Source organism: Terrabacter terrigena (genome assembly GCF_042676085.1).
Classification (GTDB): Bacteria; Actinomycetota; Actinomycetes; order Actinomycetales; family Dermatophilaceae; genus Terrabacter; species Terrabacter terrigena.
On record NZ_JBHTKH010000006.1, the window covers coordinates 1 to 57,671 of the forward strand.

Consider the following 57,671-nt stretch of genomic DNA (forward strand, 5'->3'; position numbering starts at 1 on the left):
GAACCCGGAAGCTAAGCCCTTCAGCGCCGATGGTACTGCACTGGTGACGGTGTGGGAGAGTAGGACGCAGCCGGACACACTTTGTCAGAGCGCCCCAGACGGAACTTCATTGATCCGACTGGGGCGCTCTTTCTTTTTGTGCCCGAGGACCGAAGAGGTGGCGCCGACCGCGGTCGGCGCGGAAGGATGCTGATCATGAGTGACCAGGACGGCAACGAGAGCCGCAGCGAGCGCCACGACCGCCGCGACGGTCAGCGAGGCCCTGCGCGCGGCCAAGGGGCCGGCCGGGGCTCGGGAGCTCCCAGGTCAGGTGCCCCGCGTCGTGACGACCGGGGGAGCTATCGCTCCGACGATCGCCGTACCGGTGGCGACCGGGGCGGCTACCGCTCCGATGACCGTCGTACCGGTGGCGACCGAGGCGGCTACCGCTCCGATGACCGTCGTACCGGTGGCGACCGCGGCGGCTACCGCTCCGATGACCGTCGCTCGAGTGGCGACCGCGGCGGCTACCGCTCCGATGACCGTCGCTCGAGTGGCGACCGCGGCGGCTACCGCTCTGACGACCGCCGTACCGGTGGCGACCGAGGCGGGTACCGCTCTGACGACCGCCGTACCGGTGGCGACCGAGGCGGGTACCGCTCTGACGACCGCCGTACCGGTGGCGGTCGTGACGACCGTGGATCCCGTCGTCCTGACGACAGGCCGCGTCGGGATGACCGACCCCGTGGCGGTGCCGGTCGACCGCAGGACGAGGAGCGCCGCGGCGGTCCGCGCCTGACGCCGAAGTCCCCGCGCAAGCCGGAGCCGGCCATCCGTGAGGGCGTCACCGGCCACGAGGTCGACCGCGGCGTCAAGAACCAGCTGCGCACCCTGTCGAAGGAGAACGCGGAGGGCGTCGCCCAGCACCTGGTCATGGTGGCCGAGCTGCTCGACGTCGAGCCCGAAGCGGCTCTGGCCCACGCCGAGACCGCTGTGCGTCGTGCCGGTCGCGTGCCGGCCGCTCGCGAGGCGCTGGGACTCGTGGCCTATCGCCTCGGCGACTGGGCCCGGGCGCTGGGGGAGTTCCGCACGGTGCGTCGCCTCTCCGGTTCCAGCCACCTGCTGCCGCTCATGGTCGACTGCGAGCGCGCAATGGGTCGTCACACCAAGGCGCTCGAGCTCGCCCAGTCCGAGGAGGCCAACAACCTCGCCATCGACGACCGGGTGGAGCTGGCCATCGTCGTCTCCGGCATCCGACGTGACCTCGGTCAGCTGGACGCCGCTGCGGCGGCCCTCAGCGACCTCGTGAAGCGGATCAACCCGAACCGACCGTCGGCCGCGAGGCTCTTCTACGCCTACGCCGACGCCAAGCTCGCAGCGGGCGACGCCGAAGCCGCTCGCGACTGGTTCGCCCGTGCGGCCGAGGCCGACCACGAGCTGACGACCGACGCGGCGGAGCGCCTCGAGGAGCTCGACGGGGTCGACGTGACAGACCTCCTCGGCGACGAGGACGACGACGACGAAGAGCCGCGCAGGTGACGTCGATGTGAACGAGATCAGGCCCGACCCTTCCGGCCGGGCCTGACTCGTCTCGCAGTCGTGAGACCTCTCGTGACCTCGCCCGTGATCGGCCATAGGGTCGACGCAGGAGGTCGCATGGCGGACGACGCAGGGAAGACCGCGCTCATCGCGGCATACGACGGGGTCGTCTGTGACCTCGACGGCGTCGTCTACCGCGGCGCCGACCCCGTTCCCGAGGCTCCGAAAGCGTTGCAGGACTTGCGAGCTCGCGGAGTCAAGATCATCTACGCGACGAACAACGCATCGCGGGTCGTGGCAGAGGTCGCCGAGCACCTCGCCGGCCTCGGAGCGCCTGCGACGTCCGCCGACGTCGTGTCCAGCGCGGAGGCGGGGGCGGCTCAGCTGGCGCGGGCACTGCCTGCCGGCGCGCGGGTGCTCGCCCTCGGAGGTGAAGGGGTCGTGGAAGCCCTGGCCCGTGCCGGACTGGAGGCCGTGCGTCCGTCCGAGGCCGAGGACGCCCCGTCCGGCTCGGTCGCGGCCGTGCTCCAGGGCTACGGCAAGGACCTGCGGGTCCGCGACTTCGACACCGCGGCCCGGCTGCTCGGGACGCAGCTGCCCTGGGTGGCCAGCAACGACGACGCGACCCTGCCGCTGCCGTGGGGGCAGTCACCGGGCAACGGAGCGTATGTCGACCTGCTCGTCGCCTCCCTGGGGCGCCGACCGCAGGTCGTCGGCAAACCACACCCGCCCCTCTACCGGCTCGCACTCGACCACCTCGGCACCGAGGCGTCGCGCACCCTCGCGATCGGCGACCGTCTGGCGACCGACATCGACGGTGCTGCCGCCGCCGGCCTCGACTCGGCCTGGGTGCTCACAGGCGTCGACCTGCCATCAGACCTGATGGCGACGCACGCGGCTCCGACCTTCGTGATCGGCACCCTCTCGGAGCTGTTCCAGCCGTATGCCGCCCCGGTCGAGCACGCGGGCACCTGGCAGTGCGGCACGGCGAGTGCCCGCTTCGTCGACGGCGAGCTGCGGCTTCGGGTCGACGGCGCGAGCGCCGTCGAGGTCGTGCGGGCCGGGACCGCCGCCCTGCTGGGGGAGCGAGAGCGTGGCCGGCCCCGTGACGAGCTCGTGCGCGCGGCTGCAGCGACGCTCGACGGCCTGCATTGAGTCGCGGCGCACGCAGGAGGCGGCCCTGCTCGACTCGCAGGTGCGGCCGACCGGGTAGCGTGAGCGGACGCAGGAATCGGTACGAACCGGCACGGAGGAACCCATGTTTGGCGACACTGACGCCAGTCGCGACGAGCACGGACACGATGAGGCCGTCGGACCGAGGGGTTTCGTCGACGACCTGGACGACGAGGCCCAGCAGGAGAGCCACGGGGGCACGGGGGCGGAGGACGCACCCGTCCCGGTGCCGCCGGTCACGGGCGACGCAGCCGTCGACGAGGCCATGATGCAGCTCGCTCGTTCGCAGGCCGGGTCGTTCGCGGAGCGCATCGAGTCGGGCGAGCACGCCCACCGCAGTCTGCAGAGCCGCCTCGGCGGCCTCGGTGGGGCGTGACGGGGCGCCGACTCGACGTCGAGCTCGTCGCCCGTGGCCTCGCCAGGTCCCGCACCCAGGCTCGTGAGCTCGTGGCCGCCGGCGTCGTCCTCGTCGACGGCAGGCCCGCCACGAAAGCCGCCCAGCACGTCGACGACGGCTCGGCGCTTGAGCTGACCCGCGAGCCGGACCGGTGGGTCGGGCGCGCCGCCCTCAAGCTGCTGCACGCCGTGCAGCAGTGGCCCATCGAGGTTGCCGGGCGTCGGTGCCTCGACGTCGGTGCCAGCACGGGGGGCTTCACGCAGGTGCTGCTCGAGCACGGGGCCGCCCACGTGACGGCCCTCGACGTGGGTCACGGCCAGCTCGTCACCTCGATCGCCGCGAACGACCGCGTCCGCGACCTGCCGGGGACCAACATCCGCGACGTCGACGCCGAGGCTCTCGGCGGGCAGTACGACCTGGTCGTCTCCGACCTCAGCTTCATCTCGCTCGCGATCGCGCTGCCGGCCATGCGTCCCCTCGTCACCGACGCCGGCGACCTCGTCGTGCTGGTCAAACCGCAGTTCGAGGTCGGGCGCGAGCGCCTGAGCCGCACGGGCGTCGTCACGTCACGCCACGAGCACCGCAGGGTGCTGCGCGACGTCGCCGGGGTGGCGGCCGAGCAGGGGCTCCACCTCCACGGCGCCGCCGCCAGCCCGATCACCGGGGGTGACGGCAACCGCGAGTTCCTCTTCTGGCTCGCTCCGCGACCGGTCCCCGGCGCGTCCCCGACGTCGACGGATGACATGCTGGAGGCCATCGACCTGGAGGGAGACTCGTGACGCGCCGGATCCTGCTCGTGGCACACCCGCGCCGTCCCGAGGCGCTCTCGGTCGCCAAGGACGTCGTCCAGAGGCTGACGCAGCTCGGCATCGACGTGTCGCTCCAGGCGGACGAGGCGAAGGCGCTCGACCTCAAGGACAGCGCCCGAGTGCACATCGCGTCGGCCGAGGAACAGGTCGCCGAGGGGTGTGACCTCGTGGTCGTGCTGGGCGGCGACGGCACCATCCTGCGGGGGGCCGAGTTCGCCCGCAGCGTCGACGTGCCGCTCCTCGGCGTCAACCTCGGTCACGTCGGCTTCCTCGCCGAGGCCGAGCGCGACCGTCTCGACGCCACGGTCGAGCACATCGCCAACAACGACTACGCCGTCGAGGAGCGCATGACGCTCCACGTCGACGCCAAGCTGCACGGCGAGCTCATCGCCAGCAGCTGGGCCCTCAACGAGGTGAGCGTCGAGAAGGCTGCACGCGAACGCATGCTCGACGTCACGGTCGAGGTCGACGGGCGCCCGCTGTCGAGCTGGGGCTGCGACGGAGTGATCGTGTCGACCCCGACGGGCTCGACGGCATACGCCTTCTCGGCCGGCGGACCTGTCGTCTGGCCGCAGGTGCAGGCGATGCTCCTGGTGCCCAGCGCGGCCCACGCCCTCTTCGCCCGACCGCTCGTGCTCGGTCCCGACACCCACCTCGCCGTCGAGATCAAGGCGGCCACCGAGGGTTCCGGTGTCATGTGGTGCGACGGGCGGCGGCACGTCGACCTGCCGCCCGGCGCGCGCATCGAGGTGCGCCGCGGTGCCCGCCCGGTCCGTCTGGCCCGGCTCACGAGCGCGCCGTTCACCGACCGGCTCGTCGCGAAGTTCACCCTTTCGGTCGAGGGCTGGCGCGGCAACGGCGACACGACGCCTCCGGTGGACGGCGTCGGCGGCGGTGAGGGTGCCCGGCCCTAAGGTGGTCCCGTGTTCAGCCAGATGAGGATCCGTGGCGTCGGCGTCATCGACGACGCCGTCCTCGAGCTGAGCCCTGGGCTCAACGTGCTCACCGGCGAGACCGGCGCCGGCAAGACCATGGTCGTCTCCGGGCTCGGGCTGCTCCTGGGCGAGCGCGCCGACTCCGGCCTCGTCCGCACCGGGTCCGACTCCGCGCTCGTCGAGGGCGTCGTCCAGCTCCCGCTCGACCACCCGGCCCTGGCTCGCGCCGACGAGGCCGGCGCCGACCACGACGAGGGGGAGCTCGTCATCGCGCGCACCATCGCCGCGGCAGGCCGGTCGCGGGCGCACGTCGGTGGACGCACCGCGCCCGTGTCGGTCCTGGCCGACCTCGGGCAGCTCCTCGTCGCCGTCCACGGGCAGGCCGACCAGTGGCGCCTCAAGCAGGGCGACGCGCACCGGGAGGTTCTCGACGACTTCGGGGGGGCCGAGGTCGCCGCCCTCCGCGACCGGGTGGCCGAGCTCTACGACCGCTGGCGCGAGGCCGCCCGCGAGCACGACCGCCTCGTCTCCGAGGCCCGCGACCGCGCCCGCGAGATCGACTCGCTCACCGCCTCGCTCGAGGAGATCGAGTCCGTCGACCCGCAGCCCGGTGAGGACGTGGCCCTGCGGGCCGAGGATGCCCGGCTCGCCCACGCCGACACACTGCGCCTGGCAGCCGCGCAGGCCCTCGCCGACCTCAGCGGCGACGAGTATGCCGCCGAGCCGGCACCCAACGTGCGTGACCTCATCGGGTCGGCCCGTGGGGCCCTGGCCCCGGCCACGACGCACGACGACGCGCTGGCCGGGCTCGACGCCCGGCTGCACGAGGTGGGCACCCTCGTGACCGACCTGTCCGCCGACCTCACCGCATACCTCGACGACGTCGAGCTCGACCCCGAGCGGCTGGGTTTCGTCCAGGAGCGCCGGGCGGCGCTCGGGGTGCTCACCCGCAAGTACGGCGAAAGCGTCGACGAGGTGCTCGAGTGGTCAGGGCGCGGCGCGGCGCGGCTCGACGAGCTCGTCACGGCCGACGACCGCGTCGAGCGGCTCGGGGACGAGGTCGCCGGCCTCCAGGATGCTGTCGTCACGGCGGCCCTCGCGCTGTCCGAGGCGCGGCGCGCGGCCGGCGCGGACTTCGGGGGCAGGGTCTCCGAGGAGCTCGCGCACCTGGCCATGGGCAAGGCGGTGGTCCACGTCGACGTGCGACGCCGCACCGACCCCGAGGGCGTCGCCCTCCCCGACGGCGCGCGAGTGCGGCTGTCCCGGCACGGCATCGACGACGTCGATATCCTCCTCGCCGCGAACCCCGGCGCGGCACCGCGCAGCGTGGCCAAGGCGGCATCAGGCGGCGAGCTCTCGCGCGTCATGCTGGCCCTCGAGGTCGTGGGCTCGCGCAGCGCCGCCCTCGACGGTGCCAGCGGTCCGCCGACGTTCGTCTTCGACGAGGTCGACGCCGGCGTGGGCGGCCGCGCAGCCCTCGACGTCGGGGCGCGGTTGGCCGCCCTGGCGCAGCACGCACAGGTCATCGTCGTCACCCACCTCGCCCAGGTCGCGGCGTTCGCCGACCGGCACCTCGTCGTGCACAAGGCCGACGACGGGCGCGTCACCTCGAGCAGCGTGTCGGTCGTCGACGGCGACGCGCGGCTGCGAGAGCTGTCACGCATGATGGGCGGCGACCCCGACTCCGAGGCCGGACTCGCGCACGCCAGCGACCTGCTCGGGCAGACGGGAGAGGCTCGGACGTCCGCCGTCGGGTCGTCCTCGGGTTCGTCGACGAGGTCTTCGTCGCGCAGGTCGCGCACACCGTCGGGTACGTCGGCCGGCAAGGCGCGCACGGCGGCGCGCAGCGGCACACCGGCCTGACCGCCTCGGGCGCCCGCCACCCGACGTGGCACGATTGAGCGCATCATGGCCCTCCCCATCCGCCGCCGCCCCGGCGCCCGCGACACCGGTCCCGGCGTCTCGGGGCCCGCGCGCGTCGACCGTCGCACCAAGCGGCTCACCAAGCGGCTGCAGCAGGGCGACATCGCCGTCATCGACCACGCCGATCTCGACAAGGTCAGCGCCGACGCCCTGGTCTCGATCCGCCCGGCCGCCGTTGTCAACGCGAGTGCCTCCATCACGGGTCGCTACCCCAACCTGGGGCCCCAGATCCTCGTCGAGGCCGGCATCCCCGTGCTCGACGCGGCCGGCCCGGAGGTCATGGAGATCACCGACGGCGAACCGCTTCGGCTCGACGGCTCCGACCTGTGGTCCGGCGAGAACAAGGTCGCGTCCGGTGCCGTGCTCGACGCTCCTGCGGTGCAGGCCCAGATGCACGACGCCCGTGCCGGGCTCGCGGTGCAGATCGAGGCTTTCGCGACGAACACGATGGAGTTCATCCGCAAGGAACGCGACCTGCTGCTCGACGGGATCGGGGTCCCGCCCATCACCACCGACCTCGACGGCCGGCACTGCCTCATCGTCGTGCGCGGCTACCACTACCGCGAGGACCTCGAGGCCCTGAAGCCCTACATCCGCGAGTACCGCCCCGTGCTCATCGGTGTCGACGGCGGCGCCGACGCCATCCTCGAGTCGGGGCAACGTCCCGACCTCATCGTCGGCGACATGGACTCCGTCTCCGACAAGGCGCTGCGCTGCGGCGCCGAGATCGTCGTCCACGCCTACCGTGACGGCCGGGCGCCCGGGCTGGCCCGGGTCGAGGCGCTCGGGATCAGTCCCGTGGTCTTCCCCGCCGCAGGCACGAGCGAGGACGTCGCGATGCTGCTGGCCGACGACTCCGGGGCCGAGCTCATCGTGGCCGTGGGCACCCATGTCACCCTCGTCGAGTTCCTCGACAAGGGCCGCGACGGACAGGCCTCGACCTTCCTCACGCGCCTGCGCGTGGGCGGCAAGCTCGTCGACGCCAAGGGAGTCAGCCAGCTCTACCGGGCGCGCATCCCGGGCCGTCTGCTCGTGACCATGCTGCTCGTCGGCATGCTGGCCTTCTTCGCCGCCCTCGCGTCCACACCGGCCGGGCAAGCCTGGCTGCAGGTCCTCGCCGCCCGCTGGGACGACCTCTGGACCGCCATCGTTGGGATCTTCGCGTGATCGACTTCCGCTACCACCTCGTCTCGATCATCTCGGTGTTCCTCGCGCTCGCCGTGGGCATCGTCCTCGGGGCGGGCCCGTTGCAGGCCAACCTCGGCGACCAGCTGGGCGACCAGGTCGCCGCGCTCCGCACCGAGAAGCAGGCCCTCAACGACAAGCTGACCACGAGCGAGAAGCTCGTCGACGCCTCCGACGAGTTCGCCACGGCCGTCCAGCCCCGGGTCGTCGCCGAGCGCCTCACCGGTCACCGCGTCGTCGTCGTGGTCATGCCCTCGGCCGACGGCACCATGGTGACGAACATCGAGGACGTCGTCCGCCAGAGCGGCGCCGCCCTCACCGGCACCCTGTCCGTCGGCCCTGACTGGTTCGATGCCGGCCGGGCAGCCGAGCGCGACCAGGCCGGGCGAGCCGGCGCCACCGCGCTGGGGCTCGACTCGACCGCGACCGGCGACGGACTCGTGCTCCACGTGCTCGCGGCGTTGGCCGTCTCCAAGACCCCCACGGGTGCGACGCCCGCCCGCGCGGCAGCCCTCAAGGCGCTCGTCGACGCCGGCCTGCTCGACTCGTCCGTGGCCGACCTCCCCAGCGCCGACGTCGCCATCGTCGTGTCGGGCGACTTCGCCGGCGAGGACTCGGTGGTCGCGGCCCGGTCCGACGCCGTCCGGTCGCTCGTCGAGTCCTTCGCGGGGTCGTCCCGAGCCACCGTGGTCGCGGGCGGCAGCACCGTCGCCGCCGCCGGCCAACCCGTCACGTCGAACGCCGTCCGGGCGGTGCGGGAGAACTCCCAGACGGCCAACGTCGCTGCCACCGTCGACCACGCGCGGTCTGGCGACGGTCCCGCCGCCGTCGTGCTGGCGGTCGAGGACGTCCTCGACCAGCGGATAGGCCACTACGGCGTCGACGCGGGTGCGACGGCCACGGTCCCGAGAGTGCTCCCGTGACCTCGCGGCGCCGTCGCGCCGGTTCCGTCGCCCCCTCCGTCGCCTCCTCCGTCGCCTCCTCCGTCGCTTCGCTGATGGGCTCGGCCCTGACGTCGTGGGCGCTGTTGCGGCTCGGGCGCCGGCTCCCTCCGGCAGCCGCCCAACCGTGGCAGCGCACCAACCACGCCGGCCGCTCGGTCACCCTGCTCGAGGGCCCGGCCTGGGTCGGAGGTGCCGTCGTCGGCGCGCTGGCCGGCGCAGCCCTCGCGCCGGCGACCGAGGCCCGGCGCACCGTGGGCAGCACCGCGGTCGTGGCCCTCGCCGCCGGAGGTCTCGGCGCCCTCGACGACCTCTCCGGTGGCGCCGCGGACAAGGGTCTCAGGGGCCACCTCGGGGCGCTCTCCCGCGGTCAGGTGACCACTGGCGCGGTCAAGATCGTGGGCCTCGCCGCCGCCGGCCTCGCCGGTGCCGCCATGGTCGACGCCCGACGGCCGGTTCCCAGCGGACCCCTCGCCACGCTCGTCGGCGGCGCCCTCGTCGCAGGTGCCGCGAACGCCGTCAACCTCTTCGACCTGCGTCCAGGCCGGGCGCTCAAGGTGACCGGGCTCGCCGCCCTCCCGCTCCTCGGCAGGCTTCCCGGAGCAGTCGCGCTCGGGTCGTCGGTCGGCGTCGTCCGCGACGACCTCGAGGCGCGCTCGATGCTCGGCGACACCGGCGCCAACGCGGCGGGCGCGCTCGTCGGTCTGGCTGTGGTGGAACGCACCGGTCTGCCGGGCCGGGCTGTCGTGCTCGCGGGCCTGACCGCCCTGACGCTCGCCTCGGAGCGCGTCAGCTTCACGCGCGTCATCGACGGCAACCCGTTGCTGCGCCGGCTCGACCAGTGGGGCCGGGGGAGCCGGTGACCGACGAGGCCGCGACGCGCACGGGCCCCCCGCGCGGAGGGCTCCTGGCCGCCGCCGGCACCATCGCCGTCATCACGCTCCTCGCGCGCATCGTCGGCTTCGGCCGGTGGTTCGCGTTCTCGCACTCGGTCGGCGCCACGTGCGTGGGCAGCGTCTACCAGTCGGTCAACGCCGTGCCCAACGTGCTGTTCGAGATCGCCGCCGGCGGGGTGCTCGCTGCCGTCGTCGTCCCGCTCGTCGCTGGCGCGCTCGCGCGCGACGACCGCGCCCATGCGGACGAGACGGCCTCGGCGCTGCTCACCTGGGCCGTCGTCGTGCTCGTGCCACTGGGCGCCGTCGTGGCCCTCGCCGCCCGTCCGGTCGCGACCGCCCTGCTCGGCACGGGCTGCTCGGGCGAGGCAGACCTCGGGGCCGAGCTGCTGCGGGTGTTCGCCGTCCAGATCCCGCTCTACGGGGTCGCGATCGTGCTGGCCGGCGTGCTCCAGTCGCACCGACAGTTCGTCGGCGCCGCCCTGGCGCCCCTGCTCTCCAGCCTCGTCGTCATCGCCGCCTACCTCGCGTACCGTGCGCTCGTGCCTGACCCGGCTGCCGCGATCGGCGACGTGCCGCAACGAGCGACGGTCGTGCTGGGGGTGGGCACCACACTCGGTGTCGTCGCGCTCGCCCTCCCACTCGTCGCGCCCGTGCGTCGTGCCGGCATCCGGCTCCGTCCACGGCTGCGCTTTCCCGACGGCGTGGCACGGCGGGTGCGATCCCTGGCCCTGGCGGGCCTGCTGGCGGTCGCGGGCCAACAGCTCGCCACCCTCGTCGTGATCCGCCTCGCCAACGACCGGGGCGGCTCGGGCACGCTCAACGTGTACACCTATGCGCAGGCGGTGACCCTGCTGCCGTATGCCGTCCTGGCCGTCCCCCTCGCCACCGCGGCGTTCCCGTCGCTGGCCGGCGCCCTCGCCGCCAGTGAACAGGCGGGCGGACAGACCGGCGTACAGACCGGCGTACAGACCGGCGTACGGGCCTGCGTCGTGGGCGACCCGGCAGCGACGTTGCGCCGGGCGTGGCTCGCCACCGTCGTCGTGTCGCTGTTCGGCGTGGCCGCGCTCGTCGCGGTCGCCGTGCCGGTCGGCGCCTTCTTCAGCGCGCTGGACGCCGGGTCGACGTCGGACGCCTCGCTCGAGACGCTTTCCGCGATGGGCGACGCGGTGAGCGCCTTCGCGCCGTCGGTGCTGGCTCTCGGCGTCATCGGTCTGCTCACACGCGCGTCGTACGTTCGCGGTCGTGCCGTCGTCGCCGGAGGGTTGGCGGCCCTGGGCTGGCTCGCCACCGTCGTCGTGCCGCTGCTCGTGCTCGACCCCGAGGGCGCCGGCGGCCCGGCGACCCTCCGCGCCCTGGCCGCGGGGTCGAGCGCGGGCCTCGCGCTCGGCGCGGTGCTGCTCGTCGGACTCGTCGCCCGCAGCTGGGGCTGGTCGTCGCTGCGGCTTCCGCGGCGGCCGCTCACCGCTGCGCTGGCCGGCTCGCTCGTGGCCGCGGTCGGTGGCCGGGTCGTGAGCTCGTGGCTGTCCGTCCGGGGGGTCGGGCACACGCTGGGTTCGAGCCTCGCGGTCGGTGCCGGTGTCGCGCTGCTGGCCCTTGCCGTCATGGTCGGGGTGGCCCTGGCCGTCGACCCGGGCCTCGTGCAGCGCGTGCGTCGCTCACGCACCGGCGCGGTCCCGCATGAGGCCGCCTCGTGAGGGTGCTCATGGTCGTCGGCCGTGCCGCGGGCGGCGTCGGCGCGCACCTCGACGGGCTCGTCACCGGTCTGCGGGCCGAGGGTCACGACGTCGAGGTGGCGACCGCGGACTCGACCGCCGAGGTGTTCGGCTGGGACGACGCCCACCTGCTCTGGCCGGTCCACGCAGGCGCGCGTTCCCCACGCGGACTCGTCGACTGGCACCGCATCATGCGGCTCGCCGGAACCGTCGACCTCGTCCACGCACACGGTCACCAGGCCGCGGTAGTGGCAGCGGTCGCCGTGGCCCGCGCGCGTCCGCGTCCGCGGCTGGTGGTCTCGCTCCACAACGACCTGCCGCCGGCCACCGGCAGCGTCCGCTCCCGGGTGCCGGTGGAGGTGGGGCGCCGGGCCGTCGGCTGGGCCCTGCGCCGAGCAGACCTCGTCACGGGCGCGAGCGACGACCTCGTCGTGCTCGCCGAGTCGCTGGGGGCACGCCGGACAGAGCTCGCGAACGTCCCCTCGACCAGCGTCGCCGGGCTGCTCCACGCCGATCGCCTTCCGCCCGGCGAGCGGGCGCGCCTGCTCACCGGTGCCGGCGTGCCGCCTGACCGCCCCGTCGTGCTCACCGTCTCCCGCATCGCCCCGCAGAAGGACCTCACCACCCTGGTCGCCGCCGCCGGGTCGTCCCGGGCCGCCGCCTCGTGGGTCGTCGTCGGTGACGGCGACGCGCGGCTGCTGACGCGCCTCGAGGAGGAGGCACACGGCATACGCGAGCAGGGCCCGGCCGAGGGGGCTGCGACCCGCGCGGGTGTCCACTTCGTCGGCGCGCGCGACGACGTCCCGGGCTGGCTGCGCCTGGCGGACGTGTTCGTCCTCACGAGCCGCTGGGAGGCCCGTGCGCTGGTCGTGCAGGAGGCGATGGCCGCAGGCGTGCCCGTCGTGGCCACCCGTACCGGGGGCCTGCCCGACCTCGTCGGCGACACCGGCGTGCTCGTTCCCGTGGGGGACCCGGACGCCGTCGCCGCTGCCGTGGACCGGCTGCTCGCGGACCCCGCCGCGCGGGCGCGCCTGGGCACGGAAGGGCGCTCCCGCGCGGCCGCGTGGGCCTCACCGGAGGACGAGGCGCGCCGTTGGACGGAGCGGTACGTCGACACCCTCTCGGGATGACGTAGACTTAAAGCCCGTGGTGGAAACGACGAAGCACATCTTTGTGACCGGGGGCGTGGCCTCCTCGCTCGGCAAGGGCCTGACGGCCTCAAGCCTCGGACGACTTCTCAGATCGCGTGGCCTCAGGGTCACGATGCAGAAGCTCGACCCTTACATCAACGTGGACCCCGGAACGATGAACCCGTTCCAGCACGGCGAGGTCTTCGTGACCGACGACGGCGCGGAGACCGACCTCGACATCGGGCACTATGAGCGGTTCCTCGACGTCAACCTCGTCGGCGCCGCGAACGTGACGACCGGCCAGGTCTACAACAACGTCATCGCCAAGGAGCGCCGGGGTGAGTACCTCGGCGACACCGTGCAGGTGATCCCGCACATCACCAACGAGATCGTCGCCCGCATGCGGGCGCTCGCGACGGGCGGTCCCGACGCGCCCGACGTCATCATCACCGAGATCGGCGGCACGGTCGGCGACATCGAGTCGCTGCCCTTCCTCGAGGCCGCGCGCCAGGTGCGCCACCTCATCGGTCGCGACAACAGCTTCTTCCTCCACGTCTCGCTCGTGCCGTACCTCGCGCCGAGCGGCGAGCTGAAGACCAAGCCGACCCAGCACTCGGTCGCCGCCCTGCGCCAGGTGGGTGTGCAGCCCGACGGGCTCGTGCTCCGCGCCGACCGCGAGATCCCGGAGCCGATCAAGCGCAAGATCTCGCTCATGTGCGACGTCGACGTGACGGCGGTCGCCGCGGCCGTCGACGCCCCGAGCATCTACGACATCCCGAAGGTGCTGCACCGCGAGGGCCTCGACGCGTACGTCATCCGCCGGCTCGGGCTCAACTTCCGTGACGTCGACTGGACCGAGTGGGACCAGCTGCTCGAGCGGGTCCACGACCCCGAGCACGACGTCGAGATCGCCCTCGTCGGCAAGTACATCGACCTGCCGGACGCGTACCTGTCCGTCACCGAGGCGCTGCGCGCGGGTGGTTTCCACCACGACGCAAAGGTCAACATCCGCTGGGTCGCGAGCGACGAGTGCCAGACCGAGTCCGGCGCACAGCGCGCGTTGGGCGGCGTCGACGCCGTGCTCGTGCCGGGCGGGTTCGGCGTGCGCGGCATCGAGGGCAAGCTCGGGGCCCTGCGCTGGGCCCGCGAGAAGCAGGTGCCCACGCTCGGCATCTGCCTGGGCCTGCAGTGCATGGTCATCGAGTACGCCCGCACGATGCTCGGCAACGAGGGCGCGAGCTCGACGGAGTTCGACCCCGGCACCGCGCACCCCGTCATCGCCACCATGGAGGAGCAGAAGGCCTTCGTCGAGGGCGCCGGCGACCTCGGCGGCACCATGCGCCTCGGCCTCTACCCGGCTGCGCTCAAGGAGGGCAGCGTCATCCGTGAGGCCTACGGCCAGGCCGAGGTCAAGGAGCGCCACCGCCACCGCTACGAGGTGAACAACGCCTACCGCGCCGACCTCGAGGAGGCGGGGCTCGTCTTCTCCGGCACCTCGCCCGACGGCACCCTCGTCGAGTTCGTCGAGCTGGCCCGCGACGTGCACCCCTACTACGTGTCGACGCAGGCGCACCCGGAGTTCCTTTCGCGCCCCAACCGTGCGCACCCGCTCTTCGCCGGACTCGTCGGCGCGGCCCTCGAGCGTCAGCGCAGCCAGCGCCTCGTCGAGGTCGAGCGGCACCGCGGCTCCGAGCACGGCGACTCGGCTGACGCCGGCGACCACGGCAGCCAGCTCGACGAGCTCGCGTGGGTCTCCGCCGGCTCGACCGAAACCGACTGAGGCCGGGGGAGGGGCTTGAGTCTCAGCGCGCCGATCGGCACCGGCGCCGACATCGTCGAGGAGTGGGCTGCCGAGCCCGTCCTCGAGTCGTCGACCCCCTTCGAGGGGATCATCTTCGACGTCGTGCGCGAGCGCGTCGACCTCGGCGCCGGCGGTGTCGTCACCCGTGACTTCGTGACGCACCCCGGCGCGGTGGCGATCCTCGCCCTGCGCGAGGTGGAGGGCGTCGACCACGTGCTGCTCATCCGGCAGTACCGTCACGCGAGTGGCGGCCACGTGTGGGAGCTGCCGGCCGGCCTGCTCGACGTCGACGGCGAGCCGCCGCGCGAGGCGGCCGCGCGTGAGCTGGCCGAGGAGGTCGACCTCATCGCCGACGAGTGGCACGTGCTCGCCGACGACGTCACGTCACCCGGGGCCTTTCCCGAGACCGTACGCATCTTCCTCGCCCGCGGTCTCCGTGACGTCCCCGAGGCGGAGGCCCACCAGCGCACGGCAGAGGAGCTGTCGCTGCGACCGCTGTGGGTGCCGCTCGACGATGCCGTCGACGCCGCCCTGACCGGGCGGATCAGCAACTCCGCCACGCTCGTCGGGCTGCTCAGCGCCGGGCTGTCGCGCACCCGCGGCTGGTCGACGCTGCGGCCCCACGACGCGCCGTGGCCGGCGCGCGACGCCCAGTCGGCGCCGTCGCCGTCGTCGAACCGACCGTGAGCGCCTCGTCCTTCGGCCGGGCCCGCGCCACCTCCGCCGGCGCCTGCCAGTGTGGCAGCGGCACGGCATACGTCGGCTGCTGCGGTCCGCTGCTCGCGGGGGAGCTCACCGCCTCGACGGCCGAAGGAGCTGATGCGATCGCGCTACACCGCGTTCGCCACGGGCGACGTCGACCACCTGGTGCGCACGTGGCACCCGCGCACCCGGCCCGACGAGCTCGTCGTCGACGCGTCGATGACCTGGACCGGACTGACCGTGCTCAGGACCGAGGCCGGAGGGCCTGACGACAGCGAGGGCGTGGTCGAGTTCGTCGCGAGGTTCGAGGAGGCCTCAGCCGGTCGCGGTGGTCGTGCGACCGCGGGTCGTCTGCACGAGGTCAGCCGGTTCGCCCGTCGGGCCGGTCGGTGGGTCTACGTCGACGGCGACCAGCGCTGAAACCTCTCCGGGCAGGCCGATGGTGGCCTCCCGCCGCCCGCGGCGCAGCACCGCGACGGCGACCCCGGCGAGAAGCACGAGCCCGCCGACCAGCTCGAGGGCGTGCGGGCGCTCGTCGTAGACGAGGGCAGCCGCGGCCATGCCGAACACGGGAACGAGCATCGCGAACGGCGTGACCCTCGCGACCGGGTGACGGCTGAGCAGCGTGTTCCAGATGCCGTAGCCGACGAGGGACGAGAGGTATGCCGTGTAGGCGGTCGAGAGCACGGCCGACCAGTGGACGTGGCCGAGGGCGCCGCCCAAGGCTCCGGGTCCCTCGAAGACGAGGGAGAGGGCGACCGCGGGAACCGGCACGACGAGGCCGGACCAGACCGTCACGCCGAGGCCGGAGCCCGGGCCGGTCAGCGAGCCGGCGCGGCGGGTCAGCACGTTGCCGACCGCCCAGGAGACGGCAGCGAGGACGAGCACGACGAGGGGCAGCAGAGGGGCCGTGAGCCCGCGACCGACCGCGATGGTGACCAGCCCGGCACCGCCGAGCGCTACCCCGACGCGCTGAGCCGTCGACGGCTTCTCGCGCAGCCACACGGAGGCGATGACGACGGTGAGCAGCACCTGCGCCTGGAGCACGAGAGACGACAGCCCCGGCGGCATGCCGAGGTTCAGCGCGAGGTACATGAGCGCGAACTGGCCCAGGCTCGTGAAGAGGCCGATGAGGGCGAGGTCGCGCCAGGGCAGCCCCGGGCGGCGCACGAAGAACACGGCCGGGACGCACACGACGACGAACCGCACCGCCAGGAAGAGCAGCGGCGGCACCGAGTCGAGCCCGGTTCGGATGGCGACGAAGTTCGTGCCCCAGATGAGGGCGACGAGGACGGCGAGGGCGGTGTCACGACGGCGCATGGCGCCCATCGTCCGTGAAACCGACCATTCACGTCCATCAAACTGTCGTGGGGTCGACTGTGTAGCATTGCTGCATGATCGATCCGGTCGCCCTGCGTTCGCTCGTCGCCGTCGAGGTCCACGGCTCGGTGGGGGCGGCGGCCGCGGCGCTCGACTACACGCCGAGCGCCGTGTCCCAGCAGATCAAGCGGCTCGAGGGACAGACCGGCGTCCAGCTGCTGGAGCGCCAGGGGCGAGGCGTGCTGCTCACGGAGGCCGGCCGCACCCTGACCGAGTCGGCCCGCGACCTGCTCTCGCACATGGAGCGCCTCGAGTCACGGCTCCACGGGGTCAGGGGCGAGGCGGTGGGCACGGTGCGGCTCGCGACGTTCGCGACGGCATACCGGGGCATCGTCGTGGGCGCGCTGGCCCGGCTGCGCGACCGCGCCCCGGCAGTCACGCTGCGACCCGACGAGATCGACCCGTGGGACGCCGTCGACGCGGTGGCGTCCGGATCGCACGACCTCGCCCTCGTGCACAACTGGGAACCGCTGCCGCTCGCGATCCCCGACCACCTCGAGGTGCGCCATCTCGGGCGTGACCGGGCGGACGTCCTCGTCGCGGCCGGGCACCGTCTCGCCGGGTCGACGAGCATCGGGGTGGGCGACGTGCTCGACGAGCAGTGGGCGAGCGTGGCGCCGGGCTCGATCTGCCACCAGTGGCTCCAGAAGATGTACTTCGACGTGGGGCGGTCCCCGTGCATCGGCCACGTCGCGCTGGAGTTCGCCACGCACGTGGCACTCGTCGCGGGGGGCGAGGCGATCGCCCTGGTGCCGCGGCTCGGTCGCGGACCACTGCCTGACGGTGTCGTCGCGGTGCCCATCGTCGACCCCGTGTCGGAGCGCACGGTCAGTCTGGTCTGGCGCCGCACGATGACAGCCAGCCCCGCACTGGCCGCCGTCACGGAATCCCTTGCGGCAGAGGGCTCCCGCGACCTGACGCCGATCTAGGTCGCGCTGAGCACCACGAGCTGCTGGGTGGCGCGCGTCATCGCGACGTAGTGGTCGACCGCGCCTTCGGTCCCCGTGCCGAACGTCTCTGGTTCGACGAGCACGACGAGGTCGAACTCGAGGCCCTTGGACAGCTCGGGAGTGAGGGACTGCACGCGGGGCCGCGGCGCGAACGACGGGTCACCGATGACGCAGGCCACGCCCTCGTCGTGTTCGGCGAGCCAGCGGTCGACGACGGCCTCGAGGTCGGTGCGCGACCCGTGCACGACGGGCACGCCGCTCCTTCGGACGGATGTCGGCACGTTCGCGTCGGGCAGGACCGCTCGGATGACCGGCTCGGCCTCGACCATGACCTCCTCGGGCGTGCGGTAGTTGATGCTCAGCGAGCTCATCGCGACACGGTCGAGCCCGATGCGGGCGAGCCGCTCCTCCCACGACTCCGTGAAGCCGTGCCGTGCCTGAGCCCTGTCGCCGACGATGGTGAGGCTGCGTGACGGGCAGCGCACGAGCAGCATCTGCCACTCGGCGTCGGTCAGCTCCTGGGCCTCGTCGACGACGACGTGCGCGAACGGGCCGGCGAGCAGGTCGGGGTCGGCGCCGGTGCCGTCGGTGTCGTCGAGCGCGGCCTGCAGGTCCTCGCCCCGCAGCATCGACATGAGGTGCATCTCTGAGTCGTCGGTCGCGATGAGGTGCTCGACGACCTTGGCCATCTCCTCACGCTCGGCGGCCACCGCGGCGTCGTGGCGCCTTCGCCGCTCGGAGACATCGGGGTCACCGAGCCGCTGGCGAGCCGCGTCGAGCAGTGGGAGGTCCGAGACCGTCCACGCGGTCGGGTCGCTCCGCTGGAGGGCGCGCACCTGCTGGACCGTCAGCGACGGGGCGCAGCGACGCAGGTACGCCGGGACCGTCCACAGGTCGCCGACGAGGTCGGTGGCCTCGAGCATCGGCCAGGCGCGGGCCAGCGCGGTGCGCAGGTCACGGTCGCGCCCGACGGCCGCCCGGATCATCTCGGGCGTCGCCTCCTCGTCGTCGTGCCGGTCGACGACCATCGTCACGAGCTCGTCCCAGATCAGGTCGCGAGCCTCGTTGTGCGGCGTGCCGGGGGAGGGAGCCTCGAACGCCGCGGCCCAGTCCTCCGGACCGATCCACACGTCGTCCCAGGGCGTCGAGACCTCGACGCGCTCGGTCGGCGGCTCCTCGTAGAGCCGGACCGCCGGGTCGATGGCCCGCACCAGCTCGACCGAGGCCTTGAGCCGGGCGACCTCCGGGTTGGGCTCCGGCGGCGCCGCCGCACCCTCGGGCACGAGGTCGCGAACCGTGCACGTCTGCACGCCCTCCTCGCCGAGGCTCGGCAGCACGTCCGAGACGTAGGCGAGGTACGGCTCATGGGGTCCGACGAACAGCACGCCGCCGCGTCGGTGCCCGAGGCGTGGGTCGGAGTAGAGCAGGTATGCCGTCCGGTGCAGCGCCACGACGGTCTTGCCCGTGCCGGGACCGCCGTCGACGACGAGCGGCCCGCGGGAGCCGGCCCGGACGATGGCGTCCTGGTCGGCCTGGATGGTGCCGAGGACGTCGCGCATCCGGGCGGACCGGTTGGCGCCGAGGCTGGCGATGAACGCGGACTGGTCGTCGAGAGCGGCGTGGTGGTCGATGCCGTCCTCGACGAAGACCTCGTCCCAGTAGTCGCCGACGCGTCCCCGGGTCCACCGGTAGCGGCGGCGGTTCGCCAGCCCCATCGGGTTGCCGTGGGTCGCTCCGAAGAACGGCCCGGCGGCGGGGGAGCGCCAGTCGACGAGCAGCCGCCGCCCGTCCTCGTCGGTCAGGCCGAAGCGGCCCACGTACACCGGCTCCGAGTGGTCGGCGTCGGCCTCGGCGACCATCCGCCCGAGGGTCAGGTCGATCCCGTAGCGGCGCAGGGCCCGCAGGCGGGCGGTGAGGCGGTGCACCTCCTGGTCGCGCTCGAGCGCGGCCTGGCCGTGGCCGGCGGGCGCACGGCGCACCGCGTCGAGCCGCTCGGACAGCTCGGTGACCGTCCGGTCGAGGCTGCGCGCGATGGCGGCGAAGTGCTCCTCGTCACCGGCGATGAGGTCGGGGTCGGACTTGTGCGAGAGGTGGGCAGGAAGGTCGAAGGCATCGGTGGTCAGTGGTGTCACGCGGGGCTCCGCTCGGTGTCGCGACCAGGGTGGACCGTGATTCTCGGCCACGACCGGGGCCTTGCCGCAAGGCCCCCCGTGCGCTATACGTTGGAAGTGGAGGGACGCGGTCCCTCCTTCTCCATGTCCGCCGCGATGTCCGCCGCGATGTCAGCCTCGATGTCCGGCGCGATGTCCGGCGCGATGTCCGCGCCGATGTCCGCGGCGTCCTCCTGCGCGTCGCGCGATGCGGCATGCGCCTGCTGCCGTGACGAGGGCTGGTCGAGTCGCAGACGGCCGCGCAGCCGCCCGACGGGAGCTTCGACGAGCACCCACGACAGCCACGACACGACCACGGCCGCGGTGATGAGCAGCAGGTTGCGAGGCGTCGAGTGCTCGCCGAGCAGCAGGCTGTTGATGAACGTCTGGTGCCAGAGGTAGAGCGCGTAGCTGATGGTGCCGAAGAAGACCATGACGCGTGAGCCCACGAGGCGGGAACGGCCCGTCGCCGCGGCGTACACGAGCCACACCCCGATCAGCGCGTACACGGCGCCGAGGGGTCGGAAGAGCGGGTGGTCGACCTCGAGGCTGCGGCCCGGGAACGCCGACACCGCGACCATGACGAGGAACGGGACGAGTGGGCTCGTGGCGGGCAGCTCCCAGCCGTGGCGTCGGACGGCCGCGAGCCCGAAGGCCAGCGCCACCCCGAGCAGCAGGGCGAACGCGTTCGTCTCGGTCGAGATGTCGAGACGGGCCTCGCTGCCCTGGGTCCACACCGAGTAGAACGTCGCAAGGCCGGCCAGGGCGAGGACGACGCCGAGCGCACGCGAGCGCAGCCAGGTCATGAGTCCGATGAAGACCGCGGGCCACACGACGTAGAACTGCTCCTCGACCGAGAGCGACCACAGGTGGTTGAGCACCCCGAGGTCGGTGCCGGCGATGCGCACCCAGTTGCCGACGTAGAACAGTGAGGCGAGCGCCGCGACCGGGTAGCCGCCGAGGCGGTCGTCACCCGTGACCAGCAGCAGCGGCGGCACGAGCAGCAGGAGCAGCAGGAGGGCCGGCAGCAGGCGCAGGGCGCGCCGCCCCCAGAAGCGCCCCAGGCTGATCGACCCCCAGCGGTCCCACTCGCGCAGCAGCAGGCTGGTGATGAGGTAGCCGGACAGGACGAAGAAGAGCGTCACGCCGGACAGGCCGCCCCAGCGGACGGGCAGGCCGGAGTGCGAGGCGACGACGAGGAGGATGGCGAGCCCTCGGACGCCGTCGAGGTCGCGGCTTCGGCTGTGCTGCACGCGGACAAGGCTAGGGGCGGACCCGGTCTAGGATGAAACCTCGGTGCCGCACGCCGACCGCGTGCGAGGCCACCCGAACACCAGCGGCCCCACGCGTCGCACCCCACCCGTCCTCGGAAGGATCCTCCGTGCTCCGCACTCACGAGGCCGGCACGCTCCGTGCCGGCAGCCATGGTCATGTAGGCCAGTCAGTTGTCTTGACCGGCTGGGTGGCGCGACGCCGCGACCACGGTGGGGTCGCGTTCATGGACCTTCGCGACGCCTCAGGGGTGGTCCAAGTCGTCGCTCGTGACGAGGTGCTCGCCGAGGGCGGCGCCCACGACGTGCGCAACGAGTACTGCGTCAAGGTGACGGGCGAGGTGCGCGAGCGTCCCGAGGGCAACGCCAACCCCGACCTGCCGACCGGCGACGTCGAGGTCATCGTCACCGAGCTCGAGGTTCTGAACGCCGCAGCGCCGCTGCCGTTCCAGATCGACGAGCGCGTCACGGTCGGCGAGGAGGCTCGCCTCAAGCACCGCTACCTCGACCTGCGCCGTCCGGGTGCCAGCTCGGCCGGCTCGGCGATCCGCCTGCGCTCCAAGGTCAACGCGGCCGCTCGCAAGGTGCTCGGTGGGCGTGACTTCGTCGAGATCGAGACCCCAACCCTCACGCGGTCGACGCCCGAGGGCGCTCGCGACTTCCTCGTGCCGGCGCGCCTCGCGCCGGGCTCCTGGTACGCCCTGCCGCAGAGCCCCCAGCTGTTCAAGCAGCTGCTCATGGTCGCCGGCATGGAGCGCTACTACCAGATCGCCCGCTGCTACCGCGACGAGGACTTCCGCGCCGACCGCCAGCCCGAGTTCACGCAGCTCGACATCGAGATGAGCTTCGTCGAGCAGGCCGACGTCATCGAGCTCGGAGAGGCCATCGTCCGCGAGATCTGGTCGCTGATCGGCGTCGACCTCACCACGCCGTTCCTGCAGATGACCTACGCCGAGGCGATGGCGCGCTACGGCTCCGACAAGCCGGACCTGCGCTTCGGCAACGAGCTCGTCGAGTGCACCGACTACTTCTCCGAGACGACGTTCCGGGTCTTCCAGGCCGAGTACGTCGGCGCCGTCGTCATGCCGGGCGGCGCGAGCCAGCCGCGCAAGCAGCTCGACGCCTGGCAGGAGTGGGCCAAGCAGCGCGGAGCCCGCGGTCTCGCGTACGTCCTCGTCCAGGAGGACGGCGAGCTCGGTGGCCCCGTCGCCAAGAACCTCACCGACACCGAACGTGCGGGTCTGGCTGCTCACGTCGGCGCCCAGCCCGGCGACTGCATCTTCTTCGCCGCCGGCGCGACGAAGCCGAGCCGGGCTTTGCTGGGCGCCGCCCGCCTCGAGATCGGCCGGCGCTGCGAGCTCATCGACGAGGACGCCTGGAGCTTCCTCTGGGTGCTCGACGCGCCGCTCTTCGAGCCGGCCGCCGACGCCACGGCGTCGGGCGACGTGGCCCTCGGCTACAGCGCCTGGACGGCGGTGCACCACGCGTTCACGTCGCCGAAGAAAGAGTTCGAGGACACCTTCGACATCGACCCCGGGTCGGCACTCGCCTACGCGTACGACATGGTCTGCAACGGCAACGAGATCGGCGGCGGCTCGATCCGTATCCACCGTCGCGACGTGCAGGAGCGCGTCTTCCAGGTCATGGGCATCTCGCAGGAGGAGGCCCAGGAGAAGTTCGGCTTCCTCCTCGAAGCCTTCCAGTTCGGTGCCCCGCCGCACGGCGGCATCGCCTTCGGCTGGGACCGCATCGTCTCGCTGCTGGCTCACACGGACTCGATCCGTGACGTCATCGCCTTCCCGAAGTCCGGTGGCGGCTACGACCCGCTGACGGCTGCGCCGGCGCCGATCACCCCGGCCCAGCGCAAGGAGGCCGGGGTCGACGCGAGGCCTGCCGAGAAGACCGAGAGTCCCGAGAAGACCCGGAAGGCGGCTGCGAGCGCCTGACGGCGCCCACGGACGCCGCGAGGCGGACGAGGCTCAACGCGTACGGATGCCGCCCACCCGGCTCGGGTGGGCGGCATCCGTACGTGCGCGTGGTGCCTCAGGCGTCAGCAGGGCGTCGGCGGGTGATGCCGTGCTCGCGGACGCCGTCGACCGTTGTGACGGTGCGCTCGGCCCAGAAGCACAGCAGGTCGCGGACCGGCTCGGCATCCCGCAGCGGGCTCCGGTAGCACGACGCGATGTCGCGGCCGTTCTCGCCCGCCGCGCTGAGGTACGTGGCGTGCCCCTTGTACGCGCACGTCGTCCTCGTGTCGCTCGGGACGAGCAGCTCCGTGCGCACGTCGTGGGTGCTGTGCAGGACGTCGATGCGCGAGAAGGGGTCGCGCGGGCCGATCACCGGCTCGTCCTCCTCGAGCCAGTCGTAGCAGCCGAACGGGAGCAGCACGTGCCCGTCGACACCATCGCCCTCGAGGGCGATGGCCCCGTCGGGGAGGCGCCCACCCAGCGCGTCCCGGGGCACGGCGTACTGCGGGACGACGTGGCGCGGAAGCCACACCACCAGCGCCTCAGTCGTGTCGCGGACGAGCGCTCCGGAGCGGCTCGCCCGCAGCCGTTTGGCGGTGGACGCGTAGCGCAGCTGGTCACGCTGTTCGCGTTGCTGGGAGCGCAGGTCGATCGTCATCCCTCCGGCATCCTCGGGGCTTGTCGAGGCCGACAAGAGCGTGACTTCGCCCGACGTCGGCCACGGGCGTAGCGGCGTCGGGCAGGACGAGCAGGAGAGGCCTCGACGTCGTCGACTGCGAAGTGCACCTTCGAAGAGCAGACACCCGTCAGCGTCCGATGACCACGGGGCGGCTCGACCAGGCGCAGACCTGCTCGTAGCCGAGGGAGAGGTAGAGACGACGCGCGACGTCGTTGTGGGAGTACATGCCCAGCGTGCACACGCCGGCCTCGACGACGGCCAGTCGGGTCAGCGCACCGACGATCGTGCGGCCGAGCCCCCGCCCGCGCTGCCGCCCGTCGACAGCGACCGACGAGAGGTGCGGTGCGTCGGCCCGGGTGGTGCCCAGGGCGGCAACGGCGACGAGCGGGCTGCCGGGGAGCCGTTCGCTCCCGTCGTGGCCTGCCGGCGCCTCGAGGCCGAACCAGCGCTCGCCTCCGCCCGGCCCGGTGTCGGCCGTGGGGGAGTGTGCCTCGAGGAAGGCGCGCACCTCGTCGGCGCGAGCCACGTCGTCGATGGGTCGCACGAGGTCGTGCGACGGGTCGGCTGGAGGGGACGTGGTCGTGTGGAACCACTCCCAGTCACCGCCGTCGAGCACCCGGTACCGCTCGCGCAGAAGTGGTTCGAGATGCTGGGGAACGCTGACGGAGAAGGCTTTTCGCGCCGGATCGACCTCGTCAGCGATCTGCGGGAGGGCATCGAGGAGGGTGGCGACACCCCGTTCGTCGCCCATGACGTTCACGGTCCGACGCATGGTCTTGCGGGTGCGTTGGAAGGCGACGGCGCCAGGGGTGGTCCACCACGTGTCGGCGAGCTCCTCGGTGACCTCCCAGCGGACGAAGGGATGGTCGCCCGTCCGGCGCAGCAGCTCCGCGAGCCCGTGCCCGGTCAGCACCGCGGTCACTCGGTGATCCCGAACCGGTCGTGCAGCCGGCGCAACGGGGCCGGCGCCCACCAGTTCCAGCGCCCGAGCAGCGTCATCGTGGCGGGCACCAGCAGCATCCGGACGAGCGTGGCGTCGATGGCGACCGCGGCGACGAGAGCCAGACCCATCTGCTTGATGATGAGGATGTCGCCGGCGACGAAACCCGCGAAGACGATGACGATGAGCAGAGCGGCCGAGGTGATGATGCGACCGGTGCGCTGCAGTCCCAACGAGACGGCGCGGTCGTTGCCGGCGCCGTGCCGGTGGAACTCCACGATCCGCGAGAGCAGGAAGACCTCGTAGTCCATCGAGAGCCCGAAGCCGAACGCGAGCACGAGGAAGGGAACCATCGACTCGACGGCCCCGACCGACGAGAAGCGGAGCAACCCCTCGAGGTGGCCGTCCTGGAAGATCCACACGACGACGCCCAGGGCGGCGCCGAGCGAGATGAGGTTGAGCAGCAGGGCTTTCACCGGCACGACGACGGAGCCGGTCATGAGGAAGAGCAGCACGAAGGTGCCGAGCACGACCAGCCCGACGGCATACGGGGCACGCGCCGACATGGAGTCGAGGAAGTCGATCTGGCCGGCCGCCTGCCCGGTGGTCAGCGTCTCGAACGGGGTCGGGCTGTCGCGCACGGCGGTGACGAGCTCCTGCGCCTGGTCGGAGGTGGGGCCGCCCGCCACTCTCAGGTCGACCCGCTGGTGGCCTCCGCCGAGCGGCTGGACCGTGACGCTCTCGACCCCCGGGGCGGTGCGGAACCCGTCGGCCCAGGCGGTCACCGCGCTCCTGTCGGACGAGGCAGCGACCACGGTCACCTCGGGGGCCGTGAGAGCGGGGTAGTCGCGGGCGAGGTCCTCGAAGAACACGCGCTGGTCGGCACCCTTCGGGAGCAGCTCGGTGCCCGACGAGGTGAGCTTCATGGACAGCGTCGGCAGGGCCAGCGTCACGAGGACGACGACGACCGCCGCGATGACGACGACGGGTCGGCGCTGCACGACGTGGGCGAGGCGGGAGAAGAGACCGACATCGGACGGGCGCTCGATCGCCTTGCGCGAAAGGCGCTTTGCGCCGATGACGCACAGCGCCGGCACGAGCGTGATCGCGACGACCATGGCGACGAGCACGATGGAGACGCCGGCGACCCCGATGGCGCGCATGATCGACGCCTCGAAGGTCAGCAGGCCGGCGAGGGCGATCGCGACCGTCAGGCCCGAGAACAGGACGGTGCGGCCCGCGGTCGCCACGGTGCGTTCGGTCGCGTGCGCGACCTCCTCGCGCGTCGGCACGTCGTGGGCCCGGTGTGCGAGCTCCTCGCGGAAGCGGCTCACCGTGAGCAGCCCGTAGTCGATGGAGAGCCCGAGACCGAGGAGCGTCACGATGTTGACCACCGTCGCGTCGAGCTCGACCGCGTGCGAGAAGCCGAAGAGCGAGAGCAGGCCGCCTCCGATGGCCACGACCGCGCCGATGATCGGCATGCCGGCCGCGACGAACCCGCCGAAGACGAACACCATCACGAGGAACGTGAGCGGTAGGGCGATGCCCTCGCCGCGCAGCAGGTCGCGCTCCACCGTGCTGGTGATGGCCGTGATGACCTTGTCCGAGCTGCCCAGCCGGCCGGTGGCGTCCATCGCGTCGGGCACGGCGAGCAGCGCCTTCTCGGCGGCGGCCTCCGCGGTGTCCTGGGCCTCGCCGTCGAGGTCGGGCTCGAAGTCGACGACGGTCACGAAGCCGCCGGCGCCGGGGGAGCCGCCCTCGAGGAGGGGCGCCACGGACGGGTCGGTGGGTCCGCCGGGCGCGAGCAGCGGCGAGCGGACGGCCTTGACACCAGGGACCTTCGCGAGCGCGCGGGTGCGTTCGACCCCGGCCGCCACGACGTCCGGGTCGCCGAGGCGCGCACCCGAGACCTGCATCGTCAGGGTGCGCAGCGTCGGGCTGCTCTCGGCGATGACGTCCTGGGCGCGTGAGGCCTCGGAGTCGACGGTCGGGGCACCGGAGTGGAGGCGCTCGAAGAGCGTCTCGCCCGTGGCGCCGCCGACGGCGACGGCGAAGCACGTGACGGCCACGACGACCCAGGCCAGCAGCCACCACCGCGGGTGTCGGGCGACGAGTCCTCCGAGGCGGCCGAGCCGGGTGGTCGGTCCCGGGCCGGAAGGAGAGGGGTTCAGCACGCGGATAGCCTTCCACAGTGATGTCGAACAGCACCGAGGACCTGTTCGGGGCGGCCTCCGCCGCCGAGCGCGGTGACCAGCCGGCCTCGGCCGGCGTGGCCCCTCTCGCCGTCCGCATGCGCCCCCGCACCCTCGACGAGGTGCGCGGCCAGGGCAAGGTGCTCCGTCCCGGGAGCCCTCTGCGGCGGCTCATCGAGGGTTCCGGGGGTGCGGCCGGACCGCTGTCGGCGATCCTCTGGGGTCCGCCCGGCACCGGCAAGACGACGCTCGCGCACCTCGTGGCCACCGTGGCCGACCGTCGTTTCGTCGAGCTGTCGGCAGTCACGGCCGGCGTCAAGGACGTACGGGCGGTCATGGACGCAGCCGTCCGTGAGCGCGACCTCTACGCACGCCAGACCGTGCTCTTCCTCGACGAGATCCACCGCTTCACCAAGGCCCAGCAGGACGCGCTGCTGCCCGGCGTCGAGAACCGGACCGTCATCCTCGTCGCCGCGACGACCGAGAACCCGTCGTTCAGCATCATCTCGCCGCTGCTGTCCCGGTCGGTCCTCGTCACGCTGGAGTCCTTGTCCGACAAGGAGGTCGGCGACCTGCTCGGCGCCGCCCTGACCGACGAACGCGGCTTCGACGGAGCCCACACGCTCGACGCTGATGCGACCGAGCACCTGGTGCGCATCGCCGGTGGCGACGCGCGCAGGGCCCTCACGTCACTCGAGGCCGCGGCGGGCGTCGCGCTCGACGCGCAGCCGGCCGGACGCCTGTCCGACGAGCCCGTCGAGATCACGCTGGCGCACGTGGAGCAGGCCGTGGCGCAGGCGGCGGTGCGCTACGACCGGGCCGGCGACCAGCACTACGACGTCGCGAGCGCGCTGATCAAGTCGATGCGCGGCAGCGACGTCGACGCCGCCCTGCACTACCTGGCGCGGATGCTCGAGGCAGGGGAGGACCCGCGCTTCATCGCCCGGCGCATCGTCATCTCGGCCAGCGAGGACGTCGGGATGGGCGACCCCACCGCCCTGCAGACCGCCGTCGCAGCCATGCACGCCGTGGCGCAGATCGGGATGCCGGAGGCGCGGATCATCCTCGCCCAGGCCGTCGTGCACAACGCCATGGCCCCCAAGTCCAACGCGGCATACCTCGGCATCAACGAGGCCATCGCCGACGTACGCGCGGGGCGGGGGGGCGTCGTGCCCGCGCACCTGCGGGGGAGCGGGTACGCCGGCGCCGAGCGGATCGGTCACGGCAAGGGCTACGTGTACGCCCACGACGAGCCCGACGGCGTGGCCGCCCAGCAGTACCTGCCCGACGACCTGCACGACGCGGTCAGCTACTACCGACCGACCGACCGCGGCTTCGAGGAACGACTCCGGGCGCGTTGGGAGTGGCTCTCGGGACGGCTGGGCCGCACACGTCGGCAGTGACGCGCCCGCCCCGTTCGACGGCGTCGGGCATCAGCCGCGGCGGGTGTCGACGTGATGTCGTGAGGGTGTCGTGGGGGTGTCGCGAGGGGCGTTTGTTTCGGGTGCTCCGCGTGTGGACGGACATTGTGTGGCCCAGGGGGGTGCTCGGTAACGATTTGTCATCCATGCACGTCTCGATGCTTGGACACGGCGAGTCTCTGTGGCAGGCTCACGACGTCCCGGCGGGGGTGGAGCAGCGACGCTCTGGTCTCCTACGGGGACGGCACGGGTGACGAGAACCCCGAGCCAGATGTGATCCCACCAGGATGGAGACAACGCGTTGAACGCCATGCCGGAGCCCTCAGCAACCGCGCTGACCGAGGCATCCGATGAGAAGCCTTCGACGACGACGCAGCACCAGGAGAAGCGCACCGGGCGTTCTCCGGGCCAGGTCGCCTGGTCACGGCTCAAGCAGGACAAGGTCGCGATCTTCTGCTTCGTCGTCATCATCTTCTTCGTCCTCCTGGCGATCTTCGCCCCCCTCGTCGTCTCGCTCCAGAACGTCGACCCCATCACGAAGAGCAAGGCCACGGTCGACGCCGTCCACACCGAGCTCGTCGACTTCAACGGCCTCCCCGAGCAGGGCTCCAGCTCGGCCCACTGGCTCGGGGTCGAGCCCCGCCTCGGCCGCGACCTGTTCGCCCGGTTCGCCTACGGCGCCCGCCCCTCGCTGGTCATCGGGTTCGTCGCGGCCGCGGTCTCGACCATCATCGGCGTGACGCTCGGGCTGCTCGCCGGCTACCTCGGCGGCGTCGTCGACAAGGTCATCTCCTGGGTCATCGACTTCTTCCTGTCGCTGCCCATCCTCATCGTCATCGTCGCTGTGGTGCCCCTCATGCAGAAGAGCATCCAGGGCGACGGCAACCTGAGTGCCGAAGAGACCTCCAACCTCCGCTTCTGGGTGCTGATCGTCGTTCTGTTCATCCTCGGGTGGATGGGCCTGGCCCGCCTCGTGCGAGGTGAGGTCAAGAGCCTGCGTGAGCGCGAGTTCGTGCAGGCGGCCCGCGCCATCGGCGTCCCGACGCGAGGCATCCTCTTCCGAGAGATCCTGCCCAACCTCGTCGGCCCGATCATCGTCTCGGCGTCGATCGCCGTCCCGGCCTACATCACCTACGAGGCCACCCTGAGCTACCTCGGCGTCGGCCTCGTCGAGCCCACCGCGTCCTGGGGTCGCACCATCGCCGACGCCCAGACCCTCTTTGCCACCTACCCCCTGTGGTTGTGGCCCTCGGTCATCGGCCTGTCGCTGCTCGTCCTCTCGCTGAGCCTGCTCGGCGACTCGATCCGCGACGCCTTCGACCCCACCAGCCGGCGATGACCCCACCCGGGTCTCGGTCAACAGATGTTCCCGGCAAAACGCCGGGACACGCACAAAGGGAGCAAACAACAATGCGCTGGACCAAAGTCCTGACCGTGGGGGCCGCGGCCTCCCTCGGCTTCGTCGCAGCTTGCGGCGCGCCGGCTGCCAACAACGGCGGTACCGGTGGCACCAACGGCGCCGGCAACGGCGGCGCCGTCGAGGGCGCCTCGGCCGGCCTCATGCCCGACGCCAAGGGCCCCGCTCCGGAGATCCCCGGTGCCAAGAAGGGCGGCATCCTCACGGTTGCCAACTCCGGCGTCCCGGCCACCATGGACCCGAGCGACGAGTTCTACCAGGACTCCGCCGTCATCTTCTCGCTGTCGCACCGCGCGCTGACCACGTTCACGCAGCGCGACGGCAAGACGGTCCTCGTGCCCGACCTCGCCACCGACCTCGGCAAGGCTTCCGAGGACGGCCTGACCTGGACCTTCACGCTCAAGGACGGCATCAAGTACGAGGACGGCACGCCGGTCAAGGCCGCCGACATCGCCTACGCCGCCAAGCGCTCGTTCGACCCCGACCTCGCCGCGAACGGTCCCACCTACCAGCGCGAGTTCTTCAAGGGCGGTGCCGACTACCAGGGCCCGTTCAAGGGTGACAAGAACTGGAAGGGCGTCGAGGCTCCCGACGACAAGACCGTCGTCTTCCACCTCGAGAAGCGCTTCGAGACGCTTCCGTACTTCGTGTCCTTCAACCAGTTCACGCCGATCCCCGAGGCGAAGGACAAGAAGGCCGACTACAAGCTGCACCCGCTGGCCACCGGCCCGTACATGTTCGACAAGTACACGCCCGGCTCCGAGCTCACGCTCAAGCGCAACCCCAACTGGGACCCCGCCACCGACCCGGCCCGTCACAACTACCCCGACGGCTACGACTTCAAGTTCGGCGTCGACACGGTGAAGACGCAGACGGCCATCCTCGCCTCCAACGGCACCGATGCCACGACGCTCAACTGGGAGGGCATCGACTCCTCCCTCATCTCGCAGATCGAGGGCGACAAGAAGTCGCAGTTCTCCGAGGGCCCGTCGTCCTGCGTGATCATGGTCAACATGGACGCGACGAAGATCCCGCTGCCCGTGCGCAAGGCGATCGCCGTCGCCTACCCGTTCGACTCGATGCACAAGGCTGCCGGTGACACGACGCACTCGTTCACGCCGGCCAGCACGATGATCCCGCCGCAGATCCCCGGCTTCCAGAAGTACGAGGCCGAGGCTGCCCCCGGCTTCAAGATGAACGGCCAGGGCGACGGCGACCCCGCCAAGGCCAAGGAGATGCTCGCCGCGGCCGGCTACGGCCCCGACAAGCCCTTCGAGCTCATCTACTACTACACGAACGACGACGACACGGCTCAGAAGGCCAACCAGGTCCGCAAGCAGAAGCTGCAGGCTGCCGGCTTCAAGGTCACCGACCTCGGTGTGCCCAACGCGGAGCGCCGCAAGCTCATCGGCAAGCCCAAGGGCAAGTACAACATGCTCCAGGGCCCGCGCGGCTGGTGCTTCGACTGGCCGTCCGCCGACTCGATCATCCCGCCCACCGTCGGCACCATCGCCCTCTCGCAGGGTGGCACGACGTTCGGCAACTTCTCGGACGCCAAGATCGACGCCGAGATCAAGCGCATCCAGCAGCTCTCCATCACGGAGCAGGGGCCGGAGTGGGCCAAGATGGACAAGTGGCTCACGGAGAACTACCTCCTGGCCATCCCGGACTACTACGACAAGGGCAACCAGGTCTTCGGCACGAAGGTCAAGAACGTCCACAACAACCCCAACAAGGGCATGCCCGAGATCACCTCGATCTGGATCGACCAGTAAGAGGCAGTGACATCGCCCCCTCGGGGCGGTACCACTGAACTGATAGCCGCGGTGGGGGTCCGGGATGTCCCGGACCCCCACCTACGGCGCCCACCCCGTTCGGAAGGCAACCCGTGCTCACCTACATCCTCAGGCGCCTGGCCCTCGCCCTGAGCGTCATCCTCGCCACGTTGGTCTCGACCTTCGTGCTGTTCTTCGCCGGGCCGGGAGACCCCGCCCAGGCGATGTGCCCGGAGAGCCGGTGCACCCCCGAGCGGCTGGCCCAGATCACCCGGAGCCTCGGTCTCGACAAGCCGATCGTCAGCCAGTTCACCGACTACTTCCAGGGCTTGATCGCCGGCCGTGACTTCGTCTACGCGGGCGACACGGTGCACTGCGGCGCCCCCTGCCTCGGCTTCTCGTTCGTGACCCGTCAGTCGGTCAACGACGAGCTCTTCTCGCGCTTCCCGAACACCTTCGTGCTGGCCCTGATGGCCGCCGTCATCTTCGTCGTGGTCGGAGTATCGAGCGGTATCTTCGCCGCCACCCGCCGCGGCACCCCGGCCGACCGCATCGTCGTCGGAGTCTCGCAGGTCATGGGCGCCATCCCGTACTACGTGCTCGCCCTGCTCACGGCCCTCTACCCCGTGGTGCTCTGGGGACTGCTGCCGCAATACTCGCCCCTCTCGAGCGGTGTCGGCCCGTACGTCGTGGGCATGATCGCCCCGGCGCTCATCCTCGGGCTCGTCACCTCGTCGCAGTACACCCGCTACACCCGCAACTCGATGCTCGACACCTTGTCGATGGACTACATCCGGACGGCCCGGTCCAAGGGCATCAGCGAGCGCACCGTGCTGTTCAAGCACGGCTTCCGCGCCGCGATGAGCCCCATCGCCACGATCCTTGGCCTCGACATGGCCGCCCTGCTCACCGGGACCCTCATCACCGAGCAGATCTTCGGTGTCGACGGCATCGGCAGGCGCACCATCACGGCCTTCCGCGCGCTCGACCTGCCCGTGATCATGGGTAGCGTGCTCATCGGAGCAACGGTCGTCGTGCTGATGAACCTCCTCGTCGACATCGCGTACTCCTTCATCGACCCGCGAGTGAGGCTCTCGTGACCGCGACCGCGAACACCATCTCGACCCAGACGGCAGAGGCGCGTGACGCCGGCGACGTCGTCCTCGACGTCAACGACCTGTCCGTCGCCTTCCCCACCGAGGAAGGCGTGGTCCAGGCCGTCTCCAACCTGACCTACCGGGCCCGTCTCGGGCGCACGCTCGCCATCGTCGGTGAGTCCGGCTCGGGCAAGTCCGTGAGCAGCATGGCGGTGCTCGGGCTCCACAACCCGAAGCGCACCCGCATCACGGGCAGCATCAAGCTCGACGGCCTCGAGCTCGTCGGGGCCCCGCCCTCGACGTTCCAGAAGATCCGCAGCACCAAGGCTGCGATGGTCTTCCAGGACCCCCAGAGCTCGCTGCACCCGTTCCACAAGGTCGGCAAGCAGATCGCCGAGGCCTACCAGGCGCACAACAAGGTCAGCAAGCAGATCGCCTACAAGCGCGCGGTCGAGATGCTCGACCTCGTCGGCATCCCGAACCCGCAGCGCCGGGCCCACCAGTACCCCCACGAGTTCTCGGGCGGTATGCGCCAGCGCGCCATGATCGCGCTCGGCCTGGTCAACAACCCGAAGCTGCTCATCGCCGACGAGCCGACGACGGCCCTCGACGTGACGGTCCAGGCCCAGATCCTCGACCTCGTCAACGAGCTCCAGAAGGAGTTCGGCTCGGCGGTCATCCTCATCACGCACGACCTCGCGGTCGTCGCCGAGACCGCCGACGACATCCTCGTCATGTACGCGGGTCGCGGCGTGGAGAAGGGCAGCGCCAAGGAGGTTCTGGCGCAGCCGTCGATGCCCTACACGTACGGCCTGCTCCAGTCGCTGCCGTCGCACTCCGAGGACCTCGATGAGCTCAAGGCCATCCCGGGCACCCCGCCCAGCCTGCTCAACCTGCCGTCGGGCTGCTCGTTCCACCCTCGCTGCGTGTTCAAGGACCAGGTGTCCGGCGACGCCTGCTTCACGACGCTGCCCGAGCTGCGGCCGACGCCCGGCCTCAGCAACCGTGAAATCCGCTGCCACCTGGCCGACCCCGTGGCCACGCTGCAGCTCGACGAGGGAGCCCGATGAGCGACCAGACGCTGCTCAAGGTCACCGACCTCCAGCGCTATTTTCCCTTCCGTGAGGTGCAGGGGCTGAAGATGGTGCGGGCGACGGTCAAGGCCGTCGACGGCATCAGCTTCACCGTTAAGGAGGGCCAGACGCTCGGCCTCGTGGGCGAGTCCGGCTGTGGCAAGTCGACGACGTCACGTCTCGTGACCCGCCTCGACGAGCCCACCGGAGGCACCATCGAGTTCGAGGGGCGCGACATCACGCACCTCAAGGAGCACGAGCTGCGCGGCATCCGCCGCGACGTGCAGATGATCTTCCAGGACCCGTACTCCTCGCTGAACCCGAGGCACACGGTCGGCTCGATCCTCAGCACGCCCCTGCGGGTGCACGGCCTGCACAAGGGCAAGGAGAAGGCGCGTGTCCAGCAGCTGCTCGAGCTCGTGGGCCTCAACCCCGAGCACATCAACCGCTACCCGTCGGAGTTCTCCGGCGGCCAGCGCCAGCGCATCGGCATCGCGCGCGCCCTCGCGGTCGAGCCCAAGCTGATCATCGCCGACGAGCCGGTCTCGGCCCTGGACGTGTCGATCCAGGCGCAGGTGATGAACCTGCTGGCCAAGCTGCGCAACGAGCTCGACCTCGCGTTCATCTTCGTCGCCCACGACCTCGGCGTCGTGCGCCACTTCTGCGACCAGGTCGCGGTGATGTACCTCGGCAAGATCGTCGAGTACGGCGACAAGAAGAAGATCTACGAGGCCCCGGAGCACCCGTACACCCAGGCGCTCCTCTCGGCGGCCCCCGACATCAACGTCGCCCGCGGCATCGCCCCCAAGGAGCGCATCCGCCTCGTCGGCGACGTGCCGAGCCCGATCGACCCCCCGAGCGGCTGCCGGTTCCGCACCCGGTGCTGGAAGGCCCAGGACATCTGCGCCCAGCAGGAGCCGCCGCTGCTGACGGCGACGGCCGAGGAGTCCACGCGGAGCTTCCGCGAGGGTGGCGTCCACCTGCAGGCGTGCCACTTCCCGGAGGTCAAGACCGACCTGGTCGCCGAGGTCGGACACTCCGCCTGAGGCCTGGGCCAGAGCCCGTATGCCGCTGGGCCGGCTCCCGCACGGGGGCCGGCCCAGCGGCGTGCCCGGGGCAAAGGTGGTGGGACTCGCGTCACGTGGTCGGTTAGGGTTGTCGGCGTGATGGACACGAAAAGCACGGTGGTGGCGAGCGCGGCGGGACGAGCCCGCTGGGGGTCGGTCGCGCCCTGCTGACGCGCACGCCGACCCCGCCCCGACCCCACCAGCCCACGATCCACCTCGAGGACATCACATGGAAACCGCTGAGATCCGCCGTCGCTGGCTCTCCTACTTCGAGAGCAACGGCCACACCGTCGTCCCGAGCGCCCCCCTCGTGCACGAGGACCCCAACCTGCTGTTCGTCAACGCCGGCATGGTCCCGTTCAAGCCGTACTTCCTCGGCCAGGAGACGCCGCCGTTCGACCGCGCCACGAGCGTTCAGAAGTGCGTGCGCACCCTCGACATCGAGGAGGTCGGCAAGACGACCCGGCACGGCACGTTCTTCCAGATGAACGGCAACTTCAGCTTCGGCGACTACTTCAAGGAAGGCGCGATCGGGCTCGCCTGGGAGCTCATCACGCGCAGCCAGGCCGAGGGCGGCCTCGGGTTCGACGAGAAGGACCTCTACGCGTCCGTCTACCACGAGGACGACGAGGCCATCGCGCTCTGGAAGAAGGTCGCGGGGCTGTCCGACGACCGCATCGTGCGCCTCGGGCGCAAGGACAACTACTGGAACATGGGCGTCGCCGGCCCGGGCGGCCCCTGCTCCGAGATCCTGCTCGACCGCGGCCGCGAGTTCGGCGCCGACGGCGACTGGGAGGCGGGCGACCGCTACCTCGAGTTCTGGAACCTCGTGTTCATGCAGTACGAGCTCGAGAACGTCAGGTCCAAGGAGGACTTCGACATTGCGGGCGACCTGCCCAAGCGCAACATCGACACCGGCATGGGCCTCGAACGCGTCGCCTTCCTGCTGCAGGGCGTCGACAACATCTACGAGACCGACGAGGTCTTCCCGGTGATCGCGGCGGCCGAGGACCTCAGTGGTCGACGCTACGGCGCCGACCACGACGACGACGTGCGGTTCAGGGTCGTGGCCGACCACGTGCGCAGCTCCCTCATGCTCATCGGTGACGGCGTGACCCCGGGCAACGAGGGACGCGGCTACGTGCTGCGCCGCCTGCTGCGCCGTGCCGTGCGCTCGATGCGCCTGCTCGGCGTCGACGCACCGACCCTGGAGCAGCTGCTCCCGGTCAGCATGGAGCGGATGAAGGCCTCCTACCCGGAGCTCGAGACCGACTTCCAGCGCATCAGCCAGGTCGCGTACGCCGAGGAGGACGCCTTCCGTCGCACGCTGAACGCGGGCACGACGATCCTCGACACCGCGGTCAAGCGGGCGAAGTCGACGGGGTCGAGCACCCTCGGTGGGTCCGAGGCGTTCGCGCTCCACGACACGTACGGCTTCCCGATCGACCTCACGCTGGAGATGGCGGCGGAGCAGGGCGTGCAGGTCGACGAGGCCGGCTTCCGTCGGCTCATGGGTGAGCAGCGCGACCGCGCCAAGGCCGACGCGCGCGCGAAGAAGTCGGCGCACGGCGACACCAGCGTCTACCGCCGGCTGTCCGACGCGCTCGGTCGCCAGGTCGAGTTCACCGGCTACGACCAGACGGTCACCGACGCGCGCGTGCGTGGCCTCATCCGCGACGGCGCGATCGTCGACCGGGTGGGTCAGGGTGACGACATCGAGGTCGTGCTCGACCGCACCCCGCTCTACGCCGAGTCCGGCGGTCAGCAGGCCGACCACGGCCGCATCCGGCTGGCGAACGGCGCGCTCATCGAGGTGACCGACGTCCAGCGCCCGATCACGGGTCTCGTCGTGCACCGGGCCACGGTGCTCGAGGGTGAGGTGGGTGTCGGTGAGGACGCCGAGGCCGAGGTCGACGTCATCCGTCGTCGGTCGATCTCGCGGGCGCACACGGCGACCCACATGGTCCACCAGGCGCTGCGCGACGAGCTCGGCGACACGGCCACCCAGGCCGGTTCGGAGAACTCGCCCGGCCGGCTCCGTTTCGACTTCAAGTCGCTGCAGGCGGTGCCCGCCTCCGCGATGGGCGAGATCGAGGGGCGCATCAACGCAGTGCTGCTCGACGACCTCCCGGTGACCGCCGACATCATGAACCTCGACGCCGCGAAGAAGCTCGGTGCGATGGCACTGTTCGGAGAGAAGTACGGCGAGCGCGTGCGCGTGGTCTCCATCGGCGACTGGTCACGCGAGCTGTGCGTCGGCACGCACACGCCCCGCGTGGGTCAGATCGGTGTGGTGAAGCTGCTCGGTGAGAGCTCGATCGGCTCGGGCGTGCGCCGCGTCGAGGCGCTCGTCGGCGCCGACGCGTACTCCCACCTCGCCCGCGAGGCCACGATCGTCAGCCAGCTCACCGACACCCTCGGGGTTCGCCGCGACGAGCTCGCCGACCGCGTGGCCACGATCATCGGACGCCTGCGTGACGCCGAGAAGGAGATCGCGGCCGTGCGCCAGAGCCAGGTGCTCGGCGCCGCGACCGGGCTCGTGTCCTCGGCGCGCGACATCGGCGGGGTGACGTTCGTGAGCCACGACGCCGGCGACGGCGTCACGGGCGACGACCTGCGCAAGCTCGTCACCGACGTCCGCGGGCGCCTGGGCAACGACCGTCCGGTGCTCGTGTCGATGGCCGCGGTCAACAACGACCGGCCCGTCGTCATCGTGGCGACGAACCAGCGCGCCCGCGAGGCCGGCCTCAAGGCCGGGGCCTTCGTGAAGGTCGCCGCACAGACGCTCGGCGGCGGCGGTGGCGGCAAGGACGACCTGGCCCAGGGCGGTGGCACCGACCCCGCCATGGTGTCGTCGGCCCTCGGCGCCGTCGAGGACCAGCTGCGGCAGCGGGGCGCGTGACCGCGCCCGGCGCCCATCCCCGACGCGGGGTGCGCATCGGCGTCGACGTGGGCAACGCCCGCGTCGGGGTGGCCGCGTGCGACCCGTCCGGGATGTTCGCGCACCCCGTGCGCACCCTGCCCCGTGACGCCGAGGGCGACACCGACGTCGACGCCCTGGTGGCGCTCGTCGACGAGCTCGAGGCCATCGAGGTGGTCGTGGGCCTTCCCCGCCTGCTGTCGGGCGAGGAGGGTGAGGCTGCCCGGGTCGCCCGGTCGTATGCCGGCCGGCTGGCCACTCGACTGGGTACGGTGGGGGTGCGTATGGTCGATGAACGCTTGACCACCGTCGACGCGCACCGCAGACTACGCGACAGCGGTGTTCCGGGTCGCGGGCAGCGTGCCGTCGTCGACCAGGCAGCCGCAGTGCTCATTCTCCAGTCTGCGCTCGACACCGAGGCACGATCGGGAAGACCAGCAGGGGAGACCGTCTCGCCGGGGGGCAAACGGAAGAAGGAACGTCGTCGATGAAGGACCATCTCGAGACATCCATCTTCGGCGACCACGAGGAGCACCTCGAGCACCCTGAGCACGGTGAGCACTTCGACGAGCCGCACACCGCGCCCGCCCCGCTGAGCCGCCGTGAGCTGCGCGAGGCCGAGGAGGCCGCTCGCAGGGGTGGCCGCAGGGGCCGCCCTGCTGCAGCCGCCGGCGGGACCGGGGGAGGCGGGCGCGGTAAGCCCTCCGTCCTCCGGCGACTCGTCGTCATCGTGCTGGCCCTGGCGGTCATCGGTGGCGGCGTGGCCGTCGCCTACAAGGCGCTGCGGCCGGTCGTCGAGGGCTTCCTCGAGTCCAACGACTACCCCGGACCCGGCACGGGTCAGGTCACCGTGACCGTCAACGAGGGAGCGGGGGGCAGCGCGATCGCCAAGACCCTCGCCGAGCAGGACGTCGTCAAGTCGAGCAAGGCGTTCATCGAGGCCGCGAACAACGACCCGAAGAGCGCCGGCATCCAGCCGGGCATCTACCAGCTGAAGAAGCAGATGAAGGCGTCCGACGCCCTCGCGGTCCTCGTCGACCCGAAGAACCGCCTGATCACGCGCGTCGTGGTCCCCGAGGGCCTCTGGAGGGAGGAGATCTACGACCGGCTGTCCAAGGCGTCCGGCATCCCCGTCGCCGAGTACGCCGCGGCGGCCAAGAAGGTCGACGAGCTCGGGCTGCCGCCCTCGGCCCGCGGCAACATCGAGGGCTACCTGTTCCCGGCCAGCTACGAGTTCCCGCCGTCGACGTCGGCGCTCGACCAGCTCAAGGAGATGGTGGCCGAGTCGACCAAGCGGCTCGACGCGCTCGGCATCACGCCGGAGCAGATGGAGCGGGTCGTCACCGTCGCGAGCCTCGTCGAGGGCGAGGCGAAGACCGATGCCGACCGGGCCAAGGTCGCGCGCGTCGTCGAGAACCGCCTCGCCGGCAAGATGTCGCTCGGCTTCGACTCGACCGTCAACTACATCTTCCGCAAGCGTGGCGTCCCCACCCAGCAGATGCTCGACAGCGCGAGCGCCTACAACACGCGCAAGGTCACCGGGCTGCCGCCCGGCCCGATCGCCAACCCGGGCGAGGGCGCGCTCAAGGCCGCGGCCAACCCGGCCCCGGGGCCCTGGCTCTACTTCGTCACGGTCAACCTCGACACGGGCGAGACGAAGTTCGCCGCGACCTACCCGGAGCACCAGCGCTACGTCGCGGAGTTCCAGAAGTGGTGCAGCGACAACAAGGGCAAGTGCTGAGCGAGGGGTCCGCCGTCCACCGCTGCGCGGTGTGGGGCAGCCCCGTCGCGCACTCGCTCTCCCCGGTCCTGCACCGTGCCGCCTACGCCGCGCTCGGTCTGACCGACTGGGACTACGCGCGCCGCGAGGTCGACGAATCCACCTTCGCCGACGCGCTCCGCGGGCTCGACGGCTCGTGGCGCGGCCTGTCGCTGACGATGCCGCTCAAGGAGGTCGGCCTTCGCGCTGCGCGCACCGTCACGCCGCTGGCCGAGGCCACCGGGGCCGCGAACACCCTCGTGCGGGCCGCCGGCGACCCCACGGCGTGGACGGCGCACAACACCGACGTGCACGGCATCCGGATGGCACTCGGGCTCGCGGGGTGCGCAACGCCCTCGAGCATGCTCGTCGTGGGCTCGGGCGCCACCGCCCGGTCCGCCCTCGCCGCCATCGAGCCGCCCGGCGGGCGGGTCGTCTTCATGGTGCGCGACCGCGTGCGTGCCGAGACGCTCGCCCAGGCCAGTGCCGCCGGGATGGCGGTCGAGGTGGTGCCCATGGGTCGGTGGCAGGCCGCCGACGACGTCGACGCCGTCGTCAGCACCGTCCCGCCGCTGTCCGTGGCCGGGCTCGACGAGCTCGCTCACCCGCTCGCGGCCGGCGACGCCCGTGGGCCCGTCGTCCTCGACGTCGTCTACGGGTCGGGCCGCACCCCGCTGCAGCGGGCCGCGGCCGCGCGTGGCTGGCCCGTCGCCGCGGGCACCGACATGCTGCTGCACCAGGCCACCGAACAGGTCCGTCTGATGACGGGGCTGCCGGCCCCCCTGGCCGCCATGTCGGACGCCCTGCAGCAGGCCCTGGCCCAGCGCGCGCAGACCGCCCCCACGACCGGTGCGGCCCGGCCGTCCGGCACCCCGGACCCGGCTCGGTGATCCCGCCCGTGACCTGGGTCGACGCACCGGGTGCGCCGACGTGGTTCGTCCTCGCCCTCACCGTGGCCGGCGGCCTCGTCGGTGAGGTGCTGCGCCGCCGTCTCGCGACCGGCGGCTACCGCCTCGACGACGAGTCCGGTCCGCTGCCGAGGGTCTCGTCCGCGGCCATCCCGGTCGCGCTCGCCCTCCTGTGGGCGCTGGTGGCCTGGCGGTTCGGCCCGCTGTCGGAGTGGGCGCTCACGCCCGCGTACCTCGGGTTCGCCTTCGTCGCCGTGGCGCTCGCGTGGATCGACGCCGACGTCCACCGACTGCCCCGGGGACTCACCCGTCCGGCATACCCGATGCTCGTCGGCCAGCTCGCGCTGGCCTCGCTCGCCTCGGGCGACTGGGACGCCCTGCGCCGGGCGGTGGTCTCGGGTCTCGTGCTGTGGGCCGTCTACTTCGTCCTCGCCCTCGTCGCGGCGCTGCTCGGCAGCGGATTCGGCTTCGGCGACGTGACCCTCGCCGGGCTCGTGGGGCTGGCCACGGGCTACGTCAGCGTGTCGACGACGCTCGTGGCCTCGTACGCCGCCTTCCTCCTCGCCGGGGTCTACGGGTTGGTGCGCCTCGTCCTGCGGCGCGGCACCCGCAAGGACGACATCGCGTTCGGGCCGTGGATGCTCGTCGGTCTGCTCCTCGCGCTCGTCGTCCAGGTGCGGCCCTTCGGCTGAGACGTCGGAGCCGCTCGCCGGACGGGTGGTCCGGGGGAGCAGGTGGTCCCGCGGAGCGGGCGGGTCGGATCCGCTCCGGGCCCGCGTGGGAGGATCGAGCCATGTTGCGTTGGTTGACGGCCGGTGAGTCGCACGGGCCCGCACTCGTCGCCATGATCGAGGGCCTCCCCGCGGGCGTCGAGGTCGGCGCGAAGGACCTCCAGGCCGCCCTCTCCCGGCGCCGGCTCGGCTACGGCCGCGGCGCCCGGATGAAGTTCGAGCAGGACGAGGTGGAGTTCCTCGGCGGCCTGCGCCACGGCGTCACCATCGGGTCCCCGGTCGCGGTCCGCATCGGCAACAGCGAGTGGCCGAAGTGGACCACCGTCATGAGCCCCGAAGCGGTCTCCGACGAGGCGTACGCCGCGTCCGACGACGTCAACGCCGAGAAGGAGGTCGCCCGCAACAAGCCGCTCACCCGGCCGCGTCCGGGCCACGCCGACCTCGTCGGCATGCAGAAGTACGGCCACGACGACGCCCGACCCGTCCTCGAGCGTGCGTCTGCCCGCGAGACCGCGGCGCGCGTCGCGCTCGGCGAGGTCGCCGCCCGGTTCCTCGAGCAGGCCTACGGCATCCGTCTCGTGTCACACACGGTCTCGATCGGCACGGCCTCCGTGTCCGCCGACGCGCCGCTCCCGACACCCGACGACGTCGAGCGCCTCGACGCCGACCCGGTGCGCGCGTTGGACGCGTCGGGGTCCGCCGCGATGGTCGCCGAGGTCGATGCGGCGAAGAAGGACGGCGACACCCTCGGCGGGGTCGTCGAGGTGCTCGCGTACGGCGTGCCGCCGGGCCTCGGCTCCCACGTGCACTGGGACCGCAAGCTCGACGGCCAGCTCGCCCAGGCGCTCATGAGCATCCAGGCGATCAAGGGCGTCGAGGTCGGCGACGGCTTCGAGACGGCCCGCCGCCGCGGGTCCGAGGCGCACGACGAGATGGAGATCGTCGACGGCGTCATCACCCGGCGCACGGGCCGCGCGGGTGGCACCGAGGGCGGCATGTCCACGGGCCAGGTGCTGCGCGTGCGCGCCGCCATGAAGCCGATCAGCACCGTCCCGCGCTCCCTGTCGACCGTCGACGTCGCCACGGGCGAGGCCGCGACCGCCATCCACCAGCGCTCCGACGTGTGCGCCGTGCCGGCTGCGGGCGTCGTGGCCGAGGCCATGGTCGCGCTCGTGCTCGCGCAGTCCTGCCTCGAGAAGTTCGGCGGCGACTCGGTCACCGAGACCGCACGCAACCACACGGCATACCTCGCCGGCATCCGTGAGGGGCTGCGCACGTGGTGAACGACCCCACCCCCGGGACCACCCGTCCGGTCGCGGTCGTCGTCGGGCCGCCCGGCGCCGGCAAGACCACCGTCGGACAGGAGCTCGCGCACCGGCTGGGCGTCGCGTTCCACGACGTCGACTCGGCCATCGAGGCCGCGCAGGGCCGCTCGATCTCGGACATCTTCGTCGACGACGGCGAGGCCGCCTTCCGCGACCTCGAGCGCGCCGAGGTCGCGCGGTCGCTCGTCGAGGAGGCCGGCGTCGTCTCCGTCGGCGGGGGAGCCGTGATGGACCCGCTCACCGAGCAGGCGCTCGCCGGGCACGTCGTCGTCTTCCTCGATGTGGCCATCGCCGACGCGAGCAAGCGCATCGGGTTCGACCGCTCGCGGCCCCTGCTCTCGGTCAACCCACGAGCGTCGTGGGTGGCCATGATGAACACCAGGCGCCCCACCTACGAGCGGGTCTCGACCCTGCGCGTCGACACCGCGGGCCGCACGCCGACCGAGGTCGTCGACACCATCGTCACCGCCCTCGAGGCGGCCCACGCGTGACCGGTCGGGTGCCGCCGACGACCATCGCCGTCGGCAGCGACTACGACGTCGTCATCGGCTCCGGTGTGCTGGGCGGTGTGGCCGACCTGCTCGGCCCCGACGTCGCACGCGTGCTCGTCGTGCACCCGCCGACGCTGCCCGAGCTCACGGCGCGGGTGGCCGCCGGCCTCGAGGCCCGCGGCGTCGTCGTGCACCTCGCCGAGGTGCCCGACGCCGAGGCGGCGAAGACCGCGACGGTCGTCGCCGAGCTCTGGGGGCAGCTGGGTCGGGCCGGTTTCACCCGCACCGATGCCGTCGTCGGCGTCGGTGGCGGCACCGTCACCGACCTCGCAGGCTTCGTCGCGGCCTCCTGGCTGCGCGGCGTGCGGGTCGTCCAGGTGCCCACGACCCTGCTCGGCATGGTCGACGCCGCCGTGGGGGGAAAGACCGGCATCAACACCGCCGAGGGCAAGAACCTGGTGGGCGCCTTCCACCCGCCCGCCGGCGTGCTCTGCGACGTCGACGTGCTCGAGACCCTGCCCCAGGCCGACCTCGCCGCCGGGCTCGCCGAGGTCGTCAAGTGCGGTTTCATCGCCGACCCCGTCATCCTCGAGCTCGTCGAGTCGGCCGTGGCGGCCGACCCCGCCGTTGCGCGCAGCGCCGCCAACCCCCACCTGCGGGAGCTCATCGAGCGGGCCGTCCGGGTCAAGGCCGAGGTGGTGGCCGCCGACCTCAAGGAGAGCTCGCTGCGCGAGATCCTCAACTACGGCCACACCTTCGGCCATGCCATTGAGCAGGTCGAGCGGTACACCTGGCGCCACGGTGAGGCGATCAGCGTCGGCATGGTCTACGTCGCCGAGCTCGCCCGTCTCGCGGGCCACCTCACCGGCCCCGACGGCGACGCGCTCGTCGCACGGCACCGCTCGGTCCTCGAGTCGCTCGGGCTCCCCACGAGGTACTCCGCGGGACGCTGGGACGAGCTGCTGACGGCGATGCGTCGCGACAAGAAGTCACGGGGGTCGACGCTGCGCTTCGTCGTGCTCGACGGCCTGGCCCAGCCCGCCAGGCTCGTCGGCCCTGACGACGTGCTTCTGCAGGCGGCATACGGCCTCGTGTCGCGGGCCGGGCAGGGCCGCGCTCACTAGACTCGCGCCCATGACGGCACCCACGGTCTTCGTCCTGTCGGGCCCCAACCTCAACCGTCTCGGCACGCGTGAGCCGCAGGTCTACGGGTCCGACACGCTCGACGACGTCCACGCCGCCGTCCAGCGCGAGGCCCGCGACCTGGGCCTCGTCGCCGACTGCCGCCAGACGAACCACGAGGGCGAGCTCGTCGACTGGCTGCACGAGGCCGTCGACGTCGGCGCCGACGTCGTGCTCAACCCGGGCGCGTTCACGCACTACTCGTATGCCGTCCGCGACGCCTGCGCCATCGTGACCACGAGCGGGCGCAGCCTCGTCGAGGTGCACCTGTCCAACCCGGCCACCCGCGAGGAGTTCAGGCACACCTCGGTCGTGGCCGGCGTGGCGACCGGGACCATCGCGGGGTTCGGCCTGCAGTCCTACCTGCTCGGCCTCCGCGCCCTGGTCTGACCAGGGCACAGCAGCCGGACAGCCCTCCGACGGCAGCTCCATTGCGGACCGGCTGACACTGGAGCCAGGAGGGGCTCGTCCGGCCCCGCGACGGAAGGCACGCCGATGACGCCCACGACGCCCGGGCCCGACCGGCTCGACGAGCACGGGGACGAGATCGAGGACCACGACCGCGGCCTCTCCTTCGACCTGCAGACCCTGGTGGACCGACGGCGCGCCCTGACCCTCTTCGGGGGCCTGGGCGTGGCCGGGGCGCTCGCCGCGTGCAGCACCGCGGCGACCCCGTCCTCGTCGGGAGCGGGCTCGGCCAGCTCCACCCCGACGGCCACGGGCGGCAGCAGGGGCGGGGCCCTGGTCGAGGCTCCGGACGAGACGGCAGGACCCTTCCCGGGCGACGGGTCCAACGGCCAGGACGTGCTCGACGACTCGGGGATCGTGCGGCAGGACATCCGCAGCAGCATCGGCACGTCCACGAGGACGGCCGTGGGCGTTCCCCTCACCATCAAGCTCACCGTGAAGGACCTCGCGACGAGCTCGGCCCTCGTCGGGGCCGCCGTCTACGTCTGGCACTGCGACCGCGACGGGCTCTACTCGATGTACAGCCAGGGGGCGGAGAACGAGAACTACCTGCGGGGCGTGCAGGCCACCGACGACTCCGGCACCGCGACGTTCACCTCCGTCTACCCCGGCTGCTACGCCGGTCGCTGGCCGCACGTTCACTTCGAGGTCTACGCGAAGGTCGAGGACGCCACCTCGAGCGGGCCCATCGTGAAGACGTCGCAGATCGCGCTGCCCCAGGCGGCCTGCGAGGCGGTCTACGCGACGGGCGGCTACGAGCAGAGCGTCGGCAACCTGTCGCAGGTGAGCCTCGAGCGCGACAACGTCTTCGGCGACGACGGGGGAGTGCACCAGCTCGCCACCATGTCGGGCAGCGGCTCGACCGGCTACGTCGCCGCCCTCACCATCGCCGTCTGATCCGGCCGCACTCAGGACAGCTCGGCGGGGAGGGGCTCGGCGTGCACGATGGTCAGCTCGGAGACGGCTCGCGTCAGCACGACGTAGAGGCGGCGCAGACCGGTGCGCTCGTCGGGCTCGGCCGCCGCGATGGCGCTGGGCTCGACGACCACGGTGCGGTCGAACTCCAGGCCCTTGGCCACGCTCGCCGGCACGACCTCGACCTGACGGTCCTCGTCGTCGCCGTGGTCGACGTCGAGGCGCCCGTGCGGCACCGACGCCGCGGCCAGGGCCGCCGACACGGCCTCGACGGAGTCGTCGGCGGCGATGACACCGACGGAGCCGGGTGCCGCCGCGGCCGTCTCGACGGCACGCACCACCTCCGCGTGCAGGTCGTCCCGGGTGGCGGGTCGCAGCTCGAGCCGGCCCGGGTTCTCGCGCACCGACACCGGGGCGCCGAGGCCCGGCGCCATGTGCGGCAGCAGGCGAGCGGCGTACTCGATGACGACGGCCGGCACGCGGAAGCCGCGGTCGAGCACGACGAGGTCGTGGTCCGCCTTGCCGAGGTGGCGCATGGCGTCGTCCCACGAGCCGGTCGCCCACGGCGTCGTGCCCTGGGCGATGTCGCCGAGAACCGTGACGGAGCCGGTGGAGGCTCGTCGCCCGACGGCACGCAGCTGCATCGGCGAGAGGTCCTGGGCCTCGTCGAGCACGACGTGCCCGAGGCTCGGAACGCGGCGCAGCACGTCGTCGACCTCGTCGAGCAGCGCCATGTCGGCACGCGACCAGCGCGCGGCCCCCTTCGTGCGGGCGGCCTTGTCCCACAGCAGCATCGCCTGCTCGTCGGCAGTGAGGTCGTCGCCGGCGGCCTCCCCCAACGTGTCCGCGTCGGAGAGCAGCCGGTGCAGCACGCCGTGAGGGTCGAGGGCGGGCCAGACGCTCGCGACGTACTTCTTGACGGCGGGCGACCTGGCGACGGCGTCCTGCACGCGGTCGTCGGGGGCCTCGCCCGAACGCTCCATCTCGAGGAGCACGTGGTGCGCGAGCCGCTGGGGGAGCAGGTCGCGCGCAGCCGAGTAGCGCACGCCCCGGGCGGCCAGCTCGTCGAGGATCCCCTTCACCTCGTATGCCGGCACGCGCCACTTGCGCACGCCGCGCGGCACCACGAGCGCCTCGGACGGGCGCACCACGTGCGACCAGACGGCGCGGTGCAGGACCGCTGCGAGGCGGGCGTCGCCCTTGAGGGTCGCGACGTCGGCCGGCTCGTCGGCGCGCACCCGGCCGTGCTCCAGGAGCGTCTCGATCGTGGCGTGCCCGACCCGCACCTCGCCGAGAGACGGGAGCACCGCGCCGATGTGGTCGAGGAAGGCGCGGTTCGGACCGACGACCAGGACGCCCGACCGGTCGAGGCGCTCGCGGAACGAGTAGAGCAGCCAGGCCGCGCGGTGCAGGCCCACTGCCGTCTTCCCGGTGCCGGGGGCGCCCTGCACGCAGACGCTCACGGTGACGTCGCTGCGCACGATCTCGTCCTGCTCGGGCTGGATCGTCGAGACGATGTCGCGCATGGGGCCGGTGCGCGGGCGCTCGATCTCGGCGGCGAGCAGCGAGCCGGCGGTGGACCCTGCCTCGGGCTGCTCAGACGCGCGGAGGTTCTCGTCCTCGAACGCGGTCAGGCGCCCGCGGTCGACCCCGAACCGTCGACGCAGCACGACGTCCATCGGGTCGATGGGCGACGCGCGGTAGAAGGCGGTCGAGATCGGCGCGCGCCAGTCGACGACGACTGCGTCGCCGGCCTCGTCGGAGACGTGGCGCCGCCCGATGTGGAACTGCTCGGCGGGGCCGCCGGCCGGCTCGACGTCGATGCGGCCGAAGAAGAGCGTCGTGCGCGGGTCGTCCTGCAGCGAGGCGATGCGTCGTGCCAGCACCCGGCCGAGCACCTCGCCCGAGACGGCGTCGCTCGCCTTCGACGCGTCGAGCGACTCGGCCAGCCTGCGCATCCTGGCCAGCTGCTCCCGCGCGTCGTCGAGATGGGCCTGCTCGCGGGCGAGCTCGCCGGTGAGGTCGGTGTCGAGCGCAGGCACGGGCAGACCTTTCTGAGGCAGAAGCACACCGAGTGGTCACGACGCACCGGGGCCGGGGGAACGGGTCAGAGTACACCGGCGTCGGGGGCCGACGGTCGGTGCGATTCCGCGATCCGGTGGCCGCGCGGCTAGACTCGTGCGGCAACTCCCCAAGTCAAGAACGTCCGGGGCTGCGGCGTGCCCGTCGGCGCGCGCCGGGCCGGCCGGCATACGAAGGTGGACACACAACGATGGCAACGACCAACGACCTGAAGAACGGCATGGTGCTCAACATCGAGGGACAGCTCTGGTCCGTCGTCGAGTTCCAGCACGTCAAGCCCGGCAAGGGGCCGGCCTTCGTGCGCACCAAGCTCAAGGCCGTTCTCTCCGGCAAGGTCGTCGACAAGACGTTCAACGCCGGCACCAAGGTCGAGACGAGCAACGTCGACAAGCGCACGATGCAGTACCTCTACAAGGACGGCACCGACTTCGTCTTCATGGACACCGACACCTACGACCAGCTGCACGTGTCCGAGACCGTCGTCGGTGACGCCGCGAACTACCTCCTCGAGAACCAGAACGCCATCGTCGCCACCAACGAGGGCCTGCCGCTCTACGTCGAGCTGCCCGCGTCGGTCGTCCTCGAGATCACACACACCGAGCCGGGCCTGCAGGGCGACCGCTCGACCGGCGGCACCAAGCCGGCGACCCTCGAGACCGGCGCCCAGATCAACGTGCCGCTCTTCCTCGAGTCCGGCACCAAGGTCAAGGTCGACACCCGCGACGGGTCGTACCTCGGCCGCGTCAACGACTGAGCGGACGCGAACTCCCTTGGCAGCACGCAGCAAGGCCCGCACGCGGGCACTCGACATCCTCTTCGAGGCGGACCAGCGCGGGATGAACGCCGAGGCGCTCCTCGACGAGCGCCTGCGCGACCGTGAGTCGCGGGCGGCCAACAACCCCTACACCGCCGACCTCGTGCGGGGTGTCGTGGGCCGCTGGAACGACATCAACGGCGCCCTGACCGACTACAGCCAGGGCTGGACCCTCGACCGCATGCCCGCCGTCGACCGCGCCATCCTGCGGCTCGGTGCGTGGGAGGTGCTGTGGAACGACGAGATCCCCGACGCCGTGGCGATCGCCGAGGCCGTGGCGCTCGCGACCGAGCTGTCCACCGACGAGTCGCCGGCCTTCGTCAACGGGCTGCTCGCCCGGCTCGCCGAGGTCAAGGCCACCATCGTCTGACGAGCGTGCACCTTCGCCACGGAGCCACCCGTTCGCGGGTGGCTTCGTCGCGTCCCGGCCACATCGTGTACGCGTTGGGCTGGCTCCCGACGGGGACTGAACCGACGGACCGCCACGACGTGGCGGCCTCCTGAGGTCCCGGCACCAGCAGCCCGGTTCGTGGCGGTCCGTCGGCGCGTGGCGGGCGACGTGCCGAGGGCTGGACCGGTGTCGGGGCGCCGTGTCGTCGGCGTTACACTCGGCGGCGAAGACATCCTTTAACCACCGTCCTGTGAGGCGGGGAAGGAGGTCCAGCGGCTGTGACCTGCCCTGACCTGAGTGCATCTGCCCAGTCATCGACCGATCGCTCGAGCATCCCCGACGACGCTCGCGACGTGATGACCGAAGGGGACGTCTCCCGGGCGCTACGGCGCATCGGACACGAGATCCTCGAACGCAACAAGGGCAGCGAGGGCCTGGTGCTCCTCGGCATCCCCTCACGCGGCGTCCCGCTCGCCCGCCGCCTCGCGGCCGGCATCGAGCAGGTCGAGGGCCGCCCGGTGCCCGTCGGCGAGCTCGACATCACGCTCCACCGCGACGACCTGCGCCGCAACCCGGTGCGCACGGCCCACCGGTCGCGCATCCCCGACGGCGGCATCGACGACAAGGTCGTCGTCCTCGTCGACGACGTGCTCTACTCCGGCCGCACCATCCGGGCCGCGCTCGACGCGCTGTCCGAGCTGGGCAGGCCCCGGGCCGTGCGCCTCGCGGTGCTCGTCGACCGCGGGCACCGCGAGCTGCCGATCCGTGCCGACCACGTCGGCAAGAACCTCCCGACCTCGCGCGAGGAGCGGGTGCACGTGCGGGTCGCCGAGGTCGACGGGCTCGACGTGGTCCGCATCAGCGGCGGTGAGGCCCGATGACCAAGCACCTCATCTCGTCGGCCGACCTCAGCCGGGCGGAGGTCGAGGACATCCTCGAGACCGCCGCCTCGATGCACGACCTCCAGCGCCGCGAGGTCAAGAAGGTGCCGACGCTGCGCGGCCGCACCGTCATCAACTTCTTCTTCGAGGACTCGACCCGCACCCGCAGCTCGTTCGAGATCGCGGGCAAGTGGATGTCGGCCGACACCATCAACCTGTCGGCCAAGGGCTCGTCGACGAGCAAGGGTGAGAGCCTGCGCGACACGGCGATGACGGTCGACGCCATGGCCGTCGACGCGCTCGTCATCCGGCACAACGCCTCGGGCGCCTGCCGGCAGGTCGCCCAGTGGGTGCGCTGCAGCGTCATCAACGCGGGTGACGGCACCCACGAGCACCCCACGCAGGCGCTGCTCGACGCGTACACCCTGCGTACGCGGCTCGGCGACCTCGACGGCAGGCACGTCGTCATCGTCGGTGACCTCACCCACTCCCGCGTCTTCCGCAGCAACGTCATCACGCTCAAGACCCTGGGGGCCCGAGTGACGGTGGTGGCGCCGCCGACGCTCATGCCGAGCGGCATCGGTGCCTGGAGCGCGGCCGACGGCTTCGCCACGAGCTGGCACCTCGACCCGGTGCTCGACGGCGAGACCGAGCACGGCCCGGTCGACGCCGTCATGATGCTGCGCGTCCAGCGCGAGCGGATGAGCGGCGGCTTCTTCCCGACGCCCCGCGAGTACACCGTGGGCTACGGCCTCACCCGCGACCGGCTCGACCGGCTGGTCGCCCGCAACGACGACGTGCTGGTGCTGCACCCCGGCCCGATGAACCGCGGCCTCGAGATCGCCCCCGAGGCCGCAGACTCGCCGCAGTCGGTCGTCCTCGACCAGGTCTCCGCCGGTGTCGCCGTGCGGATGGCGGTGCTCTACCACCTGCTCGCCGGCGACGACACGCCTGCACCGACGACCGTGCCGGCCGTCCCCGCCACCGAAGGAGCCGCCCGATGAACCGCCTCGTGATCCGCGGCGCCCGACTGCTCGGTGCCGACGCGGCCGACCTGCTCGTCGAGGACGGCGTCATCACCGAGGTGGGCTCGGTCTCGGCGCCCCCCGACGCCGAGGTGCTCGACGCCGACGGTCTCGTCGCCCTGCCCGGCCTCGTCGACCTCCACGTGCACCTGCGCGAGCCAGGACGCGAGGACGCCGAGACCATCGCCACCGGCTCGGCGGCCGCCGCTGCCGGCGGGTTCACCGCCGTCTTCGCCATGGCCAACACCAGCCCGGTCACCGACACCGCCGAGGCAGCCGAGCGCGTGCTCGACCTCGGTCGTGCCTGTGGCCTCACCGAGGTCGTGCCCGTCGGCGCGGTGACGAAGGGACTCGAGGGCGCCGAGCTCGCCGAGCTCGGCCTGATGGCCCGCTCGCGCGCCAGGGTGCGCGTCTTCAGCGACGACGGCCACTGCGTGCACGACGCGCGCATCATGCGGCGCGCCCTCGAGTACATCAAGCCCTTCGGGGGCGTCATCAGCCAGCACGCGCAGGACCCGCGCCTCGCCGGCCGCGAGGCCTGCTGCCACGAGGGCGAGGTCTCCGGACGGCTCGGGCTGCCCGGGTGGCCGGGCATCGCCGAGGAGTCGGTCGTCGCCCGCGACGTCATGCTCGCCCGCCACACCGGCTCGCGCGTCCACGTCGCGCACGTCTCCACGGCCGGCACGGTCGAGGTGATCCGCTGGGCGAAGGCGCAGGGCATCGACGTCACCGCGGAGGTGACGCCGCACCACCTGGCCCTCACCACCGACCTGCTGCTCGGCTACGACCCCGTCTACAAGGTCAACCCGCCGCTGCGCCCCACGGAGGACGTCGAGGCGCTGCGTGCGGGCCTGGCCGACGGCACGATCGACGCCGTCGCCACCGACCACGCGCCGCACGCGCGCCACGACAAGGAGCACGCCTTCGTCGACGCGGCGTTCGGCATGCTCGGGCTCGAGACGGCGCTCTCCGTCGTCAGCGACGTGATGGTGCACGGCGGCCTGCTCGACTGGGCCGGCGTGGCACGGGTCATGTCCGCCTCACCGGCTCGTATCGGCGGGCTGGCCCACCAGGGGAGGGGACTCGCCGTCGGCAGCACCGCCCACATCACGCTCGTCGACCCCGACCGCAAGGTCACGGTCGATGCCGCCGCGAGCCGCAGCCGCTCGCGCAACAACCCGTGGCACGGGCGCACCCTGCGCGGAGCCGTCGAGGCGACGGTCTTCGCGGGACGCCTGACCCACGACGTCCGCAACGGAGCGGGCAACCGACGAGAACTGACGAACGCGACGACCTCAGGGGCAGACCTGTGACGACCCAGACACCGCTGACCGTACCCACCCGCGACGGGCACCCGGGCCGCACCCGCGTGGGCGCCGTCCTCGTGCTCGAGGACGGCCGCGCGTTCCGCGGCGCCTCCTACGGGGCCCTCGGCGAGACGGTGGGCGAGGCGGTCTTCTCGACCGGCATGACCGGTTACCAGGAGACCCTCACCGACCCCAGCTACCACCGCCAGGTCATCGTCATGACGGCGCCGCACGTGGGTAACACCGGCGTCAACACCGAGGACGACGAGAGCACCCGCATCTGGGCCGCCGGCTACGTCGTGCGCGACCCCGCGATCCGTGCGTCGAACTGGCGCGCCACCCGCGACCTCGAGGACGAGCTCGCCGAGCAGCGCGTCGTCGGCATCTGCGACATCGACACCCGCGCGCTGACCCGTCACCTGCGTGAGCGCGGCGCCATGCGCGTGGGCATCTTCAGCGGCGACGCCGCCGCCCGACCCGAGGGCGAGCTGCTCGACGCCGTGCGCACGAGCCCGCAGATGGCGGGCGCCGCGCTCGCGGCCGAGGTCACCACGAGCGAGCCGTATGCCGTGCCGGCCGTCGGCGAGAAGCGCTTCACGGTCGCGGCCGTCGACCTCGGCATCAAGGCGATGACGCCGCAGCTCATGGCCCAGCGCGGCATCGAGGTGCACGTGCTGCCCGCCACCGCGACGATCGACGACGTGCTCGCCGTGGGGGAGTCCGGGCCTGACGGGGTCTTCTTCTCCAACGGCCCGGGTGACCCGGCCAGCGCCGAGCACGAGGTGACGTTGCTGCGGGAGGTGCTCGACCGCGGGCTGCCGTTCTTCGGCATCTGCTTCGGCAACCAGCTGCTCGGCCGCGCGCTCGGCTTCGGCACCTACAAGCTGAAGTACGGCCACCGCGGCATCAACCAGCCCGTCATGGACCGCACGACCGGCAAGGTCGAGGTCACCGCGCACAACCATGGCTTCGCCGTCGACGCGCCCCTCGACAAGGACAGCGACACGGCATACGGCCGCGTGCGCGTCTCGCACGTCTGCCTCAACGACGACGTCGTGGAGGGTCTGGAATGCCTTGACCTGCCGGCCTACTCGGTGCAGTACCACCCCGAGGCCGCCGCCGGCCCGCACGACGCCGCCTACCTCTTCGACCGCTTCGTGGAGCTCATGACCAACAGACAGACCACCCACCAGCAGATCTCGGCGAGCGAGGGGACCCTCTGATGCCGAAGCGTGACGACATCAAGAGCGTCCTCGTCATCGGGTCCGGGCCGATCGTCATCGGACAGGCCTGCGAGTTCGACTACTCCGGCACCCAGGCCTGCCGAGTGCTGCGTGAGGAGGGCATCCGCGTCATCCTCGTCAACAGCAACCCGGCGACGATCATGACCGACCCCGAGTTCGCCGACGCCACCTACGTCGAGCCGATCACCCCCGAGGTCGTCGAGGCGATCATCGCCAAGGAGCGTCCCGACGCCGTGCTCGCGACGCTCGGTGGCCAGACGGCCCTGAACTGCGCGATCTCCTTGCACTACAGCGGAGTTCTGGAGAAGTACGGCTGCCCGCTGATCGGCGCCAACGTCGAGGCCATCGAGCTCGGCGAGGACCGCGAGAAGTTCAAGGGCGTCGTCGAGCGCTGCGGCGCGGAGTCGGCACGGTCGATCATCTGCCACACGATGGACGAGCTGCTCGCCGGCGCCGAGGAGCTCAGCTACCCGGTCGTCGTGCGCCCCTCGTTCACCATGGGTGGCCTCGGGTCGGGTTTCGCCTACGACGAGGCCGACCTGCGCCGCATCGGCGGCCAGGGCCTGCAGTACTCCCCGACGACCGAGGTGCTCCTCGAGGAGTCGATCCTCGGCTGGAAGGAGTACGAGCTCGAGGTCATGCGCGACCACGCCGACAACGTCGTCGTCGTGTGCTCCATCGAGAACCTCGACCCCATGGGCGTGCACACCGGTGACTCGATCACCGTCGCGCCGGCCCTGACGCTCACCGACCGCGAGTACCAGCGCCTGCGCGACATCGGCATCGCGGTCATCCGCGAGGTCGGCGTCGACACCGGTGGCTGCAACATCCAGTTCGCCGTCAACCCGCGCGACGGACGCATCATCGTCATCGAGATGAACCCGCGTGTCTCGCGCTCGAGCGCCCTCGCGTCGAAGGCCACCGGCTTCCCGATCGCGAAGATCGCCGCGAAGATGGCGATCGGCTACACCCTCGACGAGGTGCCCAACGACATCACCCGCGAGACGCCGGCGAGCTTCGAGCCGTCGCTCGACTACGTCGTCGTCAAGGTGCCGCGGTTCGCGTTCGAGAAGTTCCCGGCCGCCGACCCGACGCTGACCACCACGATGAAGTCGGTCGGCGAGGCGATGGCGATCGGCCGCAACTTCACCGAGGCGCTGCAGAAGGCGCTGCGCTCCCTCGAGAAGAAGGGCGCGAGCTTCCACTGGGAGGGCGAGGTCACGAAGGCCGCGGCCGAGCGCGCGCTCGAGGAGGCCAAGGTGCCTACCGACGGCCGGATCGTGCTGGTGCAGCAGGCTCTTCGCGGCGGCTGCACGGTCGAGGAGGTCCACGAGGCCACCGGTATCGACCCGTGGTTCCTCGACCAGATCGCCCTCGTCAACGACGTCGCCGCGATGCTCGGCGAGGCCGAGCACCTGACGCCCGAGCTGCTGCACCTCGTCAAGCGCCACGGCTTCAGCGACGCCCAGATCGCGAGCATCCGGCGTATGCCGCAGGCCGTCGTCCGCGGCGTGCGCCACGCCCTCGGGGTGCGCCCCGTCTACAAGACCGTCGACACCTGCGCGGCCGAGTTCGCGGCCGCCACGCCGTACCACTACAGCTCGTACGACGAGGAGACCGAGGTGGCGCCGCGCGAGCGTCCCGCGGTCATCATCCTCGGCTCGGGCCCCAACCGCATCGGGCAGGGCGTCGAGTTCGACTACTCCTGTGTGCACGCGTCGTTCTCCTTGCGCGACAAGGGATTCGACACCGTCATGGTCAACTGCAACCCCGAGACCGTCTCGACCGACTACGACACGAGCAGCCGGCTCTACTTCGAGCCGCTGACGCTCGAGGACGTTCTGGAGGTCATCCACGCCGAGAGCCAGGCCGGCCCGATCGCGGGAGTCATCGTCCAGCTCGGCGGCCAGACGCCGCTCGGGCTGGCGCAGGCGCTCGAGGACGAGGGCGTGCCCATCGTGGGCACCTCGCCGGGCGCCATCCACCTCGCCGAGGACCGCGGCGCGTTCGGGCAGGTGCTCGCGAAGGCGGGCCTCGTCGCCCCGAAGCACGGCACCGCGTTCAGTGCGGAGGACGCCCTGACGGTCGCCCGCGAGATCGGCTACCCGGTGCTCGTTCGCCCCTCCTACGTGCTCGGTGGCCGAGGCATGGTCATCGTCTACGACGACGACTCGCTCGTCACCTACGTCGAGAAGGCCACCGAGGCGAGCCCCGACCATCCGATCCTCATCGACCGCTTCCTCGACGACGCCATCGAGATCGACGTCGACGCGCTCTTCGACGGCGAGGACATGTACCTCGGCGGCATCATGGAGCACGTCGAGGAGGCCGGTATCCACTCCGGCGACAGCTCCTGCACGTTGCCTCCCGCGACGCTCGGCGACGGTGAGCTGGAGCGTGTCCGGGTCGCGACGCGCAAGCTCGCCGAGGGCATCGGGGTGCGCGGACTCATGAACGTCCAGTTCGCCCTGGCCCAGGACATCCTCTACGTGATCGAGGCCAACCCGCGCGCCTCGCGCACCGTGCCGTTCGTGGCGAAGGCGACCGGTGTGCCGCTCGCCAGCGCCGCGGCCCGGGTCATGCTCGGTGCGACGGTCAAGGAGCTGCGCGAGGAGGGCATGCTGCCCCCCACCGGCGACGGTGGCGCCATGCCGGCACACGCCCCGGTGTCGTGCAAGGAGGCCGTGCTCCCCTTCAAGCGGTTCCGCACCAAGGAGGGTGTCGCGGTCGACTCCCTGCTCGGGCCCGAGATGCGCTCGACCGGCGAGGTCATGGGCATCGACGTCGACTTCGGCTCGGCCTTCTCCAAGGCGCAGCAGGGCGGTGGTTCGGCCCTGCCGCGGTCCGGCGCGATCTTCGTGTCCGTCGCGAACCGCGACAAGCGCGCGATGCTCTTCCCGGTCAAGCGTCTCGTCGACCTCGGCTTCACGATCCTCGCGACGAGCGGCACCGCCGCGGTGCTCAAGCGCAACGGCATCGAGGCCACGGTGGTCCGCAAGATCACCGAGCGTGACGGCGACGCGCCGGGGGAGAAGTCGATCGTCGACCTCATCCTCGACGGCACGGTCCAGATGGTCGTCAACACGCCGAGCGGCCAGGACGCCCGCGCCGACGGCTACGCGATCCGTGCCGCGACGACGAGCGCCGACAAGCCGATCATCACCACGATCGCCACGCTCGCCGCCGCCGTCCTCGGCATCGAGGCCGGGCTGACCGAGGAGATCCGCGTCAAGTCCCTGCAGGACCACGCCCGCGACCTCGACCTCTACGGGCGGCGCGACGCCCTCGTCGGGACGGGAGCGACCGCGTGACCGGCCCCGTGACCAGAGCCGTGACCGACCGCACGATGCGCGCCCGCGTGACCCAGGAGGTCGCCGAGGTGATCGCGACCCGACGCGTGGGCGCGTACCAGCACATCACGCTCGTCGCCCCCGGGGTCGCCGAGCTCGCCCGGCCCGGGCAGTTCGTCGCGCTCGGCGTCGGCGGTGAGTCCTCCGGCACCCTGCTGCGCCGCTCGTTCTCGATCCACAGGGTGAGCCCGAGCGGCACCTACGGCGGCACCGTCGAGATCGTCGTCTCGGCCGTCGGCGCCGGCACCCGGTGGATCGTCGAGCGCGTGCCGCACGACACCATCGACGTCGTCGGTCCGCTCGGCAAGGCGTTCCCGCTGCCCACCGACCCGGTCGCGTGTGTGCTCGTCGGTGGCGGCTACGGCAGCGCCCCGCTGTTCTGGCTGGCCGGCGAGCTGCGCGAGCGCGGCTGCCACGTCGAGATGGTGCTCGGGGCCGCCAGGGAGGACCGCCTCTTCGGCGTCGTCGAGGCGCGGCGCAGCTGCGACGGTGTCACGGTCACCACCGACGACGGTTCGGCCGGCCAGCAGGGCTGGGTCAGCGACGTGCTGCCCGACGTCATCGACCGCACGAAGGCCGCCGTCGTCTACGGCTGCGGCCCGATGGGCATGCTCGAGGCGATCACGCGGGTGGCGCAGGCGCACGACGCGGTGGCGCAGGTGGCCGTCGAGGAGTCGATGGCCTGTGGCGTCGGGGTCTGCATGACGTGTGTCATGCCCGTGGTGGGCTCCGACGGGCGTACGCGCATGGTGCGCTCCTGCGTCGAGGGGCCCGTGTTCCGGGGTGACCGGGTCCGCTGGGACGCCTTCGACGGAGGGCACGCGCGGGTCCCGGACGATGCAGTGGGCGCGCCGAAGGTGGGTGGGCACTGATGGTCGACCTCTCCGTGGACCTCGGCGGCGGCCACCGCCTGCCCAACCCCCTCATGACCGCGTCCGGCTGCGCCGCGAACGGCAAGGAGCTGCACCGCTTCTTCGACGTCTCCGACATCGGTGCGTTCGTCACGAAGTCGGTCATGGCCGAGCCGCGCTCGGGGCGTGGCACTCCGCGCATGGCCGAGACACCCTCCTGCATGCTCAACTCGATCGGCCTGCAGGGGCCCGGCATCGAGGCCTTCGTCGACGAGGACCTGCCCTGGCTGCAGTCAGTCGGCGCGCGCGTCCTGCCCTCGATCGCGGGCAGCTCGAGCACCGAGTACGCCCACGTGGCCGCGACCCTGCGGGCGAGCCGGTCCTTCGACGCCGTCGTCGGCGTCGAGGTCAACATCTCGTGCCCCAACGTCGCGAACCGGGGCCTCGTCTTCGCCTGCGACCCGTTGGCGTCGGCCAAGGTCATCGCCCTGGTGCGCGAGCAGCTGCCGCGCGACATCCCGGTCTT

48 protein-coding genes and 1 rRNA gene (1 of these 49 running past the window's edge) are annotated in these 57,671 nt (G+C 71.9%); 42 read left to right on the forward strand and 7 right to left on the reverse strand.

Going from position 1 to position 57,671, the window contains the following annotated elements:
* The 15 genes from rrf to ACFQ2V_RS10600 all read left to right on the forward strand — a co-directional run.
* Positions 1-76 (forward strand): 5S ribosomal RNA (rrf, locus tag ACFQ2V_RS21260); the annotation flags it as partial.
* Positions 77-195: 119 nt separating this feature from the next.
* Entirely contained in the window at positions 196-1,518 is a 1,323-nt protein-coding gene (locus ACFQ2V_RS10535) for a tetratricopeptide repeat protein (RefSeq protein ID WP_386052647.1), read from the forward strand.
* 117 nt (positions 1,519-1,635) lie between these two features.
* Entirely contained in the window at positions 1,636-2,673 is a 1,038-nt protein-coding gene (locus ACFQ2V_RS10540) for an HAD-IIA family hydrolase (RefSeq protein WP_386052648.1), read from the forward strand.
* A gap of 103 nt (positions 2,674-2,776) precedes the next feature.
* The gene (locus ACFQ2V_RS10545; RefSeq protein ID WP_386052649.1) at positions 2,777-3,067 is read left to right on the forward strand and encodes a hypothetical protein; all 291 of its coding nucleotides are present in this window, start codon (positions 2,777-2,779) and stop codon (positions 3,065-3,067) included.
* Positions 3,064-3,867, forward strand: coding sequence for a TlyA family RNA methyltransferase (locus tag ACFQ2V_RS10550; protein ID WP_386052650.1), 804 nt, complete (start codon positions 3,064-3,066; stop codon positions 3,865-3,867). The genes ACFQ2V_RS10545 and ACFQ2V_RS10550 overlap by 4 nt, the downstream gene beginning before the upstream one ends.
* Positions 3,864-4,811 carry an NAD kinase gene (locus ACFQ2V_RS10555; RefSeq protein ID WP_386052651.1) on the forward strand — a complete coding sequence of 316 codons (948 nt, stop codon included), beginning with the start codon at positions 3,864-3,866 and terminating at the stop codon, positions 4,809-4,811. The genes ACFQ2V_RS10550 and ACFQ2V_RS10555 overlap by 4 nt, the downstream gene beginning before the upstream one ends.
* A 9-nt stretch (positions 4,812-4,820) precedes the next feature.
* Entirely contained in the window at positions 4,821-6,695 is a 1,875-nt protein-coding gene (gene recN / locus ACFQ2V_RS10560; protein WP_386052652.1) for a DNA repair protein RecN, read from the forward strand.
* A 45-nt stretch (positions 6,696-6,740) separates the two neighbouring features.
* Positions 6,741-7,922 carry a putative cytokinetic ring protein SteA gene (gene steA, locus ACFQ2V_RS10565; protein WP_386052653.1) on the forward strand — a complete coding sequence of 394 codons (1,182 nt, stop codon included), beginning with the start codon at positions 6,741-6,743 and terminating at the stop codon, positions 7,920-7,922.
* Positions 7,919-8,863, forward strand: coding sequence for a copper transporter (locus tag ACFQ2V_RS10570; protein WP_386052654.1), 945 nt, complete (start codon positions 7,919-7,921; stop codon positions 8,861-8,863). The genes steA and ACFQ2V_RS10570 overlap by 4 nt, the downstream gene beginning before the upstream one ends.
* Entirely contained in the window at positions 8,860-9,744 is an 885-nt protein-coding gene (locus ACFQ2V_RS10575; protein ID WP_386052655.1) for a hypothetical protein, read from the forward strand. Before ACFQ2V_RS10570 ends, ACFQ2V_RS10575 begins: the two co-directional genes overlap by 4 nt.
* Positions 9,741-11,471 (forward strand): murein biosynthesis integral membrane protein MurJ, encoded by a 1,731-nt coding sequence (murJ, locus tag ACFQ2V_RS10580; protein ID WP_386052656.1) that lies wholly within the window; start codon positions 9,741-9,743, stop codon positions 11,469-11,471. Before ACFQ2V_RS10575 ends, murJ begins: the two co-directional genes overlap by 4 nt.
* Entirely contained in the window at positions 11,468-12,619 is a 1,152-nt protein-coding gene (locus ACFQ2V_RS10585) for a glycosyltransferase family 4 protein (RefSeq protein WP_386052657.1), read from the forward strand. Before murJ ends, ACFQ2V_RS10585 begins: the two co-directional genes overlap by 4 nt.
* Before the next feature lie 16 nt (positions 12,620-12,635).
* Positions 12,636-14,399, forward strand: coding sequence for a CTP synthase (locus ACFQ2V_RS10590; RefSeq protein ID WP_386052658.1), 1,764 nt, complete (start codon positions 12,636-12,638; stop codon positions 14,397-14,399).
* Positions 14,400-14,414: 15 nt separating this feature from the next.
* Positions 14,415-15,107: an NUDIX domain-containing protein gene (locus tag ACFQ2V_RS10595; RefSeq protein ID WP_386052659.1), complete on the forward strand. Its 693-nt coding sequence runs from the start codon at positions 14,415-14,417 to the stop codon at positions 15,105-15,107.
* Positions 15,108-15,239: 132 nt separating this feature from the next.
* A complete protein-coding gene (locus ACFQ2V_RS10600; protein WP_386052660.1) occupies positions 15,240-15,542 on the forward strand; it encodes a YchJ family protein in 303 nt (100 codons plus the stop codon).
* Here the strand turns inward: ACFQ2V_RS10600 and ACFQ2V_RS10605 are convergent.
* Positions 15,438-16,442 carry an EamA family transporter gene (locus tag ACFQ2V_RS10605; RefSeq protein ID WP_386052661.1) on the reverse strand — a complete coding sequence of 335 codons (1,005 nt, stop codon included), beginning with the start codon at positions 16,440-16,442 and terminating at the stop codon, positions 15,438-15,440. The two genes, ACFQ2V_RS10600 and ACFQ2V_RS10605, sit on opposite strands and share 105 nt — an antisense overlap.
* A 74-nt stretch (positions 16,443-16,516) precedes the next feature.
* Here ACFQ2V_RS10605 and ACFQ2V_RS10610 point away from each other — a divergent pair, with 74 nt between their 5' ends.
* Positions 16,517-17,431, forward strand: coding sequence for a LysR family transcriptional regulator (locus ACFQ2V_RS10610; protein ID WP_386052662.1), 915 nt, complete (start codon positions 16,517-16,519; stop codon positions 17,429-17,431).
* On the opposite strand, the gene helR is transcribed toward ACFQ2V_RS10610, so the two are convergent.
* Both helR and ACFQ2V_RS10620 read right to left on the reverse strand, forming a co-directional pair.
* Positions 17,428-19,584 carry an RNA polymerase recycling motor ATPase HelR gene (helR, locus tag ACFQ2V_RS10615; protein WP_386052663.1) on the reverse strand — a complete coding sequence of 719 codons (2,157 nt, stop codon included), beginning with the start codon at positions 19,582-19,584 and terminating at the stop codon, positions 17,428-17,430. The two genes, ACFQ2V_RS10610 and helR, sit on opposite strands and share 4 nt — an antisense overlap.
* An 83-nt stretch (positions 19,585-19,667) precedes the next feature.
* The gene (locus ACFQ2V_RS10620) at positions 19,668-20,855 is read right to left on the reverse strand and encodes an acyltransferase family protein (RefSeq protein WP_386052664.1); all 1,188 of its coding nucleotides are present in this window, start codon (positions 20,853-20,855) and stop codon (positions 19,668-19,670) included.
* 128 nt (positions 20,856-20,983) lie between these two features.
* Here ACFQ2V_RS10620 and aspS point away from each other — a divergent pair, with 128 nt between their 5' ends.
* Positions 20,984-22,819, forward strand: coding sequence for an aspartate--tRNA ligase (gene aspS, locus ACFQ2V_RS10625; protein ID WP_386052665.1), 1,836 nt, complete (start codon positions 20,984-20,986; stop codon positions 22,817-22,819).
* A gap of 97 nt (positions 22,820-22,916) precedes the next feature.
* Here aspS and ACFQ2V_RS10630 read toward each other — a convergent pair whose 3' ends face one another.
* From ACFQ2V_RS10630 to ACFQ2V_RS10640, 3 genes are all read right to left on the reverse strand, one after another.
* On the reverse strand, positions 22,917-23,498 hold the full coding sequence (locus tag ACFQ2V_RS10630) for a DUF427 domain-containing protein (RefSeq protein ID WP_386052666.1): 582 nt from the start codon (positions 23,496-23,498) through the stop codon (positions 22,917-22,919).
* Between the two features lie 148 nt (positions 23,499-23,646).
* On the reverse strand, positions 23,647-24,441 hold the full coding sequence (locus ACFQ2V_RS10635) for a GNAT family N-acetyltransferase (protein WP_386052667.1): 795 nt from the start codon (positions 24,439-24,441) through the stop codon (positions 23,647-23,649).
* The gene (locus ACFQ2V_RS10640; RefSeq protein ID WP_386052668.1) at positions 24,438-26,633 is read right to left on the reverse strand and encodes an MMPL family transporter; all 2,196 of its coding nucleotides are present in this window, start codon (positions 26,631-26,633) and stop codon (positions 24,438-24,440) included. Before ACFQ2V_RS10640 ends, ACFQ2V_RS10635 begins: the two co-directional genes overlap by 4 nt.
* A 20-nt stretch (positions 26,634-26,653) precedes the next feature.
* Here ACFQ2V_RS10640 and ACFQ2V_RS10645 point away from each other — a divergent pair, with 20 nt between their 5' ends.
* The 16 genes from ACFQ2V_RS10645 to ACFQ2V_RS10720 all read left to right on the forward strand — a co-directional run bounded on the left by ACFQ2V_RS10645 (position 26,654) and on the right by ACFQ2V_RS10720 (position 45,182).
* The gene (locus tag ACFQ2V_RS10645) at positions 26,654-28,054 is read left to right on the forward strand and encodes a replication-associated recombination protein A (RefSeq protein ID WP_386052669.1); all 1,401 of its coding nucleotides are present in this window, start codon (positions 26,654-26,656) and stop codon (positions 28,052-28,054) included.
* A 328-nt stretch (positions 28,055-28,382) separates the two neighbouring features.
* The gene (locus tag ACFQ2V_RS10650) at positions 28,383-29,411 is read left to right on the forward strand and encodes an ABC transporter permease (RefSeq protein ID WP_386052670.1); all 1,029 of its coding nucleotides are present in this window, start codon (positions 28,383-28,385) and stop codon (positions 29,409-29,411) included.
* Positions 29,412-29,482: 71 nt separating this feature from the next.
* Complete coding sequence (locus ACFQ2V_RS10655) at positions 29,483-31,264, forward strand: ABC transporter substrate-binding protein (RefSeq protein ID WP_386052671.1); 1,782 nt, start codon at positions 29,483-29,485, stop codon at positions 31,262-31,264.
* Positions 31,265-31,377: 113 nt separating this feature from the next.
* Positions 31,378-32,364: an ABC transporter permease gene (locus ACFQ2V_RS10660; protein ID WP_386052672.1), complete on the forward strand. Its 987-nt coding sequence runs from the start codon at positions 31,378-31,380 to the stop codon at positions 32,362-32,364.
* Positions 32,361-33,431, forward strand: coding sequence for an ABC transporter ATP-binding protein (locus tag ACFQ2V_RS10665; protein ID WP_386052673.1), 1,071 nt, complete (start codon positions 32,361-32,363; stop codon positions 33,429-33,431). Before ACFQ2V_RS10660 ends, ACFQ2V_RS10665 begins: the two co-directional genes overlap by 4 nt.
* Positions 33,428-34,480 (forward strand): ABC transporter ATP-binding protein, encoded by a 1,053-nt coding sequence (locus ACFQ2V_RS10670; protein WP_386052674.1) that lies wholly within the window; start codon positions 33,428-33,430, stop codon positions 34,478-34,480. Before ACFQ2V_RS10665 ends, ACFQ2V_RS10670 begins: the two co-directional genes overlap by 4 nt.
* A 250-nt stretch (positions 34,481-34,730) precedes the next feature.
* The gene (gene alaS, locus ACFQ2V_RS10675; protein WP_386052675.1) at positions 34,731-37,403 is read left to right on the forward strand and encodes an alanine--tRNA ligase; all 2,673 of its coding nucleotides are present in this window, start codon (positions 34,731-34,733) and stop codon (positions 37,401-37,403) included.
* Positions 37,400-37,912 (forward strand): Holliday junction resolvase RuvX, encoded by a 513-nt coding sequence (ruvX, locus tag ACFQ2V_RS10680; RefSeq protein WP_386052676.1) that lies wholly within the window; start codon positions 37,400-37,402, stop codon positions 37,910-37,912. The genes alaS and ruvX overlap by 4 nt, the downstream gene beginning before the upstream one ends.
* Entirely contained in the window at positions 37,909-39,162 is a 1,254-nt protein-coding gene (gene mltG, locus ACFQ2V_RS10685) for an endolytic transglycosylase MltG (protein WP_386052677.1), read from the forward strand. The genes ruvX and mltG overlap by 4 nt, the downstream gene beginning before the upstream one ends.
* Complete coding sequence (locus ACFQ2V_RS10690) at positions 39,156-40,070, forward strand: shikimate dehydrogenase (RefSeq protein ID WP_386052678.1); 915 nt, start codon at positions 39,156-39,158, stop codon at positions 40,068-40,070. Before mltG ends, ACFQ2V_RS10690 begins: the two co-directional genes overlap by 7 nt.
* Positions 40,071-40,078: 8 nt before the next feature.
* Positions 40,079-40,780, forward strand: coding sequence for a prepilin peptidase (locus tag ACFQ2V_RS10695; protein ID WP_386052679.1), 702 nt, complete (start codon positions 40,079-40,081; stop codon positions 40,778-40,780).
* A 101-nt stretch (positions 40,781-40,881) separates the two neighbouring features.
* Positions 40,882-42,102: a chorismate synthase gene (gene aroC / locus ACFQ2V_RS10700; protein WP_386052680.1), complete on the forward strand. Its 1,221-nt coding sequence runs from the start codon at positions 40,882-40,884 to the stop codon at positions 42,100-42,102.
* Positions 42,096-42,635: a shikimate kinase gene (locus tag ACFQ2V_RS10705; RefSeq protein WP_386052681.1), complete on the forward strand. Its 540-nt coding sequence runs from the start codon at positions 42,096-42,098 to the stop codon at positions 42,633-42,635. Before aroC ends, ACFQ2V_RS10705 begins: the two co-directional genes overlap by 7 nt.
* Positions 42,632-43,759 (forward strand): 3-dehydroquinate synthase, encoded by a 1,128-nt coding sequence (gene aroB, locus ACFQ2V_RS10710; RefSeq protein WP_386052682.1) that lies wholly within the window; start codon positions 42,632-42,634, stop codon positions 43,757-43,759. Before ACFQ2V_RS10705 ends, aroB begins: the two co-directional genes overlap by 4 nt.
* 10 nt (positions 43,760-43,769) lie before the next feature.
* The gene (aroQ, locus tag ACFQ2V_RS10715) at positions 43,770-44,207 is read left to right on the forward strand and encodes a type II 3-dehydroquinate dehydratase (RefSeq protein ID WP_386052683.1); all 438 of its coding nucleotides are present in this window, start codon (positions 43,770-43,772) and stop codon (positions 44,205-44,207) included.
* Between the two features lie 105 nt (positions 44,208-44,312).
* Complete coding sequence (locus ACFQ2V_RS10720; protein WP_386052684.1) at positions 44,313-45,182, forward strand: intradiol ring-cleavage dioxygenase; 870 nt, start codon at positions 44,313-44,315, stop codon at positions 45,180-45,182.
* Between the two features lie 11 nt (positions 45,183-45,193).
* Here ACFQ2V_RS10720 and ACFQ2V_RS10725 read toward each other — a convergent pair whose 3' ends face one another.
* Positions 45,194-47,242 (reverse strand): HelD family protein, encoded by a 2,049-nt coding sequence (locus tag ACFQ2V_RS10725; protein ID WP_386052685.1) that lies wholly within the window; start codon positions 47,240-47,242, stop codon positions 45,194-45,196.
* A gap of 230 nt (positions 47,243-47,472) precedes the next feature.
* Between ACFQ2V_RS10725 and efp the strand changes: the two genes are divergently transcribed.
* The 9 genes from efp to ACFQ2V_RS10770 all read left to right on the forward strand — a co-directional run.
* A complete protein-coding gene (gene efp, locus ACFQ2V_RS10730) occupies positions 47,473-48,036 on the forward strand; it encodes an elongation factor P (RefSeq protein WP_045192257.1) in 564 nt (187 codons plus the stop codon).
* Positions 48,037-48,052: 16 nt separating this feature from the next.
* Positions 48,053-48,466 carry a transcription antitermination factor NusB gene (gene nusB / locus ACFQ2V_RS10735; RefSeq protein WP_386052686.1) on the forward strand — a complete coding sequence of 138 codons (414 nt, stop codon included), beginning with the start codon at positions 48,053-48,055 and terminating at the stop codon, positions 48,464-48,466.
* Between the two features lie 299 nt (positions 48,467-48,765).
* Positions 48,766-49,368 (forward strand): bifunctional pyr operon transcriptional regulator/uracil phosphoribosyltransferase PyrR, encoded by a 603-nt coding sequence (gene pyrR / locus ACFQ2V_RS10740; protein WP_386052687.1) that lies wholly within the window; start codon positions 48,766-48,768, stop codon positions 49,366-49,368.
* Positions 49,365-50,372, forward strand: coding sequence for an aspartate carbamoyltransferase catalytic subunit (locus tag ACFQ2V_RS10745; protein ID WP_386052688.1), 1,008 nt, complete (start codon positions 49,365-49,367; stop codon positions 50,370-50,372). Before pyrR ends, ACFQ2V_RS10745 begins: the two co-directional genes overlap by 4 nt.
* Positions 50,369-51,706 (forward strand): dihydroorotase, encoded by a 1,338-nt coding sequence (locus tag ACFQ2V_RS10750; RefSeq protein ID WP_386052689.1) that lies wholly within the window; start codon positions 50,369-50,371, stop codon positions 51,704-51,706. The genes ACFQ2V_RS10745 and ACFQ2V_RS10750 overlap by 4 nt, the downstream gene beginning before the upstream one ends.
* A complete protein-coding gene (gene carA, locus ACFQ2V_RS10755; protein ID WP_386052690.1) occupies positions 51,703-52,923 on the forward strand; it encodes a glutamine-hydrolyzing carbamoyl-phosphate synthase small subunit in 1,221 nt (406 codons plus the stop codon). The genes ACFQ2V_RS10750 and carA overlap by 4 nt, the downstream gene beginning before the upstream one ends.
* On the forward strand, positions 52,923-56,255 hold the full coding sequence (gene carB / locus ACFQ2V_RS10760; protein WP_386052691.1) for a carbamoyl-phosphate synthase large subunit: 3,333 nt from the start codon (positions 52,923-52,925) through the stop codon (positions 56,253-56,255). The genes carA and carB overlap by 1 nt, the downstream gene beginning before the upstream one ends.
* 35 nt (positions 56,256-56,290) lie before the next feature.
* On the forward strand, positions 56,291-57,166 hold the full coding sequence (locus ACFQ2V_RS10765; protein WP_386052884.1) for a dihydroorotate dehydrogenase electron transfer subunit: 876 nt from the start codon (positions 56,291-56,293) through the stop codon (positions 57,164-57,166).
* A protein-coding gene (locus ACFQ2V_RS10770) for a dihydroorotate dehydrogenase (protein ID WP_386052692.1) crosses the window boundary here: on the forward strand, positions 57,166-57,671 show its 5' portion. Its footprint extends 445 nt past the window's final position; only the first 506 of its 951 coding nucleotides appear in the window; the start codon lies at positions 57,166-57,168; its stop codon lies off the right edge, out of view. Before ACFQ2V_RS10765 ends, ACFQ2V_RS10770 begins: the two co-directional genes overlap by 1 nt.

Excerpts from the sequence above, each read along its gene's own strand:
- ACFQ2V_RS10645 (WP_386052669.1), top strand. The coding sequence starts at position 26,654 with ATGTCGAACAGCACCGAGGACCTGTTCGGGGCGGCCTCCGCCGCCGAG.
- carB (WP_386052691.1), top strand. The coding sequence starts at position 52,923 with ATGCCGAAGCGTGACGACATCAAGAGCGTCCTCGTCATCGGGTCCGGG.
- ACFQ2V_RS10610 (WP_386052662.1), top strand. The coding sequence starts at position 16,517 with ATGATCGATCCGGTCGCCCTGCGTTCGCTCGTCGCCGTCGAGGTCCAC.
- ACFQ2V_RS10545 (WP_386052649.1), top strand. The coding sequence starts at position 2,777 with ATGTTTGGCGACACTGACGCCAGTCGCGACGAGCACGGACACGATGAG.
- aroQ (WP_386052683.1), top strand. The coding sequence starts at position 43,770 with ATGACGGCACCCACGGTCTTCGTCCTGTCGGGCCCCAACCTCAACCGT.
- ACFQ2V_RS10720 (WP_386052684.1), top strand. The coding sequence starts at position 44,313 with ATGACGCCCACGACGCCCGGGCCCGACCGGCTCGACGAGCACGGGGAC.
- ACFQ2V_RS10630 (WP_386052666.1), bottom strand. The coding sequence starts at position 23,498 with ATGACGATCGACCTGCGCTCCCAGCAACGCGAACAGCGTGACCAGCTG.
- ACFQ2V_RS10650 (WP_386052670.1), top strand. The coding sequence starts at position 28,383 with ATGCCGGAGCCCTCAGCAACCGCGCTGACCGAGGCATCCGATGAGAAG.
- ACFQ2V_RS10750 (WP_386052689.1), top strand. The coding sequence starts at position 50,369 with ATGAACCGCCTCGTGATCCGCGGCGCCCGACTGCTCGGTGCCGACGCG.
- ACFQ2V_RS10765 (WP_386052884.1), top strand. The coding sequence starts at position 56,291 with ATGCGCGCCCGCGTGACCCAGGAGGTCGCCGAGGTGATCGCGACCCGA.
- steA (WP_386052653.1), top strand. The coding sequence starts at position 6,741 with ATGGCCCTCCCCATCCGCCGCCGCCCCGGCGCCCGCGACACCGGTCCC.
- mltG (WP_386052677.1), top strand. The coding sequence starts at position 37,909 with ATGAAGGACCATCTCGAGACATCCATCTTCGGCGACCACGAGGAGCAC.
- ACFQ2V_RS10670 (WP_386052674.1), top strand. The coding sequence starts at position 33,428 with ATGAGCGACCAGACGCTGCTCAAGGTCACCGACCTCCAGCGCTATTTT.
- ACFQ2V_RS10655 (WP_386052671.1), top strand. The coding sequence starts at position 29,483 with ATGCGCTGGACCAAAGTCCTGACCGTGGGGGCCGCGGCCTCCCTCGGC.
- ACFQ2V_RS10605 (WP_386052661.1), bottom strand. The coding sequence starts at position 16,442 with ATGCGCCGTCGTGACACCGCCCTCGCCGTCCTCGTCGCCCTCATCTGG.
- ACFQ2V_RS10600 (WP_386052660.1), top strand. The coding sequence starts at position 15,240 with ATGCGATCGCGCTACACCGCGTTCGCCACGGGCGACGTCGACCACCTG.
- ACFQ2V_RS10745 (WP_386052688.1), top strand. The coding sequence starts at position 49,365 with ATGACCAAGCACCTCATCTCGTCGGCCGACCTCAGCCGGGCGGAGGTC.
- alaS (WP_386052675.1), top strand. The coding sequence starts at position 34,731 with ATGGAAACCGCTGAGATCCGCCGTCGCTGGCTCTCCTACTTCGAGAGC.
- efp (WP_045192257.1), top strand. The coding sequence starts at position 47,473 with ATGGCAACGACCAACGACCTGAAGAACGGCATGGTGCTCAACATCGAG.
- ACFQ2V_RS10535 (WP_386052647.1), top strand. The coding sequence starts at position 196 with ATGAGTGACCAGGACGGCAACGAGAGCCGCAGCGAGCGCCACGACCGC.
- aroC (WP_386052680.1), top strand. The coding sequence starts at position 40,882 with ATGTTGCGTTGGTTGACGGCCGGTGAGTCGCACGGGCCCGCACTCGTC.
- ACFQ2V_RS10540 (WP_386052648.1), top strand. The coding sequence starts at position 1,636 with ATGGCGGACGACGCAGGGAAGACCGCGCTCATCGCGGCATACGACGGG.